Annotated in this window: 60 protein-coding genes and 2 tRNA genes; 37 read left to right on the top strand and 25 right to left on the bottom strand. The window is 64.2% G+C overall.

Annotation, left to right across the window (positions count from 1 at the left end; translation table 11 throughout):
* Positions 1–280 precede the first annotated feature (280 nt).
* The 5 genes from PQQ53_RS21715 (at position 281) to lepB (ending at position 5,620) form a co-directional block, all read left to right on the top strand.
* Positions 281–814: a GNAT family N-acetyltransferase gene (locus tag PQQ53_RS21715; RefSeq protein ID WP_408143035.1), complete on the top strand. Its 534-nt coding sequence runs from the start codon at positions 281–283 to the stop codon at positions 812–814.
* 56 nt (positions 815–870) lie between these two features.
* Positions 871–2,460, top strand: coding sequence for a mannose-1-phosphate guanylyltransferase/mannose-6-phosphate isomerase (locus tag PQQ53_RS21710; RefSeq protein WP_408326066.1), 1,590 nt, complete (start codon positions 871–873; stop codon positions 2,458–2,460).
* A gap of 473 nt (positions 2,461–2,933) precedes the next feature.
* Complete coding sequence (locus tag PQQ53_RS21705; protein WP_408143038.1) at positions 2,934–3,653, top strand: FadR/GntR family transcriptional regulator; 720 nt, start codon at positions 2,934–2,936, stop codon at positions 3,651–3,653.
* Positions 3,654–3,796: 143 nt separating this feature from the next.
* The gene (locus PQQ53_RS21700; RefSeq protein WP_408143040.1) at positions 3,797–4,795 is read left to right on the top strand and encodes a Gfo/Idh/MocA family protein; all 999 of its coding nucleotides are present in this window, start codon (positions 3,797–3,799) and stop codon (positions 4,793–4,795) included.
* A gap of 126 nt (positions 4,796–4,921) precedes the next feature.
* Entirely contained in the window at positions 4,922–5,620 is a 699-nt protein-coding gene (gene lepB / locus PQQ53_RS21695; protein WP_408326063.1) for a signal peptidase I, read from the top strand.
* 29 nt (positions 5,621–5,649) lie between these two features.
* Here lepB and PQQ53_RS21690 read toward each other — a convergent pair whose 3' ends face one another.
* The 7 genes from PQQ53_RS21690 to PQQ53_RS21660 form a co-directional block, all read right to left on the bottom strand.
* On the bottom strand, positions 5,650–6,309 hold the full coding sequence (locus tag PQQ53_RS21690) for an amino acid ABC transporter permease (RefSeq protein ID WP_408143043.1): 660 nt from the start codon (positions 6,307–6,309) through the stop codon (positions 5,650–5,652).
* 373 nt (positions 6,310–6,682) lie between these two features.
* Positions 6,683–7,477 (bottom strand): cystine ABC transporter substrate-binding protein, encoded by a 795-nt coding sequence (locus PQQ53_RS21685; RefSeq protein WP_408143045.1) that lies wholly within the window; start codon positions 7,475–7,477, stop codon positions 6,683–6,685.
* Between the two features lie 171 nt (positions 7,478–7,648).
* On the bottom strand, positions 7,649–8,710 hold the full coding sequence (locus PQQ53_RS21680; protein WP_408326060.1) for a quinone-dependent dihydroorotate dehydrogenase: 1,062 nt from the start codon (positions 8,708–8,710) through the stop codon (positions 7,649–7,651).
* Positions 8,711–8,810: 100 nt separating this feature from the next.
* Positions 8,811–9,632 carry an arginyltransferase gene (locus PQQ53_RS21675; protein ID WP_408143049.1) on the bottom strand — a complete coding sequence of 274 codons (822 nt, stop codon included), beginning with the start codon at positions 9,630–9,632 and terminating at the stop codon, positions 8,811–8,813.
* A gap of 107 nt (positions 9,633–9,739) precedes the next feature.
* Entirely contained in the window at positions 9,740–10,477 is a 738-nt protein-coding gene (gene aat / locus PQQ53_RS21670; protein ID WP_408143051.1) for a leucyl/phenylalanyl-tRNA--protein transferase, read from the bottom strand.
* A 9-nt stretch (positions 10,478–10,486) separates the two neighbouring features.
* Positions 10,487–11,032, bottom strand: coding sequence for an NUDIX hydrolase (locus tag PQQ53_RS21665; protein WP_408143053.1), 546 nt, complete (start codon positions 11,030–11,032; stop codon positions 10,487–10,489).
* Between the two features lie 352 nt (positions 11,033–11,384).
* Positions 11,385–11,461 (bottom strand) — tRNA-Met (locus tag PQQ53_RS21660).
* A gap of 273 nt (positions 11,462–11,734) precedes the next feature.
* Here PQQ53_RS21660 and PQQ53_RS21655 point away from each other — a divergent pair.
* The gene (locus PQQ53_RS21655; protein WP_408143055.1) at positions 11,735–12,232 is read left to right on the top strand and encodes a heme-degrading domain-containing protein; all 498 of its coding nucleotides are present in this window, start codon (positions 11,735–11,737) and stop codon (positions 12,230–12,232) included.
* A gap of 10 nt (positions 12,233–12,242) precedes the next feature.
* Positions 12,243–12,575 (top strand): DMT family transporter, encoded by a 333-nt coding sequence (locus tag PQQ53_RS21650; RefSeq protein WP_408143235.1) that lies wholly within the window; start codon positions 12,243–12,245, stop codon positions 12,573–12,575.
* 122 nt (positions 12,576–12,697) lie between these two features.
* Here the strand turns inward: PQQ53_RS21650 and PQQ53_RS21645 are convergent, their stop codons facing one another.
* Together PQQ53_RS21645 and PQQ53_RS21640 are read right to left on the bottom strand one after the other, a co-directional pair.
* Positions 12,698–13,090, bottom strand: a complete 393-nt coding sequence (locus PQQ53_RS21645; protein ID WP_408143057.1) for a hypothetical protein — start codon at positions 13,088–13,090, stop codon at positions 12,698–12,700.
* Between the two features lie 72 nt (positions 13,091–13,162).
* Positions 13,163–13,354 (bottom strand): hypothetical protein, encoded by a 192-nt coding sequence (locus tag PQQ53_RS21640; RefSeq protein ID WP_408143059.1) that lies wholly within the window; start codon positions 13,352–13,354, stop codon positions 13,163–13,165.
* Positions 13,355–13,619: 265 nt separating this feature from the next.
* On the opposite strand from PQQ53_RS21640, the gene PQQ53_RS21635 reads away from it, so the two are divergent.
* Complete coding sequence (locus PQQ53_RS21635; protein ID WP_408143061.1) at positions 13,620–13,883, top strand: hypothetical protein; 264 nt, start codon at positions 13,620–13,622, stop codon at positions 13,881–13,883.
* Positions 13,884–14,083: 200 nt separating this feature from the next.
* Positions 14,084–14,368: a DUF1488 family protein gene (locus tag PQQ53_RS21630; protein WP_408143237.1), complete on the top strand. Its 285-nt coding sequence runs from the start codon at positions 14,084–14,086 to the stop codon at positions 14,366–14,368.
* A gap of 119 nt (positions 14,369–14,487) precedes the next feature.
* Here the strand turns inward: PQQ53_RS21630 and PQQ53_RS21625 are convergent, their stop codons facing one another.
* Complete coding sequence (locus PQQ53_RS21625; RefSeq protein ID WP_408326057.1) at positions 14,488–15,486, bottom strand: NAD-dependent epimerase/dehydratase family protein; 999 nt, start codon at positions 15,484–15,486, stop codon at positions 14,488–14,490.
* Between the two features lie 133 nt (positions 15,487–15,619).
* Here PQQ53_RS21625 and PQQ53_RS21620 point away from each other — a divergent pair, with 133 nt between their 5' ends.
* Positions 15,620–16,561 (top strand): TetR/AcrR family transcriptional regulator, encoded by a 942-nt coding sequence (locus PQQ53_RS21620; RefSeq protein ID WP_408326125.1) that lies wholly within the window; start codon positions 15,620–15,622, stop codon positions 16,559–16,561.
* A gap of 46 nt (positions 16,562–16,607) precedes the next feature.
* A complete protein-coding gene (locus PQQ53_RS21615; RefSeq protein WP_408326054.1) occupies positions 16,608–17,744 on the top strand; it encodes an enoyl-CoA hydratase/isomerase family protein in 1,137 nt (378 codons plus the stop codon).
* 144 nt (positions 17,745–17,888) lie between these two features.
* Here the strand turns inward: PQQ53_RS21615 and PQQ53_RS21610 are convergent, their stop codons facing one another.
* A complete protein-coding gene (locus PQQ53_RS21610; RefSeq protein WP_408157753.1) occupies positions 17,889–18,314 on the bottom strand; it encodes a hypothetical protein in 426 nt (141 codons plus the stop codon).
* A 497-nt stretch (positions 18,315–18,811) separates the two neighbouring features.
* On the opposite strand from PQQ53_RS21610, the gene ssuD reads away from it, so the two are divergent.
* From ssuD to PQQ53_RS21590, 4 genes are read left to right on the top strand one after another with little or no spacing between them, the layout of a single operon-like run.
* Complete coding sequence (gene ssuD / locus PQQ53_RS21605) at positions 18,812–19,972, top strand: FMNH2-dependent alkanesulfonate monooxygenase (protein ID WP_408326051.1); 1,161 nt, start codon at positions 18,812–18,814, stop codon at positions 19,970–19,972.
* 55 nt (positions 19,973–20,027) lie between these two features.
* Positions 20,028–20,885 carry an aliphatic sulfonate ABC transporter permease SsuC gene (gene ssuC / locus PQQ53_RS21600; RefSeq protein WP_408143071.1) on the top strand — a complete coding sequence of 286 codons (858 nt, stop codon included), beginning with the start codon at positions 20,028–20,030 and terminating at the stop codon, positions 20,883–20,885.
* Entirely contained in the window at positions 20,882–21,904 is a 1,023-nt protein-coding gene (locus PQQ53_RS21595) for an ATP-binding cassette domain-containing protein (protein ID WP_408326047.1), read from the top strand. Before ssuC ends, PQQ53_RS21595 begins: the two co-directional genes overlap by 4 nt.
* Before the next feature lie 47 nt (positions 21,905–21,951).
* Positions 21,952–22,167 (top strand): TOBE domain-containing protein, encoded by a 216-nt coding sequence (locus PQQ53_RS21590; RefSeq protein ID WP_008922916.1) that lies wholly within the window; start codon positions 21,952–21,954, stop codon positions 22,165–22,167.
* 26 nt (positions 22,168–22,193) lie between these two features.
* Here PQQ53_RS21590 and PQQ53_RS21585 read toward each other — a convergent pair whose 3' ends face one another.
* The gene (locus PQQ53_RS21585; RefSeq protein ID WP_408326044.1) at positions 22,194–22,457 is read right to left on the bottom strand and encodes a hypothetical protein; all 264 of its coding nucleotides are present in this window, start codon (positions 22,455–22,457) and stop codon (positions 22,194–22,196) included.
* A 409-nt stretch (positions 22,458–22,866) separates the two neighbouring features.
* On the opposite strand from PQQ53_RS21585, the gene PQQ53_RS21580 reads away from it, so the two are divergent.
* Both PQQ53_RS21580 and PQQ53_RS21575 read left to right on the top strand, forming a co-directional pair.
* Positions 22,867–23,064 carry a hypothetical protein gene (locus PQQ53_RS21580; RefSeq protein WP_408326041.1) on the top strand — a complete coding sequence of 66 codons (198 nt, stop codon included), beginning with the start codon at positions 22,867–22,869 and terminating at the stop codon, positions 23,062–23,064.
* Between the two features lie 134 nt (positions 23,065–23,198).
* Complete coding sequence (locus PQQ53_RS21575) at positions 23,199–23,441, top strand: DUF6566 family protein (protein ID WP_408143079.1); 243 nt, start codon at positions 23,199–23,201, stop codon at positions 23,439–23,441.
* Positions 23,442–23,724: 283 nt separating this feature from the next.
* Here PQQ53_RS21575 and PQQ53_RS21570 read toward each other — a convergent pair whose 3' ends face one another.
* Complete coding sequence (locus PQQ53_RS21570) at positions 23,725–23,991, bottom strand: hypothetical protein (RefSeq protein ID WP_408143081.1); 267 nt, start codon at positions 23,989–23,991, stop codon at positions 23,725–23,727.
* Positions 23,992–24,389: 398 nt separating this feature from the next.
* On the opposite strand from PQQ53_RS21570, the gene dusA reads away from it, so the two are divergent.
* Entirely contained in the window at positions 24,390–25,391 is a 1,002-nt protein-coding gene (gene dusA / locus PQQ53_RS21565; protein WP_408157746.1) for a tRNA dihydrouridine(20/20a) synthase DusA, read from the top strand.
* 89 nt (positions 25,392–25,480) lie between these two features.
* Positions 25,481–25,556: transfer RNA gene (locus PQQ53_RS21560), tRNA-His, on the top strand.
* A 120-nt stretch (positions 25,557–25,676) separates the two neighbouring features.
* Here the strand turns inward: PQQ53_RS21560 and PQQ53_RS21555 are convergent.
* On the bottom strand, positions 25,677–26,030 hold the full coding sequence (locus PQQ53_RS21555; RefSeq protein ID WP_408326038.1) for a hypothetical protein: 354 nt from the start codon (positions 26,028–26,030) through the stop codon (positions 25,677–25,679).
* A 352-nt stretch (positions 26,031–26,382) separates the two neighbouring features.
* Here PQQ53_RS21555 and PQQ53_RS21550 point away from each other — a divergent pair, with 352 nt between their 5' ends.
* Positions 26,383–27,981 carry a tetratricopeptide repeat-containing sulfotransferase family protein gene (locus tag PQQ53_RS21550; protein ID WP_408326035.1) on the top strand — a complete coding sequence of 533 codons (1,599 nt, stop codon included), beginning with the start codon at positions 26,383–26,385 and terminating at the stop codon, positions 27,979–27,981.
* A gap of 103 nt (positions 27,982–28,084) precedes the next feature.
* Here the strand turns inward: PQQ53_RS21550 and PQQ53_RS21545 are convergent, their stop codons facing one another.
* Both PQQ53_RS21545 and PQQ53_RS21540 read right to left on the bottom strand, forming a co-directional pair.
* A complete protein-coding gene (locus PQQ53_RS21545; RefSeq protein WP_408143243.1) occupies positions 28,085–28,330 on the bottom strand; it encodes a hypothetical protein in 246 nt (81 codons plus the stop codon).
* 217 nt (positions 28,331–28,547) lie between these two features.
* A complete protein-coding gene (locus PQQ53_RS21540) occupies positions 28,548–28,760 on the bottom strand; it encodes a DUF3820 family protein (RefSeq protein ID WP_042323893.1) in 213 nt (70 codons plus the stop codon).
* Positions 28,761–28,901: 141 nt separating this feature from the next.
* Here PQQ53_RS21540 and PQQ53_RS21535 point away from each other — a divergent pair, with 141 nt between their 5' ends.
* Together PQQ53_RS21535 and PQQ53_RS21530 are read left to right on the top strand one after the other, a co-directional pair.
* The gene (locus PQQ53_RS21535) at positions 28,902–29,954 is read left to right on the top strand and encodes an NADP(H)-dependent aldo-keto reductase (RefSeq protein WP_408326033.1); all 1,053 of its coding nucleotides are present in this window, start codon (positions 28,902–28,904) and stop codon (positions 29,952–29,954) included.
* A gap of 553 nt (positions 29,955–30,507) precedes the next feature.
* Positions 30,508–30,930: a hypothetical protein gene (locus PQQ53_RS21530; RefSeq protein ID WP_408143115.1), complete on the top strand. Its 423-nt coding sequence runs from the start codon at positions 30,508–30,510 to the stop codon at positions 30,928–30,930.
* Positions 30,931–31,057: 127 nt separating this feature from the next.
* Here the strand turns inward: PQQ53_RS21530 and nodJ are convergent, their stop codons facing one another.
* Positions 31,058–31,885 (bottom strand): nodulation factor ABC transporter permease subunit NodJ, encoded by an 828-nt coding sequence (gene nodJ / locus PQQ53_RS21525; protein WP_408326030.1) that lies wholly within the window; start codon positions 31,883–31,885, stop codon positions 31,058–31,060.
* 48 nt (positions 31,886–31,933) lie between these two features.
* Positions 31,934–32,848, bottom strand: coding sequence for a nodulation factor ABC transporter ATP-binding protein NodI (nodI, locus tag PQQ53_RS21520; protein WP_408143119.1), 915 nt, complete (start codon positions 32,846–32,848; stop codon positions 31,934–31,936).
* Positions 32,849–33,124: 276 nt separating this feature from the next.
* Between nodI and PQQ53_RS21515 the strand changes: the two genes are divergently transcribed.
* Positions 33,125–33,589 (top strand): universal stress protein, encoded by a 465-nt coding sequence (locus PQQ53_RS21515; RefSeq protein WP_408143121.1) that lies wholly within the window; start codon positions 33,125–33,127, stop codon positions 33,587–33,589.
* A 62-nt stretch (positions 33,590–33,651) separates the two neighbouring features.
* Here PQQ53_RS21515 and PQQ53_RS21510 read toward each other — a convergent pair whose 3' ends face one another.
* From PQQ53_RS21510 to lexA, 3 genes are all read right to left on the bottom strand, one after another.
* A complete protein-coding gene (locus PQQ53_RS21510; protein WP_408143123.1) occupies positions 33,652–34,254 on the bottom strand; it encodes a DUF2939 domain-containing protein in 603 nt (200 codons plus the stop codon).
* A 157-nt stretch (positions 34,255–34,411) separates the two neighbouring features.
* The gene (locus PQQ53_RS21505) at positions 34,412–34,756 is read right to left on the bottom strand and encodes a hypothetical protein (protein ID WP_408143125.1); all 345 of its coding nucleotides are present in this window, start codon (positions 34,754–34,756) and stop codon (positions 34,412–34,414) included.
* Between the two features lie 72 nt (positions 34,757–34,828).
* Positions 34,829–35,479 carry a transcriptional repressor LexA gene (gene lexA, locus PQQ53_RS21500; RefSeq protein WP_408143127.1) on the bottom strand — a complete coding sequence of 217 codons (651 nt, stop codon included), beginning with the start codon at positions 35,477–35,479 and terminating at the stop codon, positions 34,829–34,831.
* 309 nt (positions 35,480–35,788) lie between these two features.
* On the opposite strand from lexA, the gene PQQ53_RS21495 reads away from it, so the two are divergent.
* From PQQ53_RS21495 to PQQ53_RS21470, 6 genes are all read left to right on the top strand, one after another.
* Positions 35,789–36,829: a sulfate ABC transporter substrate-binding protein gene (locus tag PQQ53_RS21495; protein ID WP_408143129.1), complete on the top strand. Its 1,041-nt coding sequence runs from the start codon at positions 35,789–35,791 to the stop codon at positions 36,827–36,829.
* 156 nt (positions 36,830–36,985) lie between these two features.
* The gene (cysT, locus tag PQQ53_RS21490) at positions 36,986–37,885 is read left to right on the top strand and encodes a sulfate ABC transporter permease subunit CysT (RefSeq protein ID WP_408143131.1); all 900 of its coding nucleotides are present in this window, start codon (positions 36,986–36,988) and stop codon (positions 37,883–37,885) included.
* The gene (gene cysW, locus PQQ53_RS21485) at positions 37,882–38,964 is read left to right on the top strand and encodes a sulfate ABC transporter permease subunit CysW (RefSeq protein WP_408143133.1); all 1,083 of its coding nucleotides are present in this window, start codon (positions 37,882–37,884) and stop codon (positions 38,962–38,964) included. The genes cysT and cysW overlap by 4 nt, the downstream gene beginning before the upstream one ends.
* On the top strand, positions 38,964–40,022 hold the full coding sequence (locus PQQ53_RS21480; RefSeq protein WP_168663257.1) for a sulfate/molybdate ABC transporter ATP-binding protein: 1,059 nt from the start codon (positions 38,964–38,966) through the stop codon (positions 40,020–40,022). The genes cysW and PQQ53_RS21480 overlap by 1 nt, the downstream gene beginning before the upstream one ends.
* Before the next feature lie 132 nt (positions 40,023–40,154).
* Positions 40,155–41,081 carry a CysB family HTH-type transcriptional regulator gene (locus PQQ53_RS21475; RefSeq protein WP_042323869.1) on the top strand — a complete coding sequence of 309 codons (927 nt, stop codon included), beginning with the start codon at positions 40,155–40,157 and terminating at the stop codon, positions 41,079–41,081.
* A gap of 161 nt (positions 41,082–41,242) precedes the next feature.
* Complete coding sequence (locus tag PQQ53_RS21470; RefSeq protein ID WP_408143136.1) at positions 41,243–42,256, top strand: asparaginase; 1,014 nt, start codon at positions 41,243–41,245, stop codon at positions 42,254–42,256.
* 163 nt (positions 42,257–42,419) lie between these two features.
* On the opposite strand, the gene lysM is transcribed toward PQQ53_RS21470, so the two are convergent.
* The 4 genes from lysM to gcl form a co-directional block, all read right to left on the bottom strand.
* Entirely contained in the window at positions 42,420–42,908 is a 489-nt protein-coding gene (gene lysM, locus PQQ53_RS21465) for a peptidoglycan-binding protein LysM (RefSeq protein WP_408326027.1), read from the bottom strand.
* Between the two features lie 756 nt (positions 42,909–43,664).
* Entirely contained in the window at positions 43,665–44,765 is a 1,101-nt protein-coding gene (locus tag PQQ53_RS21460) for a 2-hydroxy-3-oxopropionate reductase (RefSeq protein WP_494478689.1), read from the bottom strand.
* Entirely contained in the window at positions 44,653–45,462 is an 810-nt protein-coding gene (gene hyi / locus PQQ53_RS21455) for a hydroxypyruvate isomerase (protein WP_408143140.1), read from the bottom strand. Before hyi ends, PQQ53_RS21460 begins: the two co-directional genes overlap by 113 nt.
* Before the next feature lie 127 nt (positions 45,463–45,589).
* Entirely contained in the window at positions 45,590–47,365 is a 1,776-nt protein-coding gene (gene gcl, locus PQQ53_RS21450) for a glyoxylate carboligase (protein WP_408152542.1), read from the bottom strand.
* Positions 47,366–47,534: 169 nt separating this feature from the next.
* Between gcl and PQQ53_RS21445 the strand changes: the two genes are divergently transcribed.
* The 8 genes from PQQ53_RS21445 to PQQ53_RS21410 all read left to right on the top strand — a co-directional run bounded on the left by PQQ53_RS21445 (position 47,535) and on the right by PQQ53_RS21410 (position 53,864).
* Complete coding sequence (locus PQQ53_RS21445; protein ID WP_408326022.1) at positions 47,535–48,449, top strand: LysR family transcriptional regulator; 915 nt, start codon at positions 47,535–47,537, stop codon at positions 48,447–48,449.
* Positions 48,450–48,624: 175 nt separating this feature from the next.
* Complete coding sequence (locus PQQ53_RS21440) at positions 48,625–49,527, top strand: RNA polymerase sigma factor (protein ID WP_408326019.1); 903 nt, start codon at positions 48,625–48,627, stop codon at positions 49,525–49,527.
* A complete protein-coding gene (locus tag PQQ53_RS21435; protein WP_408326016.1) occupies positions 49,517–50,512 on the top strand; it encodes an anti-sigma factor family protein in 996 nt (331 codons plus the stop codon). Before PQQ53_RS21440 ends, PQQ53_RS21435 begins: the two co-directional genes overlap by 11 nt.
* 322 nt (positions 50,513–50,834) lie before the next feature.
* Positions 50,835–51,209 carry a 30S ribosomal protein S6 gene (rpsF, locus tag PQQ53_RS21430; protein ID WP_408326013.1) on the top strand — a complete coding sequence of 125 codons (375 nt, stop codon included), beginning with the start codon at positions 50,835–50,837 and terminating at the stop codon, positions 51,207–51,209.
* Positions 51,210–51,260: 51 nt separating this feature from the next.
* Positions 51,261–51,560 carry a primosomal replication protein N gene (priB, locus tag PQQ53_RS21425; protein WP_121318445.1) on the top strand — a complete coding sequence of 100 codons (300 nt, stop codon included), beginning with the start codon at positions 51,261–51,263 and terminating at the stop codon, positions 51,558–51,560.
* Positions 51,561–51,562: 2 nt separating this feature from the next.
* The gene (gene rpsR, locus PQQ53_RS21420) at positions 51,563–51,838 is read left to right on the top strand and encodes a 30S ribosomal protein S18 (RefSeq protein WP_007182109.1); all 276 of its coding nucleotides are present in this window, start codon (positions 51,563–51,565) and stop codon (positions 51,836–51,838) included.
* Between the two features lie 27 nt (positions 51,839–51,865).
* Positions 51,866–52,318: a 50S ribosomal protein L9 gene (rplI, locus tag PQQ53_RS21415; protein WP_168665203.1), complete on the top strand. Its 453-nt coding sequence runs from the start codon at positions 51,866–51,868 to the stop codon at positions 52,316–52,318.
* A 160-nt stretch (positions 52,319–52,478) separates the two neighbouring features.
* On the top strand, positions 52,479–53,864 hold the full coding sequence (locus PQQ53_RS21410) for a replicative DNA helicase (RefSeq protein WP_408143149.1): 1,386 nt from the start codon (positions 52,479–52,481) through the stop codon (positions 53,862–53,864).
* Positions 53,865–53,922: the final 58 nt, after the last annotated feature.

Below are 53,922 nucleotides of genomic sequence, written 5' to 3'. Positions count from 1 at the left end.
CGGTGCCCCCTTGGTGGTCCAACGGCCCTGAAAAGGTGTCGACGAAAAGCGCGTGAGACGTGTGCGCTTTCCGCGTTTATCTGCCCGGTCGACATCGTCGCCAGGCTCCGAAACGTATTTAAGGATTGAGAAAGCGGAGCGTCAGTGCGATGGCGCACGGAAGCACGAGTTTCGCGGACGTACCGTGTGACCATGACAACGAGCCGGCATGTCGAGCCAGGCCGTCGAGGGTGGTGAGCACCGTCACCCTCGTTGAACTTTCTGACCGGTGGGGAACGTGATGAACTGGAAGACGCTGGAATTCGATCAGCTTTCGGCCCGCGAGTTGTATCTGATCCTGCGGGCGCGCAGCGCGGTGTTCGTGGTCGAGCAATCGCATGTCTGCCTCGATGCGGACGGTCGGGATGAAAGTGCGCTGCACGTGTTCGCGGTGGAGGATATGGGAAGGCCGATGCCGATTCTTGCTTACGCACGTGTGCAACCCGGCGACGCGGAAGATCCGGAAATCACCATCGACAAGGTGCTGACGAGTCCGCTGCGGCGCGGCGACGGCACCGCGGAGCTGCTGCTCGACCGTGTGCTGGAAGCGATCGCCGAGCGTTGGCCCGGACACGCCGCGCGCGTGAGCGCGCCGCTCAACCTGCGCGGCTTCTATGAGCAATTCGGTTTTCGCAAGACGGAGGGGCCGTATCTCGAACATGGCGTGCCGTTCATCGGCCTCACGCGCCAGGTTCGCAGCAGTCAGCCGCGCTTTGGTGCGCGGCGCCGTGCACGTGACGGTGAATCGCTCGTCGACACATTCGAGCTGCTGTAACGGGGGCATTGCTTGATCACGAATCGGACCTGACCTGACATCGACGGGAATCGTTCATGAATCGTATCGTAGAACCAGGCAATTCATCCGCTCCAGGTGTGGGCGTCTCCGAAACACAAACGCGTTTTCCCGTGCAAGCGGCGATTCTCGCCGGTGGGTCAGGCACACGGCTTTGGCCGTTGTCGCGCGAACGCAATCCTAAGCAGCTGATCGATCTGATCGGCGACGAATCGCTGCTCGAAGCTACGCTGCGCCGCCTCGACGAGGCCTTCGTGGTGGCCGCGCACACCAGCACGCCGCTTTTCGAAGCGCTCGCGATGACCACACCGCTGGTGGTCTGCTGCGAGGAGCTGCACGTGCAAACGCGCGAGCGCCTCGAACACTGTGGCCGGCCGGTGCGCATGGTGCTCGAGCCCGTGCCACGCGATACCGCGCCCGCACTGACCGTCGCGGCGCTTGCCGCGCGTGCGGCAGCCGCCGCTGGCGACGATCCGATCATCGTCGCGCTGCCTGCGGACCATCTGATCGCCGATCACGCGGCGTTCGGCGTGGCGCTCGCCGAAGCGCTCACGCACGCGGCGCGCGGCGCGATCGTCACGCTCGGCGTGCCGCCGCGTTACGCGGCAACCGGGTACGGCTATATCCGCACGGGTATGGCGCTCGGCACGCACGGCGCGCGCGCGATCGAACGCTTCGTCGAGAAGCCCGATGCCGAAGAACTCGCCGAACGTTATGTGGCGTCCGGCGAGTACTGGTGGAACAGCGGCATGTTCGTGGTGCGCGCATCGGTGTGGCTGGCGGCCATCGAGCTGTGTGCCCCCGTGATCGCGGCGGCGTGCGCGCACGCATTCCAGCAGGCCACCGCCGACGGCGACGGCGCGTTGCATCTCGGGCGCGACGCGTTCGCCGCGTGTCCGTGCGATTCGATCGACTACGCGGTGATGGAGCGCGTCGCCACCGATGCGCGGCTTGTCGGCGTCGCGGTGCCGCTAGTGGCGGGATGGTCGGACGTGGGTGCGTGGGACTCGGTGTGGGACGCGTCGGCCAAGGATGGCGCGGGCAATGTCGCGCGCGGCCGTGTGATGTTCGACGGCTCGACCGACAGCTTCGCGCATTCGGAGGGGCGGCTCGTCGCGTGTGTCGGTGTGAGCGGCGTGGTGGTGGTCGAAACCGCCGATGCGGTGCTGGTCGCCGCGAAGGATCGCGTGCAGGACGTCAAGGCGATCGTCGGCCGCCTGAAGGCGCAGCGCAGCGCTGAAGCGCAGGAGCATCGCAAGGTCGGGCGGCCGTGGGGCTTTTATGATTCGCTCGACCGCGGCGAACGCTTCCAGGTGAAGCGCATCGTCGTCAAACCGGGGGGGCGCCTGTCGTTGCAGATGCATCATCATCGCGCCGAACACTGGATCGTCGTGCGCGGCACGGCGTTCATCACACGCGGCGAGGAACGCTTCCTGCTGACTGAGAACCAGTCGACGTACATTCCGCTCGGCGTCACGCACCGGCTCGAGAATCCGGGCAAGACATCGCTCGAAATGATCGAGGTGCAATCGGGCGGCTATCTCGGCGAGGACGACATCGTGCGCATCGACGATCAATACGGCGACGATCAGGCCGGCACGGAGTCGGGTAAGGGCGCTTCGCTTTGACGTGCACGGCGGGCGTGGGCAGGCGCGGCGGCGTCGTCGAATTCGCCGAGCGTGTGCCGCTGCCACTTGTCACCCGGACGTGGCCTTCGTTTGCGACTTGCGTGAGCGCTTGCGGTCACGTCAGCCGGCGTCCCCGGACCCGCGCGCATCTCATCTCTTCAACCCGCCGTGAGCTAACCGTGAGTTCTCCCAAATCAGACAATTCGCGCCGCTACGTGCGTATTCGCACTATGAACATTTCTCAACACAGGCACGCTTGAGGCGCAAGCTTATGGCCCATCGAAACGTTTTGCGTTACACGAACGAAACAATTCTTCAGAGGGATAACCCTGTCAGGAAGTGTCCCAACTGGCGCAGATGTTTTGAAGCTAGCAACGTATCGTCAAGAACTGCTGCACACACAAAAAACGATACGCCAGGGCCGCCCAATTCAACAGGCTACGCGGGGAGAACACCGCTTCGGGGAGAGTGCCATGGAACAGGCAAATAAAGATCGATCGCTGGTCAGCAAGGTGATGGACGGACTCGTCACCGGCATCGTCGAGGAGAAGTACGGCGCGATCCTGCCACCGCAGGATGTGCTGTCCAAAGAGTTCGACGTCAGCCGCACCGTCATGCGCGAGGCGCTGTCGATGCTGCTCGCGCGCGACATGCTGGACGTGCGGCCGAAAATCGGCACGCGCATCCGGCCGATGAGCGACTGGCGCATGATCGACGAGGACGTCGTGAACTGGCGTTTTCGCGCGAAGCCCGATCCGCTGTTTCTGCGTGACGTGATCGAGTTTCGCATCCTGATCGAACCGCGGGCGTCGGCGCAGGCGGCCGCGCGTGGCAGCGCCGCGGACATCGCGGGGATTCGCGAGGCGTTCGAGGCGTTTCGCGTGATCCGCCCGGGCGAGCCCGGCTATCAGGAAGCCGACGAGCTGTTCCATACCCGCATCGTGGTGGCGAGCGGCAATCAGTTCTTCAAGCAGATGGCGGCGATCGTGCGCGGCGCGCTATCGACGGTGAACCCGATCCTCACCGACAAGGACGGCCTGTGGGAAGGCGCGGTGAGTTCGCATCAGCGCGTGCTCGAAGCGATCGAGCGGCGCGATCCGAACGAAGCCGAAATTGCCTCACTGGCCTTGATCGACTTTACGGCCGGCGAAGTCGGCGGCAGATTTTCAGCGGAGCCGCCCACGCGCGTCTGAGCGCGGATACAGCGGCCTGGTTTTACTTCGAACTCTCCTGCGGAATACAGCGGATCACGGCAGACGCGATCCGATCTCTACGCGTCCACGTTCGGCATGCGCGACAATAGCGCCTTTCTGAACCGCATGGACTCGAAGAAACGATGACGATTGCAACGCAGGAAACGCCCTCGAACCGCGTGATTCGCTGGGGGATTGTCGGCGCGGGCCGGATTGCCCGGCGCTTCGCCCAGAGTCTCGCGCATGTGCCGCATGCGCAGATCGGCGCGCTGTGGTCGCGTCGCGCGGAACCGGCGCAGGCCTTTGCCGAAGAATTCGGCGGCAAGGCGTGCGTGAGTTTCGACGCGCTGCTCGCGAGCGGTATCGACGCGCTCTATATCGCCACCGTCCAGGACAGTCACGCCGACTATGCGATCGCCGCGCTGCAAGCCGGCCTGCACGTGTTGTGCGAAAAACCCGCCGCCATCAACCGGCCGCAACTCGAGCGCGTGCTCGATGCCGCGCGCGCCGCGCAACGGCTCTTCATGGAAGCGATGAAGCCGCCGTTCTACCCGCTCTATAGACAACTGCGCGAGCATCTCGCGGCCGAACCGATCGGCGACGTCGGGCTCGTGCGTGCGGGCTGTTCGGTGCCGGGTGTGCCGGATGATCATCCGTCGCTGTCGTTCGAGCATGCGGGCGGCGCGCTGCTCGACATCGGCATCTACGAAATGTTTCTCGCGGTGGACTGGCTCGGCGCGCCGCACGAAGTGCAAACGCTCGGACGGCTCGGCTCGACTGGCGTCGATACGTTCGCGAGTCTGAACAGCCGGCACGAGCGCGGCATCGCGCAGCTTTTCTGCGGGCTCGATCTGCATGGCAAGGGCGATGCGCTCCTGATGGCACCCAGCGGCCACGTGACGATTCACGAGCCGTGGTGGAATCCGTCGCGCGCGACGATCCGTTACGCCGACGGGCGCGTGGTCGAACTGGAGGCGCCGTTCGAAGGCGGCGGTCTGAACTACGAGACCGCGCACTTCTGCGAGCTGATCCGCGCAGGGTTGCTTGAGAGCCCGGTGATGCCGCATGCCAGATCGTTGCAGATGATCGCGATGGCCGATGCGGCACGTGCGACGCTGGGGCTGAAGTTCGCGGGGGAGTGAGCGTAGCGGGGCGGCGCCGAAGACGCGCCGCCGAGCGCTCCGGTGGTACGATGCCCGCGGACCCGCCGCTGCGCCACGCTGCGCGCGCGGACGCCGCTTTCGAATTCCTTCCACTGGAGCCTCGCCATGCGCATGCTCGGCAAACTGTGGCGCGACAGCAGGAGCCTCGTCGCGTTTCTCTTCCTGATGGTGCTGTTTCGCAGCGCCGTGGCTGACTGGAACGTCGTGCCGAGCGGCTCGATGCTGCCGACGATCCGCGTGGGTGACCGGATCTTCGTCGACAAGATGGCCTACGATCTGCGCGTGCCGCTCACGCATATCGCGCTCATGCATCTGCACGATCCGCAGCGCGGCGACATCGTCACGATCGATTCGTCGGCCGCGCACGAGTTGATGGTCAAGCGCCTGATCGGCTTGCCCGGCGACAGCGTCGCGATGCGTGAGAACGTGCTGTATGTGAACGGTGTGCGCGCCGATTACCAGCCGCTGAAACTCGCACCGCTGTCGGGCGACGCCGTGTCTCACGGCGATTATCTGACCGAGCGTTTCGACGGCGTCGCGCATACGGTGCGGCTCGCGCCCGACGCGCCGAGCCCGCGCGATTCGTTCGGTCCGGTCATCGTGCCGCCTGGCAAGTATCTGATGCTCGGCGACAATCGCGACGACAGCGCCGACTCGCGTTACTTCGGCTTTTTCCCGCGCACGGAACTGATGGGCCGCACGCGGCGCGTCGCGTTCTCGCTCGATCCGGAGCACTACTACGAGCCGCGCTTCGAGCGCTTCGGCGCACCGCTGGACGCGGCGTCACCGCTCGCCGGCCGGTAGACCGGGCCGGGCGAGCGAGAGCCGGGCGCTCAGTGGCGCGACGGCAGCGCAAGGCGCCGTTCGTACCAGCGCTGCGCCCATTCGAGCACCTGGCACAGCACCCAGTACACCGCGGCGGCGGCGAGATAGAGCGGCAGCGGTTGATAGGTCGACGCGATCATTTCCTGCGCGCTGCGCAGCAGTTCGGTCACGGTGATCACCGACACCAGCGAGGTGTCCTTGATCAGGCTGATCAGACTGTTCGACAGGCTCGGCACCGCAATGCGCAACGCTTGCGGTGCGATCACGTAGCGCAGCGTCTGGCGGCGCGAGAGTCCGAGGCTATACGCGGCCAGCCATTGGCCGCTGGGAATGCCGAGAATCGCGCCGCGCATGCTCTCCGACAGATACGCCGCCACGTTCGCCGACAGCGCGATCACGCCGGCCGGCGTCGGATCGAGCGAAATGCCGAAGCTCGGCAGGCCGTAGTAGATCACGAAGATCTGCACGAGCAGCGGCGTGCCGCGCATCACGCTCACGTAGATGCGCGCGATCCAGTTCAGCAGCCGGTTGTGGCTGATGCCCATCAACGCGAGCATGGCGCCGGCAATCAGGCCGAAGATCATCGACAGAACCGCGAACTTGACCGTCAGGACGGCGCCCTGTGCGAGCACAGGAAGCGATTGGACGAGCAGGGAGGTGGTGGACATGAGCGGTGGTCTGGTTGGCGCACAAAGCGCACATCATAAACTTTTGGCGGGCGATCAGGCGCGGCTGCGGTGGGGGATTTGAATGCGTGGGGCCGCGCGTATCGAGACAGACGCGGTGGCGCGACCGGGAACGCGGTCCTCCATACGTCTTCACTGTTGCGCTGCGCGGCTCGCTTCATGTGCTGCTTCATGCGCTGCTTCATGCGCTTCGAGGCGTCACACCACGCAGCAGTGTGCGGGCAATGCATCGGTCCAGCGGCGGCAACTCAGCGGCGATGCTGCCTCGCGCAGCACTCACGCACGGGCGCCATGCCGCAAAAACGCGAAGGGCGGCATCGCCGACGATGCCGCCCTTCGTTTTACACCGCGTGTCTTACTTGATCGGCTTGCTGACGTCGATACCGAACCACTTGTCCGAGATCTTCGCGAACGTGCCGTCCGCTTCGAGCTGGGTCATCGCGTCGGCGATCGCCTTGGCGAACTTCGGGTTGCCCTTCCTGAACGGAATGCCCGACGGATTGCCCGCGCCGACGTTCGCGCCGGTACGCAGCGGCAACTGCGAGTTCTTCAGCAGGTACGCCAGCATCAGACGGTCGTTGAGCGCCGCATCCAGCCGGCCGGCGGCCAGATCGCGCAGATACTCGGGCGCGCCCGGATACGTCTTCACGTCGATACCCGGCACCGCCTTCGCCATGTCCATGTAGTTCGTGCCCAATCCGACGCCGAGCTTTTTGCCCTTCAGGTCTTCGAGCGTTTTGAACTCGCGCGTGTCGTCTTTACGCTGGATCAGCTGCGCGGCCGAGTACGTGTAAGCCGGCGAGAAGTCGAGAGCCTGCTTGCGCGCGTCGGTGATGCCGACCTGGTTGACGATCACGTCGAACTTGCCCGCCTGCAGGCCGGCGATGATGCCGCTCCATTCGGTCGTGACGAATTCCGGCTTCACGCCGAGTTTCGCGGCGACCGCCTTGGCGATGTCGACGTCGTAGCCGACCAGTTCTCCCGACGGCGCTTTCGAGTTGAACGGGGGGAAGGTGCCTTCCAGGCCGATGCGCAGCGTGCCGCGCTGCTTGACCTGATCGAGCAGGTCTTCCGCGTGCGCGGCGACGGCGGTGAACGACGCGCCGATCAGACCGGCGACCAGCAGCTTTTTCAGCAGGCCAAATTTCATTGTGTTCCTTTTTGTACGTCTGGCGTTTTAACGGACGAGAGCTTAACTAAAAGGCTATCGAAACCAAAATATCGTTTGTTTATGTCTATATTACTGGCGCGGCCGAAGGCTGAGGCCGGCTCGGGGCAACGGCCGCCGCGCGTTCGCGGCGGGCGGGTAACCGCAGGTGGCTCAGTGCAGCGCCTGCGCGCATTCTGCCACTAGCGCGGGTCCGCGATAGATGAAGCCGGTATAGAGCTGCACCAGCGACGCGCCGGCCGCCAGCTTCGCGCGTGCATCCTCGCCCGAGAAAATCCCGCCGACGCCGATGATCGGCACCGTCTCGCCGACTTCGGCGCGCAGCTTGCGGATCACTTCGTTCGACGCGTCGAACACCGGCTTGCCCGACAGGCCGCCGGCTTCGTCGCCGTATTGCATGCCGGCGACGGCGGTGCGCGAGAGCGTCGTGTTGGTCGCGATCACGCCTTCGAAGCGGTGGCGCAGGAGGGTGTCGGCAATCGATTTGACCTGTTCGTCGTCGAGGTCCGGCGCGATCTTCAGCGCGAGCGGCACCAGTTTGCCGTGCATGTCGGCGAGGCGCTGCTGTTTGTCCTTGAGCGCCGCGAGCAGGGCGTCGAGTTCGCCCGCGCCTTGCAACTGGCGCAGATTTTTCGTATTCGGCGACGAGATGTTGACCGTCACGTAGCTCGCGAACGGGTACACGCGCTCGAGGCAGTACAGGTAGTCGTCGGCGGCGCGCTCGATCGGCGTGTCGGCGTTCTTGCCGATGTTCAGCCCGAGAATGCCGCGATAGCGCGCGGCCTGCACGTTCTTCACGAACTGGTCGACACCCGCGTTGTTAAAGCCCATCCGGTTGATGACCGCGTTTGCCTCTGGCAGACGGAACATGCGCGGGCGCGGGTTGCCCGGCTGCGCGCGCGGCGTCACGGTGCCCACTTCGATGAAGCCGAAGCCGAGCGCGGCCAGTCCGTCGATGCACGCGCCGTCCTTGTCGAGACCCGCCGCGAGCCCGACCGGATTGCGGAACGTGAGCCCCATCACGGTACGCGGCGCGTCCGGCACATGCGGCGCGAGCGCGCGGGCAAGGCCGGTGCGGCCGGCGGCGCCGAGCATGCGCAAAGTCAGGTGGTGAGCGTCTTCCGCGTCCATGCGAAAGAGTTGGGCGCGAACAAGCGGGTAGAGGGAACTGAACACGGGACGAAGCCGGGCGGCCGGAAAATGAGAACCCGCCATTTTACCGGGTTTGCGTTTTAATGAGACCGATTGACGAAATCGGCGCCGCCGGTGCACGACTCCAGCGTGGAATCAGCAACGAGGCGAGCGGTGCGTTGCGTTATGGCCTGAGCGGTCCGCGCTTGCCGTGAATCGCCGGATCGACCGGCGGCAGATCGATGCTCGCGGGATCGAGCACGCGCCACGCGCCGTCGATCAACCCTTCGAGCGGGCGGAAATTCGCCTTGTACGCCATCTTCGGGCTCTCGCGGATCCAGTAGCCGAGGTACACATACGGCAGCTTCAGGCTGCGCGCCTGTTCGATCTGCCAGTAGATGTTGTAGGTGCCGAAGCTGGTTTGCGTGAGCCCCGGCTCGAAGAAGGTGTACACGGACGAGAGCCCGTCGCCGAGAATGTCGATCATGCTGATCATGCGCAGGATGCCGGGCGCGTCCGGCCGATCCGGCAGCGGCTCGCGGAATTCGACGAGGCGCGAATTGATCCGGCTCTGCAACAGGAACTGCTCGTACTGGTCGCGGCTGTCGCGGTCCATGCCGCCGCCCGCATGCCGTGCCGACTGGTAGCGCATGTAGAGCGCGTAGTGTTCTTCGTCGTAATGGAGCGGCGCGACAGTGGCGACCATCTCGCCGTGCTTCTTCCACACGCGCCGCTGCGTGCGGTTCGGCTCGAACTGCTCGACCGGCACGCGCACCGGCACGCAGGCGCGGCAGCCGTCGCAATACGGCCGGTACGTGAAGACGCCCGAGCGCCGGAAGCCCGCCTTGACGAGGTCGGTATAGACGTCGGAGTTGATCAGGTGACTGGGTGTGGCGACTTGCGAGCGCGCGATGCGGCCATCCAGATAACTGCAGGGATAGGGCGCCGTTGCATAAAACTGCAGCGCTGAAAGCGGAGAAAGAGGCAGCTCGTTGGGATGAGTCACGTTGGCAGCTCGCGAAGCGTCTCTGGTAATGCGAACCCGGCGCCCTGCAGTTTTGTCACCCGCAGCTCGGTGGACGGCGGGTCCGGATTCGGCCTGATTCTTCCTTCCTACGCCGCCCGCGTGACGATCTCGAGCAACGCGGTCTTGTCGAAGCGCCAGGGAATGGGCGCTGCGTCGACAGACGCGCGAACGTGCGCGACGAACGCCTTGCGCGCTATCTCGCGACCGCCCAGCGATGCCAGATGCGACGTGTTCTGCTGGCAGTCTATCATTTCTATTTCGTGACGGCGCAAGTGGCCGACCAGCGCGGCCAGCGCGATTTTCGACGCGTCGGTGACCTCCGCGAACATCGATTCGCCGAAGAACATCTTGCCGAACGACACGCCATACAGACCGCCCACGCGCTTGCCTTCGAACCAGCTTTCGATGCTGTGCGCATCGCCCACCCGATGCAGCGACGAATACGCTTCGACCACGTCGGCGGTGATCCATGTGCCGCGCTGTCCGCGTCGCGGCGCGTGCGCGCAGGCGCGCATCACGGCGGCGAAATCATCGTCGACGCGGATTTCCCACGCGTCGTCGCGCAGCACGCGCCTGAGCGTCTTGCGCAGCGAGGGCGACAGTTTGAATTCGGCGGGACGCAGGATCATGCGCGGGTCGGGGCTCCACCACAACACCGGCTGGCCATCCGAATACCACGGGAAGATGCCGCGCCGATAAGCGTCGATCAACCGCGACGGCAACAGATCGCCGCTCGCCGCGAGCAGGCCGGGCGCACCGCTCGTCGCGCCCAGTGCGCGCTCGACGGACGGGAACGGATCGTCAGCTCCGAGCCAGGGAACCATGCGCGCCGCTCAACCTTCGCGCAGCGAGCGGAAGATGTCGCCCGTGTGCAGGCCAAAGCTGCCGGTGGCGCGGTCGGCGAAAAAGAACCGCAGCGTCTGGCCGACGGTGGGGAAGGCGATCTCGTCCCACGGGATCTCGTGTTCCTCGAAGAGCCTGACTTCGAGACTTTCCTCGCCGGCGGCGATATCGAGATCGAGCAGGCGCGCCATGTAGAACAGATGCACCTGATGCACGTGCGGCACGTTCAGCAGGGAGAACAGGCTTTGCACTTCGACACGCGCGCCGGCTTCTTCCTGTGTTTCGCGCGACGCCGCCTCGGCAGTCGTTTCACCCATCTCCATGAAGCCTGCGGGCAGCGTCCAGTAGCCGTAGCGCGGTTCGATCGCGCGGCGGCACAGCAGCACCTTGTCGTCCCAGACCGGGACGGTGCCGACCACGTTGCGCGGATTCTGGTAATGCACCGTGCCGCAACTGACACAGACGAAGCGCTCGCGGTTATCGCCCGGCGGGATGCTCAGACTGACGCCGTGGCCGCAGACAGAACAGAATTTCATAGGAAGGGGACGAGAAGGAGTGATGGGAGTTTATCACTGGGGCGGCGGTTTAATTGGGACGAAGGCTTGTGGCGATGCGGGCGTCGGAATGGCCGGTGCAGCCTGCACCTTTTCGCTTCGGAGTCCAGATGGACAGGCGCGTGACGAGATGGCCATGGTCGCTGGGACGAGTGCCGTGTGGAAATTTGATGCGTAGCGCGTGGAGGATCTGAAGCAGATCGCGCAAAGAGACAGGCGAGGGGAACGTGCGGGACGCGCAGCGCAGAACCCGGCGACAGCACAAAACAAAAAAGGCCTGCCGGTTGGGCAAGCCTTCAATGTTTTTTCGACGTTTCCAACCGATTGATGCTCTTGGTTGCGGGGGTAGGATTTGAACCTACGACCTTCGGGTTATGAGCCCGACGAGCTGCCAGACTGCTCCACCCCGCGTCCGTCGAAGAAAAGATTATAAGGCAAAGCTTACGCTAGTGCAACAGCTATTTAAGAATCGCCTTCGCTTCGCGCATGGCGTGCCGCCGGGTACCGCACGATATGCCGCTTGCGCGGATCCGAAGTCGCGGCACGCATCGGTCACGTCGCATGCCGCAAAGCCCGTCACGAACGCTGCGCTAGAATCAGGTTCTCTTTGCGCGGCTTGCCAGGCGTTCGCGCCGGACCACGAACGACGGCGAGCGCCTCAACTCCTACCTTGCTCTGAACCCCATGGATATCGCTCACGATCTGCAGGTGATTGCCGCTCAGGAACACGCCCTTGTGTTCCCTCAATTCGATGCCGACCGCGCCTGGCAAATCGGCGCCTATCTGCACGAGGTTGCGAAGGCGCGCGGCATCGCCGCCGCGATCGACGTGCGCACCTTCGGTCAGCCGCTGTTCTTCAGCCTGCTCGGCGGCGCGACGCCGGACAACGTGGATTGGGCGCGCCGCAAGGGCAATACGGTCGCGCATTTTCGCCGCAGCTCGTATGCGATCGGTCTGAAGATGCAACTGGCGGGCAGCACGCTCGCCGACAAGCACGGCTTGCCGAACACGGAATACGCCTCGCACGGCGGCGCGTTTCCGTTGACCGTGGCGGGCGCGGGCGTGATCGGTTCGATCACCGTGTCCGGCCTGCCGCAGCGTGCCGACCACGAACTGGTGGTGGAGGCGCTCTGCGCGCATCTCAGCCACGATTACAGCAAGCTGGCGCTTGCCAAGGTCTGATGCAATGCGGGTGCCTCCCTATGCATTGCTGGGCATCGCGATCGTCGCCGAAGTGGTGGCGACTTCCGCGATGCGAGCCTCGGAAGGCTTCTCGCGGCTGTTGCCGTCGGCGATCGTCGTGCTCGGCTATGGCGTGGCGTTCTATTGCCTGTCGCTGACGCTCCGCAGCATTCCGGTCGGCATCGTCTACGCGGTGTGGTCGGGCGCGGGTATCGTGCTGATTACGCTGGTCGCGCTGGTGCTGTATCGCCAGGTGCCCGACGTGCCGGCGATCATCGGGCTCGGGCTGATCGTTGCCGGCGTCGCGGTGTTGAACATCTTCTCGAAGATGCAGGCGCATTGATACGGCCAAGCGGCGCCGCGTTCGCGGGTGATGGGGATCTCGTTCGCCGCATTGCAATGGTCGAAGTCGAGCGTGACGTCGGCGCCCGGGCGTTCAATGGCGCCCGACGTTGTGGATGGCGCTTACTTGCAGCGCACTATCATCGAGCGGTTTTTCACGTTGGCCGATACGACGTTGGTGACGCTGCCGCCCGCGGTGCCGCCTTCGTCGTTATCTTTCGACACGATCTCGTAGCCGGTGGCGCCGCATGCGTTGCCGGCCTGCACGTAGCAGGAGGCCCAGCTGGAAGCGGCGTCGGCGCCGCTGCAATTCACCGCGAAACCGGTCTGGCCGTTCGGCAGGTTGATCAACGAGGTCGTGTTCGACGATGCGCAACCGGCGAGGCCCGCGCCCAGCAGCACGGCGGCGGGCAGGGCGGCCGACAGCGCAGCCCGGCGGACCAGCGCGAGCGCGGTAGTGGATCGGAAGCGGCCGGCGCGGCACGATTGAGTCCGCAGTTGCGTCAAAAAATGCATCGTGATGATTTCCTTTCTGGTGTTCGGGTGGTTCGTGGGCTTGCTGTCGCCACGCGACGTGCGCGCCGACGGCTAGGGCGTCTCGATCGTGATGCCCGCCGCGCCGACCAGCCGGCGGCTTTCAGTGCCGCTTTCGGTGGCCGCGTCTTCCCAGATGCTGATGGCTTTCGGAATGTCGATGTCATGGCTTTCGGCATACGCAAACCACTTGTTCGCCGCATCCGGTTCGGGCAGTTCCTGGTTCTTTAGAAAATATTTTCCCATATTGCGCTCGTCGCCCTCGAAATCGCGTCCTGCAACAGCACGGATCGTGCCGATGTCGAAGTTCGACCCGCCCGGGTCGAACAAGTGCAATGCGCAGCCGGGCCGATACGCATCCGGTAGAACTTATCGGTGCGCGAGGCGCCTTACTTACTGGCTGTTTGCCAGAAGCGCATGCGTGCGACGGGATCTGCGCGGACCTGCGGCGAAACGCAGGCCGACGCGCCGCGCGCGGCGTTCTCCATCAATCGCAACGAGGAGGAAGACTATGGCTGAACGGGTCAGCGGACCTTATCGCGGCTATTACATCAGCGCCGCCGCGCGCTTCGTGCCGGCCACCGATACGCCGGAAGCGGGCGGCACCTATGTCGGCTCGGTGAGTCTCGCCGAACACGGTCCGGACGATCCGCACCGGATGGAAACGCTGCTGGATCTCGGCGGCGAGCAACGCTTCGGCAGCGAGGCGGACGCGCTGGTTTTCGTCGAGCAGGCGGCGCGCGATTATGTCGACCGTCTGTTGGGTGGGCACTGATGGCGGCACGGGATACGGGAAAACTCGCCACCTCGGGCGCGCCCAAAAGTGCACTTGAAAACGCGCCCGAAAACTCAGAACAAAGCCCCGCGGCCCGCTGGACCGCGCTGCGGCCGCGCGAGTACCATAGCGGGGTTGGCGGCGTGCGGCTAGTTCTGGCCGGCGCCGCCTTCCTGCCGGAACCTTCTGATGAGGCGACCATGGAAATTCGGTTTCCCGCGGACGCGCCTGCCTACCGCGGCTCCAATCTGACCGTAGTCTTTCCCGCACTGGTGGACGGCGAGCCGGTGCCGTGCGCGATTTCGGTCGAAGCGCTCGAAGACCACTTCGGCGCCTACACCGAGGACCGCGAAGGCTGGCTGCGCGCGTTCGATGCCGGCCGCCCGCGCATCGAGGCCGTGGCGCGCGAGCACTTGCAGATCAGCAACGGCACGCCCGTCCTGCTCAAGAGCGGCCATTTCCCGCCCGGTAAGGTGGCGGGCTAGTCCGGCTCCTGCTTGCCGCATACGTTCGACACATTCGTGCGAGCGTGCGGCAACGATAAGATCCCATCGACTCCGCGCCAGTTGTGCGGCATCCGCCGCACCAGCGAGGGCTTCGTCATTCAGGGCGTTTTCGCGGCGCTTCGCTGCGTCGGGCCGTGAGCCGATGCGGCGTCGCGGGCGGCTTCGACGCAGCGCCGGATCCCTTCCTCGTAGGGGGTTTTGACGATCGGGCCGATCAGCCTCCTCAGCGCGGAATCGTCGAGCACGACCGGCTCGGTCATCAGGTAGTTCATCTCCACCAACTCGCGCATCAGCGGATTGACGAGGCCCAACACGCGCAGCAGGGTCTTGCCGGCCACCATCAGCTTCGGTGCGCGGCCCGCCAGCGCGTAAGCCTGCCGCGCCACTTCGCGCTGCGTGAGCGTGCCGGTGCCCGCGAGGTGCCACCAGCGTCCATAGGCTTCGGGCGTGCGGGTGAGCGTCTCGACCACGGGCCCGATGTCCGGCAGGTAGATGAATTCGTGCGGCACGTCCAGCGGGCCGATCATCTGCGCGCGCTTGCCGGCGGCGGCGCCCTCGAACACACCGTTCAGCAGGCTGCGCTCGATGCAGGGACCGTAGAAGTCGGGCAGGCGCAGCACCAGCGTCGAGAGGCCGTGCTGGCCGTGCGCCGCCAGCACGAGATTTTCCTGCGCGAGCCGCATCCGGCCTTTGAACGTGTGAGGCTCGCGCGGATGATCCTCGCTGATCGGATTGCCGCGCGCGCGCCCGTACGGATACACCGTGCCGAGCAGAATGAAGCGCTCGACGCCCGCCGCCACGACGCCGGCAAGCGTTTTCTCCATCAACGGCGGATGGGCGGCGAACTGGTCGTACGGCACGCCGACCAGGTAGATCACGGCCTGCAAACCGGCGGCCGCCGCGCGAATCGACGCGGCGTCGTCGGGACTCCACGTGACGATTTCGGCGTGCGGGTCGTGGCCGAACGCCGCCTCGAGCGGCTCGAGCGAGCGGCCGACCACGCGGTAGTCACGACCCGCCGCGCTCAGCGCCGCCGCGATGATCCGACCGGCCGCACCCGCGGCGCCGAACAAACCCACTTTTCCAGCCTCTTCCATGACGACTCCTCGCAGGCGGCGTCGTATTGCGCTCGCACATTCAGATGACGATTGAAAATTTACTGAACACTGTTCAGTAAACGGTGTTCAGTTTAAATTGACTTTTCAGTTTGTCAATCTGAAAATGGTCGTCATGGGAATCGCCGAACGGAAAAACCGCCAGAAACAGGCGCTGCGCGAACGCATCCTCGATGCCGCGCGGCGCATCGTCATGCGTGAAGGTTTCGCTGCGCTCTCGATGCGCAAGATCGCCGACGCCATCGAATATTCGCCCGCCACGCTGTATCTGCATTTCGCGAGCCGCGACGAGATCGCGCATGCGTTGTGCGCGGAGGGCTATGCGCAATTGCTGGAGACCTTGGTGCCGCTCGCGGGGATCGTCGATCCGGCTGAGCGGTTGAAGGCGCTCGGGCGCGCTTACGTTGCGTTCGGCGTCACCCATCGGGAGACGTATCGGCTGATCTTCATGGAGGATCAGAGTTATATGGGAGCGGCGCTGGCCGGCGCCGGAACTTCGGTTGCAGGAAAGGCCAAGGCGCTCGCTGACGACAAAGCCGCGCTCACCGCGACCGACCCGATGGCATCGGCAACGGCGACGACACCGGCTACCGAGGTGAACGACGCAGCCGCCGCCGCAGCCGATGACGACCCCGGCGCGGCCGCATTGCACCTGACGATGGCGGCGCTCGAGGCACTCAAAGCGGCGGGGCGCCTGCCGGCTTCGACGGATACCGCCGTGTGGGCCGAGGCGTTCTGGGCGACCCTGCACGGAATCGTCGCGCTGAACCTCACGTGCCCGGTGTTTCCAACCGCACCGCTCGATACGGTGGTGGACGTCGCACTCGACGCCTGGCTCGGCGCATCACAAGCGGCACCACACACCGCGCCACCCGCCACACGACGCGCCGCGCCAGCGCGCCGCGTCGCGAGTACCGCCGGCGCGGGCATGCAGACCACATCGTCCGCCGATCGCGGCAGTGCGCCGTCGTCGCCGGCCTCGGGCGGCAAGCCGGCCAAAGCGCCGCCCGGCAAGACCCGCAGTCCGGGCACGAAACGCAAAACCACGGGCACGTGATAACGTTCAGTTCCACTTCACTCAACGCCGTTGCGCCTCGTTCTCCATGTCCATCTCCGCCTCGCCCGCCGTCAGCGACGAAGTCGCGACTTACGTAGCCAACCGCATCGGCTTCATCGAACTGGAAAGGCCGAAGGCGCTCAACGCACTGTCCACCGGCATGATTCGCGCGATCCACGCGGCGCTCGATCAGTGGGGCGACAATCCCGACGTGCTCGCCGTCGTCGTGCGCAGCCAGCACCCCCGCGCGTTCTGCGCGGGCGGCGATGTCCGGTTTCTGTATGAGTCGGCGCAACGCGGCGAGCATGACGCGCGCGACGTGTTCTTCACCGAGGAATACCGTCTCAATCACGCGATCTTCACTTATCCGAAGCCGTACATCGCGTTGATGAATGGCGTCGTGATGGGCGGCGGCATGGGCATCTCGCAAGGCGCGCACCGCACCGGCGGTCTGCGCGTGGTCACCGGCTCGACGATGATGGCCATGCCCGAAACGCGCATCGGGCTCTTTCCCGATGTCGGCGCGAGCTGGTTTCTGACGCGCACACCGGGCGCGATCGGCCGCTATCTGGCGGTGACCGGCGAAACGATCGGCGCGGCCGATGCGCTCTACGCAGGCCTCGCCGATGTCTATTTCGACGATGCGGCTTTGCCTGCGCTGCTCGACACGCTGCGCAGCGAACTGTTCGAGCGCGGCGCGGACGTGGTTGCATGCATCGAGCGAGCGGCGCTCGCCCAGCAGGTCGTGCCGGCGCCGGAGGCTTCGTCGCTGGCGCGCGCGCGTGCGTTGATCGACCGGCATTTCGCGTTGCCCGATGTCGCGCGGATTCTCGCGTCGCTCGAACAGGAGCGCGCACATGAGGGCGATGCAGCGGAGTGGGCCGAACAGACGATCGGCGTGTTGCGCGAGCGCTCGCCGCTGTCGATGGCCGTGTCGCTGGAAGTGGTGACGCGTGGGGAGGGCTCGATGGCCGATGTGCTGCGCCGCGATCTCGATCTGACGCGTTCGAGCTTTCTCGCGGGCGACGCGCTCGAAGGGATTCGGGCGCGCATCATCGATAAGGACAACGCGCCGCGCTGGCGCTTTGCGCGCATTGAAGACGTGAGTGCCGCCGACGTGGAGAAAATGTTCGAGAGCCCGTGGCCGGCGGACGAACATCCGTTGCGTGATTTGCGCGGTTGAGCAGGGGGCGTGAAGTGAACGGGTTGATGTGGGCATAGTCGCCGGCATAGACCTGCAGCTACGCTGGTGTAAAGCCTGTAAAGCAACAAGGCGAGCCTTCAGCGTGTCAGCGCGTGCACCGCAGCCGACTCACCGCCAGACCCCTCAATCTTCGTCTTCACTCGCCATAAACGCGCGCATGAACACCAGCGCGCCCCAGCCCCACATCGCGTTCGCCGCGAACCCCACCGCGAGGCGCGGCAGCATGTTGCCGCTCGGCCAGATGCCGCGCAGCGGATCGATCACGAACACGCTCGCCGCGGTCAACACGACACCGCCGAACACGAAGGCCGGCACCCACGGCGCACGCCGGTGCGGCGCGACGCGCAGCAGCCACGCCATCAGTACGGCCCAGAACGCGCTCCAGATTGCATTCGCGATGAACTCAGGCAGCCCGAGCGGTAAGAACGGCGCTGTCGAAAAACCGGTCGGGTCGATCATGCCCGCTGCGTGCATCAGCGCCAGCGTCGATTCGTGAAAGAACAGGGATGCCAGAAAACCGGCGACGAACGGCAGGATGAGTTTTTGCATGCATTGCACCGCCAGGGTACGGGTGGCGTCATTCGCGCGGCCGGTACCGGATTATTGGAAACGTGCGCCATTATATATAGGGGCACCCCGTTTTCCGCGTGCATATAGCGCAACACCCGTATGCTTTAACGTCGGGCTAATCACGAAAGTGGAAAACCTAAGCTAAAAAAAATCGTTCAAAAGCCGCCCCTCGATCCATAGACTGCTTCTTCATGCAGACGGCGTTTGGCGCCGTCGTCCGTTAATCGAGCGCGTCATGCGCACGTCTGGTCGAGGGAAGCCGTCGCGATGTCCTGCCTGATGCCGATCTTCACCCGCTGCATGGTGCAAGCGCGTCGGCGCTGTCGCCCGTAGCCCGCGTCACCACGCCCATTTCTCACTCTTTTTCGTCGCATCGCCCGGCCGCGTGCCGCACGGATGCGCGCGGCCGGCGTGTGCGCGGACACTTCCCGCACCGTCCCCGTTCAACCTGATTTGGAACAAGCAGGAGCAGCAAAATGAATGTGTTCTGGTTCATTCCGACTCACGGCGACAGCCGCTATCTCGGTACGTCCCAAGGCGCACGCGCAGCGGACTACGACTACTTCCAGCAGGTCGCTGTCGCCGCCGATACGCTCGGCTACGAAGGCGTGCTGCTGCCCACGGGCCGTTCGTGCGAAGACGCCTGGGTCGTCGCGTCGAGTCTGATCGCCGCGACCAAACGCTTGAAGTTCCTGGTGGCGATCCGTCCGGGCCTCTCGTCGCCAGGTCTGGCCGCGCGGATGGCGGCGACCTTCGACCGTCTGTCGAACGGGCGTCTGCTGATCAACGTCGTGACCGGTGGCGATGCTGCCGAACTGGAAGGCGACGGCGTGTTCGTCGATCACGACACGCGCTATGAGATCACCGATGAGTTCCTGCACATCTGGCGCAAGCTGCTCAGCGCGTCGCACACCAAAGACGCGATCGACTTCGAGGGCAAGCATCTGAGTTCGAAACGCGGCAAGGTGTTATATCCGCCGGTGCAGAATCCGCATCCGCCGCTGTGGTTCGGCGGTTCGTCGCCGGCTGCGCACGACATGGCGGCCCAGCACATCGACACCTATCTGACGTGGGGCGAGCCGCCCGAGGCGGTGGCGAAGAAGATCGCCGACATTCGCGCGCGCGCCGCGGCGCATGGTCGTGAGATCAAGTTCGGCATTCGCCTGCACGTGATCGTGCGCGAGACCGAAGAAGAAGCCTGGGCCGCTGCCGACAAGCTGATCAGCAAGCTCGACGACGACACCATCGCACGCGCGCAGGCCTCGTTCTCGAAGATGGACTCCGAGGGGCAGCGCCGCATGGCCGCGCTGCATGGCGGCAAGCGCGGCGGGCGCGCCGAACTCGAGGTTTATCCGAATCTGTGGGCGGGCGTGGGCCTCGTGCGGGGCGGCGCGGGCACAGCGCTGGTCGGCAATCCGGAGCAGGTGGCCGCGCGCATGAAGGAGTACGCCGAGCTCGGCATCGACACTTTCATCCTGTCCGGCTACCCGCATCTCGAAGAGTCGTATCGCTTCGCCGAGCTGGTATTCCCGCTGCTGCCGAACCGGCGCAACAAGGTTTCGAATGGCCCGTTGTCGGGGCCGTTCGGCGAAATCGTCGGCAACAACTATCTGCCGAAGGCGGCGAGCGCGAGCTGAGCGCACGGGTGCCTCCGGCACGGACGAGCTTCGACAAGCAATGAGGAAAGCAATCATGACTCAAGCCACTCTGGGTGCGCCCCGCGGCGATACAAACGCGGACGCGGGGGCGGACGCCAACAGACACACGGGCGCGCTGCGCCGCATCGGCGCACATCTGGCGCCATGGATCGCGCCGCTCGTGATTCTGCTCGCGTGGGAATTCGCCGCGCGCAGCGGCATGCTGTCGACGCGCGTGCTGCCCGAACCGCTCGCGGTCGTGAAGGCGGCGTGGTCGCTGATCCAGTCCGGCGAAATGTGGGCGGACGTGAAGGTCAGCACGTGGCGCGCGGTGTCGGGATTCGCGATCGGCGGGGGCATCGGTCTCGTGCTCGGACTCGCGACGGGCCTGTTCAAGCCCGCCGAAGTCGCGCTCGATTCGACCGTACAGATGATCCGCAACATCCCATCGCTCGCGATGATCCCGCTCGTGATTCTGTGGTTCGGCATCGAGGAGCAGGCGAAGGTGTTTCTTGTCGCGCTCGGCGTGTTTTTCCCGGTCTACGTGAACACGTTTCACGGCATCCGTTCGGTCGACGCCAACCTGATCGAAATGGCGCGCAGTTACGGCGTGAAGGGCTTCGCGCTATACCGTCATGTGATTTTGCCGGGCGCGTTGCCGTCGATTCTCGTCGGCGTGCGTTTCGCGTTGGGGCTGATGTGGGTCACGCTGATCGTCGCCGAGACCATTTCCGCGCAATCGGGCATCGGCTACATGACGATGAATGCGCGCGAATTCCTGCAAACGGACGTGGTGGTGGTCGGCATTCTGCTGTACGCGGCGCTCGGCAAACTCGCCGACGTGCTCGCGAAGAGCCTGGAGCGCGTGTCGCTGCGCTGGCATCCGGCCTATCAACGAGGAGCGAAAGCATGAACGCAACGACATTGTCGGCGTCGTTCGGCGCAATAGCGGGCAGCGATCTCGAAGCCGAAGTCGCGCAGCCGCGGATCGCCGACCACGACGCGGATCAAGCCGCGGGCTTCGAGCATGCCGACTCGACCCACGGCAAGCCGCGAGTGACGACACGGGGCGACACGCTCAAAGTCGACGGCGCGCTCGCGCGCCACGGCGCACCCGGTGTGTCCCGTGCGTCGTCAGATTACTCGGTGCAGTTGCGCGGCGTGGGCAAGCAGTACGGCGCACGCAAGGTGCTGTCCGATTTCGATCTGTCGATCGAGCGCGGCAGTTTCGTCGCCATTGTCGGCCGCAGCGGTTGCGGTAAGTCAACCTTGCTGCGGCTCGTCGCGGGCCTCGAAAAGACCAGCGCGGGCGTGCTCGAAAAGCGCGCCGAAGACGGCGGGCCGCTCGACACCCGCATCATGTTTCAGGACGCGCGCCTGCTGCCGTGGAAGAGCGTGTTGCAAAACGTGATGCTCGGTCTCGGCCGCAGCGCGCGTGAAGATGCGCGCGCCGTGCTCGCCGAAGTCGGCCTGCTCGAACGCGCCAACGATTGGCCGGCGCAGCTCTCCGGCGGCCAGCGGCAGCGCGTGGCGCTGGCGCGGGCACTCGTGCATCGTCCGCAATTGCTGTTGCTCGATGAGCCGCTCGGCGCGCTCGATGCGCTGACGCGGATCGAAATGCACGCGTTGATCGAACGTCTGTGGCGCGAGCATCGGTTCACTGCGCTGCTCGTCACGCACGACGTGCATGAAGCCGTGGCGCTCGGCGACCGGATTCTGCTGATCGAAGAAGGGCGCATCGCGCTCGATCAGCCGGTCGCGCTCGATCGTCCGCGGGCACGCGCGTCGGCCGGCTTCGCCGCGCTCGAAGACCACGTGTTGCAACGCGTACTAAAGAACGCGCCGAACGACGACGCGCTCTCCGATCGCCCTTACGAGGCGCGTGACGCAGGCCGCCTCACGCGGCCGACAGACGTCCGTTGGGCCGTCTGAGTTTGGCTGGCCACTGCTTTTTAACCGCATCTCTGGAGTCACTCGTTATGAGCATTTCCGCAATCAACGTACGCAATCAGTTCAAAGGCAAGGTCAAGGAAATCATCCGTGGTTCGGTGGTGTCCGAGGTCGATGTGGAGACGCCGTTCGGTATCGTCACCTCGGTGATCACGACGCGCTCGGTCGACGAACTCGAACTGAAGGTCGGTTCGGAAGTGGTCGCGCTGGTGAAGTCGACGGAGGTGTCGATCGCGCGCCTGTAGCCTGGCCTGAGCCTGTAAAGCCGCCGCTATTTCGCGTTCGCGCCGCTGGCGGGCGGCTCGTGCATCATGCGGTCGTTGGTCGGCTGGCGCGGACGTTTGATCGGCATGTTGTCCGGATTGCTCGAACCGCCCGAGCCGGAAGCGGCTTCGGGCGGTTTTGCCATCGACGCGCTACTGTCCGGTGGCGCTGTTTTCGCGGCTTGTGCGAGTGCCACGGTGGCGATGCTGCTTGCGGTGCCCGCTACGAGCGTGAGGCCAGCGGCCAGCGTTGTCCATCTGTTTCGTTTCATTCGATCCTCCGTTGCGATGCGGGTTGGCCGCCGGTTGTACCCTGGCGCCGATTGTGGCCATGGACTGGGCGGGGGACGGTGGCGGCGCATGCCTTCCGTTTCGCCCTTCGGCGGCCATCCCTCTGATATGCCGACATTTGCGCCCGCGCGGCCAGCAATGCTTGCGGGGGAAGCGTTTCCCCGACAAGTTCGCCAGGCGTCGGCGGCTCGCGTAATGAGGGCTTGCCGGTACCTGTATCGCCGAGACCGCTTGCCGGGCTTCGGTCATGAAGGTGAGTAGGCATGCAGCACGCGAGCAAGCTCCATACCTCTGCCCACCGCCTGCCGCGCAACGTCTATGCGCCGACGAGCACCTGCATTGGCCCCCGAAAGTTGCTAGGATGAATTGAACATCCCGACGGAGACGGCCATGTCGAAGTCATTGAGTCCCGAAGCGGTTGAAGCGTTGCGGCGTCTGAACGACGTCGGCATCGGTCAACCGGCGCCGCAGCTGGCGCAGTCTGTCGCCGCGGAATTGCTGGCGGGCGGCCTCGCTGCCGAAGCAGGCAGCGGGGAAGTCCAGATCACCTGTAGCGGACGGCAGTATCTGTCCGGCGATTGCGATTGATCGCCGGACAAGGCAGTCCGGGCGGCACCGCGGGGTGCCGCGGAGTGGTGTGCGCGCTCGTCGGCGGACACCGGTCCGCCGTCGACCTTTCACCGGCGGCACGCAGCACTCATACAGCACTGACGGAGGCGGACATGGAGCCGAAGGGCCTCGACATGGGGGACTACGAGGAGCGTTATCAGGACTACGACATCGAGGTCGCGGTCGAGCAGGTGCTGACGGGCGTCAAGGCGCATTTTCGGGTGCTGCGGGATGCCGCCGTGGTGGTCGATTGGCGGCTCGTGCATATCGACAGCTTGTGGTCGACCGAACGTGCCGCCGCGGAGGCCGGCTTTCACGCGGCGCGTGAATTGATCGATGCGGGCCTGGCAAAGTAGCGCAGGGAGATACCGCAAGCTCGGATGTTCGGCTTGCTGCCGAGCCACGCTTCGTGAAGCGCACGGAGCGCAGTGGACCTGGTGGACGCTCAGGTCATTCCTGTCGCCAGAGGACCATCGATTCGACGAATCATCGGCTCGGGATTGCGGGCGCATGGTTCACGCCCACAGGTGTCGCGCCTCGCGCGCTGCGTAAACGCCACTGGGCGCCGGCATCAGTCCTGCATGCTCGGCGCCCAGCCAGGCTGCTGCCCTCGCGGGCAGCGAATTCGACGGCGACTGCTTAGTGGCCGAAGAACACCGATTGCGGGCCCGAAACCGGCTCACGCGTACCCGATTGCGACGACACGTTCTTCACGCCGCCGTATGCATTCGCTTCGGTGTTAGCGTGTTCAGCCGCAACGGTTTGCGCGTTCTGACCTTGCTGCGAAGCCGGTGCGCCGACCGACGGACGATAGAACGGTGCCGGGCCGTAGCCGCTGGCAAAGGCGGGAGCGGCGATCGAGGCAGAAGCGGCAACCAGCAGGGCGGCGATGAACTTGGTCTTCATGGTGTGACTCCGATAACGTTTCGACTTCATTTCAGGAAGGCGTCGCAGGCCGGTGAGGTGTAGCTGCAACGTCGATGGAAAGCAGTGTATACCCCTACTATTGAAAATTTGTGTCGATAAACCGAAATTACTATTCCTGATTTCGGAATAATTGGGCGGAGGCACGCGGCATAAGCCTTGGCGGTGATCCGGCCCTGGTGACAGGGAGGTTCGGACAGTCAAAGGCCTAGCGGTAGGCAGGTTATTGGGAATAAACGAGACGGCCGCCTTAGCGCGCCAGGTGAGCTCGGGGAATGCAGGAAACATTGGCGCGGCGACGACCGGATATCCACCTCGATCAGGTGCTTTCCCGCGTTGCGGTAAAATTAGCGTTTTGATTCACGCCGTTCGGCTGCCCCATGTCTTCACCTCAAACTCCCAGCCCGCGCCGCGTGTCAGTGGCGCCGATGATGGACTGGACCGATCGCCACTGTCGCTCGCTGCATCGCGTCATCTCGCGCCATACATGGCTTTACACGGAGATGGTGACGACCGGTGCGCTGCTGCACGGCGATGTGCCGCGTCATCTCGCGTTCACCCCCAACGAAGCGCCGGTTGCGCTGCAACTCGGCGGCAGCGAACCCGACGACCTCGCCCGTTCGGCCAAACTCGGCGAGCAATGGGGTTACGACGAAATCAATCTGAACTGCGGATGCCCGTCGGAGCGCGTGCAACGCGGCGCGTTCGGCGCGTGCCTGATGAACGAGCCGCAACTCGTGGCCGACTGCGTGAAGGCGATGCGCGACGTGGTCTCGGTGCCGGTGACGGTCAAGCACCGTATCGGCGTCGACGCGGTCGAGGAATACGGCTTCGTGCGCGATTTCGTCGGCACGATTGCGGATGCCGGTTGCAACGTCTTCGTCGTGCATGCGCGCAATGCGATCCTGAAGGGCCTGAGCCCGAAGGAAAATCGTGAGATTCCGCCGCTCAAGTACGACTACGCGTATCAGTTGAAGCGCGACTTCCCGGAGTTGGAGATCATCATCAACGGCGGCATCAAGACGCTTGATGAAGTCGAACTGCATCTTCAACACGTCGATGGCGTGATGCTCGGGCGCGAGGCCTATCACAACCCGTATCTGCTCGCCGAGGTCGACGCACGCTTCTATGGTTCGACGCAAACGCCGCTGACGCGCGAGCAGGTCGAAGCGAAGCTGATCGACTATTGCGCCGCCGAAATGGCGCGCGGCACCTATCTCGGCGCGATCACGCGCCATGCGCTCGGTCTTTATCGCGGTGAGGCGGGCGCGCGTGGCTGGCGTCGCGTTCTGTCCGATAGCAAACGGCTGGCCGCGCGCGATCTGAGCATCTTCGACGAGGCAAGACAGCATCTGCGTGAGCCGAACGAAATTTTTGAATAAAGGACTAGGCAAACGGAAATCTTGTTCGTATAATCTCGTTTCTTCATCGACGAGCCAGATTTTTCCGGCAAGTCAAGCAGATGTCAGTGGTGGCTGTAGCTCAGTTGGTAGAGTCCAGGATTGTGATTCCTGTTGTCGTGGGTTCGAGCCCCATCAGCCACCCCAAAGAATTCAAGCGGTAAAGTTTTTGCAAACGGCGTTGTGAGAAATCACAACGCCGTTTTTGTTTTTGGCGGTCGTTCGGCGATTTGGCTTTAGTCGCGCGGTCAACCGTTGCGTCGCGCGTCAATGGCCGTGTCCCCCATGCCCGCCGCCGCCGCCGCGGCTCCATGTGCCACCACCATGCGGTCCGCCATACCCGCCGCCGTGCCAGCCCCCGCCCCCGCCATGCCAGCCCCCACCGCCGTGCCAACCACCGCCCCCATGCCAATGGTCACCGTGATAACAGCACGGGCCGCCCCCCCAGCCTCCCCAAATACCTACCGTGCCATAAGCCGGTACATACGGCGGCCCGTACGCATATCCATAGCCGGGGTAATAGGGCTGCGCGTAACCATAGTCATATCCGGGCGCAACCGCGCATCCGGTAAGACCTGTCGCCAGCGCTAACAGCGCGATCGATGCAACGAGCCTGCTCACGATTTTCTCCTTTGTATAAGCATGAGAAAAATCGCCTGCGATGGAGTTCAGCGGCATTTGTGTCCGCACATTACGACGCGTCGCGAGCGAGCTCGCGTTCGTGACGGACATACGGCGATCGAATCCATGGCGATCAGCCATCGCGACAATCTTCCACCACCTTACCAATACGCGCTTCGGTAACAGTTGGTTAACTATTCGCAAAGTAACTGTAGGGGACGCCTGCTAACTTTCCGCTCAGACAATTGCCTTCGAATCCGCATCCCATGCTCGCGTTGAAGCCGAACAAAAAAGAACGACACGCCCATCGCCAGGATCGCCCGACGCGAGACCGGCAAACACCCGGCCGCCGATGAATCACGATCCATCGCCGACTACCGCGTCGGCAAAACGCGCCGAAGGCGCGGCGTGCATCGCGCGTGGCGAACTCGACGCCGCGCTGGCCTGTTTCGAAGCCGCGTGCGCGCTCGATCCATCCGACGCCGTCAACTACGAACGCCTTGCCGCGACGCTGGCCGCGTTGCAGCGCTTTCCCGAAGCCGTCGACCGTTATCGCGACGCGCTCATGCGCAATCCGTCCAACGCGGATTTGCATCACGGACTCGGCTGGACGCTCGAGCAGATGCATCGGCTCGAACAGGCGGTGGACGCGTACCGCGAAGCGGTGCGGCTGAACCCGGGCGCCGACGGCTCGAACAACAACATGGGCAACTGTCTGCAGGCGCTCGGCAGGTTCGACGAAGCGCATGATGCGTACCGTCGCGCGATCGACGGCGCGCCGCGCGTGCCGCTCTACTACCGCAACTTCGTGCAGACGAGCCGTCTCGCCGCAGACGATCCCGTGTTCGCATCGCTCGAACAGCTCGCCGGCGACGCCGCTTCGCTGAGCCCGCCCGATCAGGCGGAGCTTCACTTCGCGTACGGCGAGGCATTGTCCGGCGTGGGCCGTCACGACGCGTCGTTCGATCACATCCTGAAGGCCAACGCGTTGCATCGCGCCAGCGTGCGTTTCAACGAAGCCGAAACGCTTGGGCTGTTCGCTCAGTTGCCGCAGATGCAAAGCGCGGACGTGTTCGCGGCGGCGCGAGGTCTCGGCGATCCGTCCGCCGCGCCGATTTTTATCGTCGGCATGCCACGCTCCGGCTCGACCTTGATTGAGCAGATCCTGGCGAGCCATCCACAGGTGGTCGGCGCGGGCGAGCGCACGGAATTCGGCGCAGCGCTGATGCAGTGCCTACGCAGAAACGCCGACGATCCGCTGAGAATCGACATTGCAGCACTGCATGGCGTGGGCGCACGGCAGTTGCGCACGCTCGGCGCCGACTATCTGGAACTCATGCGCCGAGCGCTGCCTGAATGCCAGAGCGATAGGCAGAATGCGGCGCGAGATCGCATGCATGATTCGGTGGACAACGACGCGCAACGTACAGCGCCGCATCCCCTCCGTTTCACCGACAAATATCCGTTCAATTTCATCAACGTCGGGCTGATCCATCTGGCGTTGCCGAACGCGCGCTTCATCCATAGCCGCCGTTCGCCGTTGCAAACTTGTCTGTCGATTTTTTCCCGGCTTTTTCAAGACGTGCCATTCGGTTACGATCTCGCCGAACTCGGCCGCTACTATCGTGCCTACGATGCGTTGATGGCGCATTGGCGAAGCGCGCTGCCCGAAGGCGTGATGATCGAGGTCCGGTATGAGCGGCTGGTCGACGATTTCGAAGCGACCGTGCGACGGATGCTCGTGCATTGCGGGCTCGACTGGGACGACCGCTGTCTCGCGTTTCATCAGACGACGCGTCAGGTCACCACGGCGAGTTCGGCCCAGGTGCGGCGTCCGCTTTACCGGACTTCGCTGCGTCGCTGGCAGCCGCGGCGGGCGTTACTCGAACCGCTGTTCGAGGGGCTGGGGCCGGCATTGACGGCGGCTGATGCTTCGGATGAGTTGGCCTGAGTATGAGTATCGGAGTTTCGGCGCACGACATTTGTCGTGACAGTCGTGCCGACGTGCTGGTGCGTACGCTATTGAAAGTGCGAAGCCCGCAACGTCAGGCGCACTACCGCAGCGCGAGCCCCGAATGATGCAGCGCAGGGTACACGCCGATGATGAACGCCGCGTAGATCGCGGCCATCGTCACGCCGGCGGCCGTGCCCCAGATGTCGCGCGACGCAGCGCCCCGGCGAAAATGCAAGGGCAGTCCGACGACCAGATAGCCGATCAGAAAAAAGACGACGACGGCACGCACGGGCGACAGGTCGTGACCGATAAATTCCAGCAGGGCGGGCAGACTGAATTCGGGCATGGACAGACGGGTAAACAGCATCGGATGCGAAGCGTCGAGCGCGCCATCGGACCATCCGCGACGACGCGATGACTTATGCCGATTTAAGTCCACGCGAGTGCGCGGCGCAAGAAAAAGACTGTATAAATTTGTACCGGCCTATATGGCTTGCACGTTGCCTGCGCCGATACTTTCATTCGGCTTCGCGTTAATCGAACCGGCTTGCATCGCGCGGGTATCAGCGCTTACGCAAGGGCTCCAGCAGCGGCTTCAAACCGTTGTGATCGATCTCCTGCATCAAGGCGAGCAGGCGGCCGATTTCACCCGGCGGAAAGCCCTGGCTCGCGAACCAGTTTAGATAATGGCCCGGCAGGTCCGCAATCACGCGGCCTTTATATTTTCCGTAGGGCATCACGCGCGTGACCAGCAGTTCGAGGTGTTCGGGATTCATCGCAGAAGGATCGACGCCTGGCTGTTGAGTACGAAAAAGCAGGCGATGCCCGCCCGGTTGGCATTCTAGCCTCGATGCAGGCATTGCGCCGGCGTGGTAACGTCAGCGCTTTCCGTTCACCTATTCAACAGGACAAGATAGATGGAACACCGCAGACTCGGCGACTCCGATGTGCAGGTTAGCCTGATCGGTCTCGGCACCATGACGTGGGGCGAGCAGAACACCGAGCAGGAAGCGCATGCGCAGATCGATTACGCGCTCGATCATGGCGTCAACCTGATCGACACCGCCGAAATGTACCCGGTGCCGCCGCGCGCCGAAACGCAGGGCTCGACGGAACGCTACATCGGCACGTGGCTCGCCGGGCATCGCAGCGCGCGCGAGAAAATCGTGCTCGCCACCAAGATCGCCGGACCGGCGCGTCAGCCGCACAATCCGCGCCATATTCGCGGCGAGGGCAATCAGTTCGATCGCAAGAACCTGACCGAAGCGCTCGACGGCAGCCTGAAGCGTCTGCAAACCGACTACGTCGATCTGTATCAACTGCACTGGCCGGATCGCAGCACGATGACGTTCGGTCGTCCCGCTTATCCGTGGGTCGACGACGCGTACACGGTGCCGATCGAAGAAACGCTGTCGGTGCTCGCCGAGTTCGTCAAGGCGGGCAAGGTACGCCACATCGGCGTGTCGAACGAAACGCCGTGGGGTGTCGCGCAGTTCCTGCGCGCGGCCGAAAAGCTCGGCTTGCCGCGCATCGTCAGCATCCAGAATCCGTATAGCCTGCTGAACCGCACGTATGAAGCGGGTCTGTCCGAGTACGCGCATCGCGACAGCATCGGCTTGCTCGCCTATTCGCCGCTCGCGTTCGGCTGGCTGTCGGGCAAGTATGAAGGCGGCGCGCGTCCGGCCGGCGCGCGCATCTCGCTGTTCGAGCGCTTCGCGCGTTACAGCAAGCCGCAAGCGGTTCAGGCGACCACGCGTTACGTGGAACTCGCGAAACGTCATGGCCTGTCGCCCGCGCAGTTCGCGCTCGCGTTCGTCAATAGCCGGCCGTTCGTGACCAGCAATCTGATCGGCGCGACCTCGCTCGATCAGTTGAAGGAAAACATCGCCAGCGCCGAGGTGAAGCTTTCGCCGGAAGTGCTCGCGGAGATCGACGCGCTGCATGAGTTGCAGCCGAACCCGGCGCCTTGATGGGCTCGCCGGGCGTGGGTCGACAAGCCTGGTTCGAAGTGGTTTCGAGCCAGGCATGAACCCGCGTTGCGGATTGCTCCGGCGTGGTCGCCGGAGCGGCCGCGATCTCGTTTGGTTGGCTTCGCCCACACCGGTGCTTAAGGCGCGTGCCAACTTTCCACCGCATAAAACATCCTGCACAAGCCGGTCGCGAACGCGATGCGCGTTTGCATCGATCAGCCGGCTCGTCACGAACGACGCCAACTCCTGCGCTAATCATCGCCACGCCGGTAGAGGTAGCTGACCGGCGGAGCGGTCGCGCGCTCACATCTGAAAAGACCGCGTTCGTCAGCTGGCAGGCAAATGTCCCTCCCGGAAACCGATTCACGACCTAAACTGAGGGGGACGGAGGCGACCGGGAAGAACCGGCTGTGGCGCTGCAATACTGCAGCGCACGCCCGAAGGCAGTCCCCTTGAGGGGCACCAGTGGTAGGATTCAGCCCGAAAAATCGAGCGCGGCACGCTATCGACGTGCGCGCCGCGTACAACAGAGCGATAGGACTCAGGACATCGAATGGCGCAACAAAAAACAAACCCAAAACTCGAGCAGGCGCTCACGCGCGGGGATCTGGCAATCCGTCAGGCCAATTCGGCACGGGCGACTGCCTTGCTGCGCGCGCTGGGCAAGATGATCGTCGACGCTTCGGCGACCATCGGAGTGGAAGCGTTCACGCTGATTCCCGACGGCGACAAGATTTACGATCCCGCCGATGGACTGTGGCCGCAGGAACTGCAGGTTTCGCTCGATGGTCCCGTCGAGGAAGCCGATCCCGATGAGGTTCGGACCGTGCGCCTGATTGCCGACGATCCGGCCACGGTGTTTCGGGTCGAATGGCAGCGCGCCGATGGCAAGATCGGACGCCAGGATGGCGGCCCGTTCGCGACGGTGGCGTTCATCTCCGACGTCGACATTCCGTGGACGGACGAAGAGGACTGAGGCGAATCGCGCTTCGGACGCACAGGCCCGCACCGACGCAACTCAAGTTGCCGCAGGACTGCCGCGCGCCGGTCACCTGCGGCTATCCAGGACATTCGGCGTATTCAACGTATTCGACAAGCGTGGGCTATTTCATCATCCGCCGCCGAAACAGAATCGCCGACACAATAAATCCGCCCACCGCATAAGCCGCCAGCACGGCCAGATGCAGGAGCGCGTTGTCGAGGGGCCGTCCGAGCATCGGAGGGCGCATCAGATCGACCGCATGCGCGAGCGGCAGCACGCTGGTCACCGCTCGCGCGGCCGCGGGCAGTTGCGACGCGGGAAAGAACACGCCGGAGAGCAGCAGCATCGGCGTCAATACCAGCGTCTGGTAAAACATGAAGAAGTCGTACGACGGCGCGAGCGCTGTCACCACCATTGCGATGCTCGCGAACGCGAGGCCGGTCAGCACGATCACCGGCAACGCCAGCAGCATCGACGGGAAATTCGCGTAGCCGAGCGCGCCCGCCACCAGCATGATCGCCGCACCCGACAGCACCGACTTGCTGGCCGCCCAGATCACCTCGCCGAGCACGATGTCACCGAGCGTCAGCGGCGTATGCATGATCGCCTCCCACGTGCGCTGCACGTGCATGCGCGAGAAGCCCGAATACATCGACTCGAAACTCGCCGACATCGTCACGCTCGACGCCACGGTGCCCGCTGCCAGAAACGCGATGTACGACACGCCGTCGACGTGTCCGACCATCAGCCCCAGCCCGAAGCCGAGGCCGAACAGGTAGATCATCGGATCGGCGAGATTGCCGAACATCGACGCGAGCGCGAGCTTCTTCCAGACCAGATAGTTGCGGCGCCATACCGAAATCCAGTTGACGGCGTTGGCAGGGAAGGCGGCGAAGGGCTCCTGCTTCGACGGTGTGTCGCCAGGGGGGTCGTAAGTGCGTGCGTCCATTGCGTGTCTCGTGCGGTGTCGTGATGGCTTCGGCGTGCGGCGGTCTCTTCAATCCTGCATCTCGCGGCCCGTGAGCCGCAAAAACACGTCCTCCAGATTCGCCGGCCGATGCAGATAGCGCAGATCGGCGCGCTGCTTGAGCCGCGCATGCACCGGTTGCGCGTCGTTCACGTAGCAGAACAGCGTCTCGCCGCTGATCTCGGTTCGTTCGACGAGCGGCGCCAGTTCATCGCGCAATGCAATCGGATCGGGACCGAAGATCTCGATCACGTCGCAGCCGATCTCGGATGCGATCAGCTCGCTCGGCGCGCCTTCGGCGATCTTGCGGCCTTCTTCGATCACACATAGCCGGTGACAGAGCCGCTCGGCTTCTTCCATGAAGTGGGTGGTCAGCAGGATCGTTTTGCCGCGCGTGAGCAACGAGCGCAGCCGTTCCCAGATCAGATGGCGCGCCTGCGGATCGAGGCCGGTGGTCGGCTCGTCCATGATCAGCACGTCGGGATCGTTGACGAGCGCGCGTGCTAGCGTCAGACGCCGTTTCATGCCACCCGACAGCTCGCTCACGCGCGCATCGGCCTTGCTTTCGAGCCGCGCGAATTCGAGCAGCGACGGCACCATCGCGCGGCATTGCGCGGCGCTCAGGCCGAAGTAGCGGCCGAACACCAGCAGGTTCTCGCGCACGGTGAAGTCCGGGTCGAGATTGTCGAATTGCGGCACGACGCCGACGCGCGCCCGTGCGACGCGCGCGCGGCCCGGGATCGGCTCGCCGCACAGACGGATCGCGCCGGCGTCGGGTGCCGCGATGCCGAGCAGCATGCGCAAGGTGGTCGTCTTGCCCGCGCCGTTCGGGCCGAGCAGGCCGAAGCATTCGCCGGCGTTGACATGAAACGACAGTCCATCGACGACGATTTTTTCGCCGTAGCTTTTTTTGACCTGGTGGAATTCAATGGCGGCTTCAGGCATAACTCGATCGAGGCTCCGGGAAACGACGCGAATGGCCGGGAAGGCCGCCTATTCTAGGGCATCGGCAGGTAGACGTTGGCAGGCAGATGGCGATTCGAAGACCGGGTTTTGCACTGCCGCATCCATTTGCCAAACTGCTGTGAAGCCGGCGCAAGCCCGCGCGCACCGGTTTAGGGCGCATGGTCCGCGCACTTAGCGTTTTCCATCCCTTGCAACCTGAATTGCGGCGCACCATGATTCATTCAGACCGCGCTTCCCGCGCGAAGGGAGAAAACCATGGCGAGCTACCAAAAAATTCTGCTGTGTTATGACGGCTCGCGCGAAGGGCGCAAGGCGCTGCGTTGCGGCGCTGACCTCGCGTTGGACCTGAAGGCCGAAACGCATCTGCTGTCCGTGGTGGACATGCGCTCAAGCATTGCGCAAAGCGCGGGCCTGCTGACCGATGTGGCGTGCGGCAGCTTCGAAAAAACCGCGCGCGACATCCTGCAGGAAGGGGTGGACTGGCTCACCGAGCGTGGTGTGAGCGCACAAGGGCACTTCGCGTTCGGTCATCCGATCGACGAGATTGCGAACCTCGCCAACGACCTGCATGTCGATCTCGTGGTGGTCGGGCATCGCTGCCGCACCGGCTTGTCGCGATGGTGGATGGGGGCGGGCAACACGCCGCTGCTCGATCGCGTGTCGTGCAGCATTCTGGTGGCGTGTTCTTCCGCGCAGGAGCAGCAGCAAGCCGCGGCTTGATGCGGCTTGCTGCGTAGGGACGCCGCGCATGGAGCGAGTGGCTGGCCGTGACGGCCGGCCGGTCATTCGTTCAGATTGATCGCGGCGAGCTTCCACGTGAACAGACCTTCGCGCCGAAAGACCGCCGAGTAGTGCGCGTTGGCTTCGCCGCGCCGGTAGGTGACGACGAACTCGTTGAGGCCGCGATAGCCTGCCGTGGTTTGCCGCGATGGTGGGGTCGTTGCAGTGGTGGGGGTGTCGGCGGCGGGTGAGGCAGGCGTTTCTGTGGCTGCGGCAGGCGGATGTTCGCCAGGATCGCCATGCGGCGGCATGCCGTTCAACAAGGCCGCGACGCCGTCCGGTGTCGCATAGGAATCCACCAGCGGACCGATCAGCGTCACGCCGATCATCGCGCCGATGGTGGCCATTTTGCTGTCGTTATCCGCGTCCAGTCGGCGCGTCAGCATGCCTGCGATCTGCTCCTTCAGGCTCTCGCGCAACGCGGGAAAATCGACGTATTGATTCACGGTTTGCGCGTCGCGTGCATCTGCCGCGCGTTTGAGATTATTCAGCGCGATATAGGGTGACGCGTAAGCAAACCCGAGTGCCGCAATCACTACGACTACAACCAGCGTGATGAGCAGCGGCCGGGTGGCGGCGCCCTTGGTTCGTGTCGGACCTGTCATCGAATGGAACTCCCGATCAGATTGGATTTAACGTGGACTACGGCCCCGCAAAAACAATCCCATTCTATGCAAATATCCGAACAGCAGGTCTGAAAAGCGAGCACGACAACAGCGATGCGCGAGGCATGGTGCAGCCTCTTGCCTGCACAGGACACGCTCACGACTCGAAGACTGCACCGTGCACATTGGCTTCATCGGCAATGCAACGGTCGATCATGCGGCACACCGCCTCGACCGTGCCCACCATGATCAGCCGCGACGGCCCGTGATAGACGCGCACCGGCGCGCGCCGTGCGGGTTCCGCCGTATTCAACCCCGAGTTCAACGACACACGGGCAAACGCCGGCAATGACGACGGCAGGCTCGCTCCATCAGCGGGCGCGTCGAACAGCGAGGCGCAGTCCTGAGCCGGTGCTTCGATCAATGAGCAAGGCACCAGATTGCGCAAATGGCGCAAACGACCGAACTGGCGAAAGGGCAACAGGCGGGCAAGGCGTTCCATGAGTCTCTCCAGGCGATGCAGCGTTGAGGCAGCGTTGAGGCAGCGTGGGATTAAGCGAACAGGCGCGGTGGTTTAGAACTCGCCAGGGCGGATCAGCCCCACGGCGATACCCTCCAGCGCGAATTCCGCACTGCCGGTTTCAACGAAGATGTTCTCGTAATCGGGGTTCTCCGCGATCAGCTCGAGGCCGTTAGGCCGGCGCTTCAGACGCTTGACCGTGACGTCGTCGCCAAGCCGGGCGATGATGATCTGACCGTCTTTCGCCTCGCTCTTCTTTTGCACCGCGAGCAGGTCGCCGTCGAAGATGCCCGCGTCGCGCATGGACAACCCGCGCACCTTCAACAAGTAGTCGGGCTTGCTCGAGAACAGCGCCGGGTCGCACGCGAAGTGCTGCGAGATATGTTCCTGCGCGAGGATCGGACTGCCCGCGGCCACCCGGCCGATCAGCGGCAGCGACAGCTGCATGATGCTCGCGTGCGGCAGCGTGAACTGATGCGGTGAATCTTCCGGACCCGCCAGCAGGCGAATACCGCGTGACGCGCCGGCGGCGAGTTCGATCACACCCTTGCGAGCGAGCGCGCGCAGATGTTCTTCTGCCGAATTGGCCGAGCTGAAGCCCAGCTCGGCGGCAATTTCCGCGCGGGTGGGCGGAAAACCGGTGCGTTCGATCGCCCGGCGAATCAGATCGAAAACCTGCTGCTGTCGTGCGGTGAGTTTTGTCATGGCCACTGTATGTATGAACAGGTGACTGTATTTTTATACAGTATTCGGCGCAATTCAAGCTTTACTTTAAGTTCGTGACCCTGGGGGCCGTTACGGCGTCGCTCATCGGCGTCAAAACATCCGTTTTCGTGCCGCAACGCCTTATCCAGCTGTCATTACCACTTTTGCGTATTAAAGAATGAAGAAACATTATTTTTAATGATGAAAGCGCTTCGATAGACTGCCTTCCAGTTGGCGCTCATGTGCACGTGACCGCGACACAGAACAAATCACGCTGGTTTCAGCGCACTACACGCGGAGAAAGTTGACATGAATCATCGACACACGGGGCTGGCTCGCAAAACGAAGCAACTCATCGCGGCGCTCGCGTTCGGCGCGGCCGGCGCGCTCGGCGCGATTGCCTCGGCGCACGCGGCCGACACCACGCTGCTGAACGTCTCCTACGACCCGACGCGCGAGCTGTATCAGGACGTCAACCAGGCGTTCGGCAAGGAATGGAAAGCGAAGACCGGCGAGACGATCACCTTCAAGCAGTCGCACGGCGGCTCCGGCGCACAGGCGCGCTCGGTGCTCGACGGCCTGCAGGCGGACGTCGTCACGCTCGCGCTCGCCTACGACATCGACGCGCTCGCCGGCAAGGGTCTGCTCGACAAGGGCTGGCAAAAGCGCCTGCCGGACAACGCGTCGCCGTACACGTCGACGATCGTGTTTCTCGTGCGCAAGGGCAACCCGAAGCACATCAAGGACTGGGACGATCTGATCAAGCCGGGTGTGTCGATCGTCACGCCGAATCCGAAGACCTCGGGCGGCGCGCGCTGGAACTACCTCGCGGCGTGGGCGTACGCGGAACATCAGCCGGGCGGCAATGCGCAGAAGGCGAAGGAATTCGTCGGCAAGCTGTATAAGAACGCCGGCGTGCTGGACTCGGGCGCGCGTGGCGCAACCACCAGCTTCGTGCAGCGCGGCATCGGCGACGTGCTGATCGCGTGGGAAAACGAAGCGTTCCTGTCGCTCAAGGAGTTCGGTCCGGACAAGTTTGAAATCGTCGTGCCGTCGGTGAGCATTCTGGCCGAGCCGCCGGTCGCGGTGGTGGACAAGGTCGTCGACAAGCGCGGCACGCGCAAGCTGGCCGAGGCGTATCTGAACTTCCTGTACAGCGAGGAAGGCCAGGAGATCGCCGCGCGCAACTTCTACCGTCCGCGTTCGAACAAGGTGCCGGCCGACCTGACCGCGAAGTTTCCGAAGCTGAAGCTGTACACGGTGGACGATTCGTTCGGCGGCTGGGCGAACGCGCAGAAGACGCACTTTGCCGACGGTGGTGTGTTCGACTCGATCTACCAGCCTCAATAACGCTGTCGATGTCCTAACCGGCATCGACACACCGGCGCGGCAACGCGCCACTTCCGAGCGCGCCCAGTGGGCGCGCTTTTGGCCAACCGGAATCCGGATCCGGCGGCCGAAGATCGGTGATCAAACCGCCAGCATCAACCTGAACGAGTATCCAGCATGACGACGTTGACCTTCCGAAAGCCGAGCGCATTGCCCGGCTTTGGCCTGACACTCGGCATCACGGTGGCTTATCTGAGCCTCGTGGTGCTGATTCCGCTTGCGGCGACCTTTCTCAAGACCGCGACGCTCGACTGGGACCAGTTCGTGCGCGCCGTCACGTCGCCGCGGGTGCTCGCGTCGTACCGGCTGACGTTCTTCTCGGCGCTCGGCGGCGCGCTGATCAACGCGGTGTTCGGCTTCCTGGTCGCGTGGGTGCTGGTGCGCTACACGTTCCCGTTCAAGCGCATCGTCGATGCGGTGGTCGATCTGCCGTTTGCGCTGCCCACGTCGGTCGCGGGCATTTCGCTCGCGGCGGTGTACTCGGGCAACGGCTGGATCGGGCAGTTTCTCGAACCGCTCGGCATCAAGATCGCGTTCACGCCGGCGGGCGTGCTGGTCGCGCTGACCTTCATCGGCTTGCCGTTCGTCGTGCGCACGGTGCAGCCGGTGCTCGAAGAGTTCGAGCGCGAACAGGAAGAGGCTGCCGCGTGCCTCGGCGCGACGCGCTGGCTGACGTTTCGCCGGGTCGTGCTGCCGGCGGTGTTCCCGGCGCTGCTGACGGGCTTCGCGCTCGCGTTCGCACGTGCGCTCGGCGAGTACGGCTCGGTGATCTTCATCGCCGGCAACGTGCCGATGAAATCGGAAATCACCTCGCTCCTGATCATCACCAAGCTCGAGCAATACGACTACGCCGGCGCGACCGCGCTGGCGGTGGTGATGCTGGTGGTGTCGTTCCTCATGCTGTTGTTCATCAATACCGTGCAGTGGTACTTGCAGCGCCGCACGAGCCGCGGCAGCGCGGGCCCGGCGCCTGGCACAGCAACGAGTGTGGCGGCGATCGGTGGGGGTGTGCAATGAGCCGCCGTCCCGGGCATGACGTGAACCGCGCGGAGCAGACCGCGACGGCGGCCGTCGCGGCCGTGGCCCCGCGTGCGCCGCTGAACGTCGCGCGCCGGCCCGATCCGGTGACCGAGCGGCCGGTGGTGCGCTGGCTGCTGACCGGCATCGCGCTGCTGTTTCTTGCGCTGTTCCTGGTCGTGCCGCTGGTGGCCGTGTTCTATCAGGCGCTGAATAAGGGCCTGGCTTTCTATTTCGAAGCGCTCGCCGATCCGGATGCGCTCGCGGCCATCAAGCTGACCGTGATTACCGCCGCGATCGCGGTGCCGTTGAATCTCGTGTTCGGTCTGGTCGCCTCGTGGTGTATCGCGAAGTTCGAGTTCCGCGGCAAGGCGCTGCTGACCACGCTGATCGATCTGCCGTTCTCGGTGTCGCCGGTGATTTCGGGTTTGATCTACGTGCTGATGTTCGGCGCGCAGGGCTGGTTCGGTCCGTGGCTACAGGCGCATGACGTGCAGATCATCTTCGCGGTGCCCGGCATCGTGATGGCGACGATCTTCGTCACGTTCCCGTTCGTCGCGCGCGAGCTGATCCCGCTGATGCAGGCGCAAGGCAATGACGAAGAGGAAGCCGCGCACGTGCTGGGCGCCTCGGGCTGGCAGATCTTCCGCCGCGTCACGCTGCCGAACATCAAGTGGGGTCTGCTGTACGGCGTGATTCTGTGCAATGCGCGGGCGATGGGCGAGTTCGGCGCGGTCTCGGTGGTGTCGGGCCATATTCGCGGCCAGACCGACACAATGCCGCTGCACGTCGAGATTCTCTACAACGAATACAACTTCTCGGCGGCGTTCGCCGTGGCGTCGGTGCTGGCCCTGCTCGCACTCGTGACGCTGGGGCTCAAGCTGCTCGCCGAGCGCCATATGTCGGCGGAACTGTCGGCCGCGCGCGATGTGCCCGCCTATGCGGGGCCGCCCACGCAGTCCACCGCCGCGGCATCGGGATCGCACGCCGCGCCGCGTTCCGTTTCGTCTTCTTTCCAGCAGTCCGTCAATACGACGCATGCATCGCAGCAACACCCGCTCAAGCAAGGAGAGCTGTAATGGGTATCACTGTTCGTAACCTGCAAAAGCGCTTCGGCGATTTCGTCGCGCTCGACAACGTCTCGCTCGATTTTCCGCCGGGCGAACTGGTTGCGCTGCTCGGGCCGTCGGGTTGTGGCAAGACCACGTTGCTGCGCGTGATCGCCGGACTCGAATACGCGGACGGCGGCCAGGTCGTGCTGCAAGGGCAGGACGTCGCGACGGTCGGCGCGCGCGAGCGTGAAGTGGGTTTCGTGTTCCAGCATTACGCGCTGTTTCGCCATATGACGGTATTCGAGAACGTGGCGTTCGGCCTGCGCGTGAAGCCGCGCAAGGAGCGGCCGTCGGAAGCGGTGATCCGCGAGAAAGTGCATGAACTGCTGAAGCTCGTGCAGCTCGACTGGCTTGCGCAACGCTATCCGTCGGAACTGTCGGGCGGTCAGCGGCAACGGATCGCATTGGCGCGCGCGCTGGCGGTCGAGCCGAAAGTGCTGCTGCTCGACGAGCCGTTCGGCGCGCTCGACGCGAAGGTGCGCAAGGAGCTGCGTAGCTGGCTGCGGCGCCTGCACGACGATCTGCATATCTCGACGATCTTCGTGACGCACGATCAGGAAGAAGCGCTCGAAGTGGCCGACCGCATCGTCGTGCTCAACCGCGGTCATGTGGAGCAGGTGGGCAGTCCGCAGGACGTGTACGACCATCCGCAGACCTCGTTCGTCTACGAGTTTCTCGGCGCGGCGAACCGTCTGCACGGCAAGGTCGACGCGAGCGGCTTCGTGGTCGACGGCGCCGCGCTGCCGGTCGCGATCACCGCCGGTTTCAGCGGTCCGGCTTTCGCCTACGTGCGGCCGCACGATCTGCAGTTGTATCCGCAGGCAGCGGGTCATCGTGAAGGCATCGTCGTCGACGTGCGGCGCGTGGTGACGCTGGGCGGCTCGGTGCGCGTCGAACTCGCGGGCCGTGAAGGCAATCTGCTCGAAGCCGAACTCGATCGCGAATCGTGGCGTGATCTGCAACTGGCGGTCGGCGACGGGGTGACGGCGGTGCCGCGCGCACTGCGCGTTTTTCCGGCGCAGTGAGGCAGGCGCGCAGCGACAGACCGCGCGCATCACACGGCAACACACCGGGAGACCAAAGCGGATAGCGCTGCGTCGACCGGTGTTTCGATAGAACACGAATAACTCCACTCTGGCTGAACCGGAGACATACAGATGAATTTCCAGCAATTGCGCTTCGTGCGCGAGGCCGTGCGTCAGAACATGAATCTGACGGAAGTGGCGAACGTGCTTTACACGTCGCAGTCGGGCGTATCGAAACAGATCAAGGATCTGGAGGACGAACTCGGCGTCGATATTTTCATCCGGCGCGGCAAGCGCCTGACGGGCCTGACCGAGCCGGGCAAGGCGGTGCATCAGCTGATCGAGCGGATGCTGCTCGATGCGGAGAATCTGCGCCGCGTCGCGCGCCAGTTCGCCGATCAGGACAGCGGCCATCTCGTCGTGGCGACCACGCACACGCAGGCGCGTTACGCTCTGCCCAAGGTGATTCGCCAGTTCACCGAAGTATTTCCGAAGGTGCATCTGGCGCTGCGCCAGGGCAGTCCGCAGCAGATCGCGCAGATGATCATCAACGGCGAAGCGGATATCGGCATTTCGACCGAAGCGCTCGATCGCTTCCCGGATATCGTCACGTTCCCGTGCTATTCGTGGCATCACGTCGTGGTGGTGCCGAAGGATCACCCGTTGGTGGGGCGGCCGAATCTGACGCTCGACGAGATCGCCGAATTCCCGATCGTCACGTACGACCAGGACTTCACGGGCCGCTCGCACATCGACCAGGCGTTCGCGAAAGCGGGGGCGTTGCCCGACGTCGTGCTGACCGCGATCGACGCCGACGTGATCAAGACCTACGTCGAACTCGGCATGGGCATCGGCGTGGTCGCGGCCATGGCCTACGATCCGAAGCGCGACACCGAACTGGTCGCGCTCGATACGCAGCATCTGTTCGAAGCGAGCACGACGCGCGTCGGTCTGCGCAAGGGCGCGTTCCTGCGGGCCTACGCTTACCGGTTGATCGAGATGTTCGCGCCGCAGCTGAACGAAGCGGACATCGCCGCGCAGTTGCGCGAGGCGGTTTGAGGAAGGCGCCGGGCCGTCGAGCTCCGGCGTGGGTATGGCGCGTGACGCGATGCGCGCCTGTCACTCGTAGCGCGGCGCGAACTGCGGGCCCGGCCCGAAACGAACGGGCATCCGCTTAATCCCGCGTGGCGGCGCGCGACGCATCGCTTACAATCGCCGCCATGAATACTTTGACATCCTCTTGCGCGCTGCCGCGCATCGCCGTGCTGGCGACCGGCGGCACGATCGCCGGCGCGGCCGCGGACGCGACCAATACGTCCGGCTACCAGGCGGGCGTCGTCGGCGTCGATCAATTGCTGGCCGTCGTACCCGCCCTGTCGACGGTGGCGCGGATCGCGCCCGAACAGATTGCCAGCGTCGACAGCAAAGACATGGCGATGTCGCTCTGGACCACGCTCGCGCAACGCATCAATACGCTGCTCGCCACCGACGACGTCGATGGTGTAGTGGTCACGCACGGCACCGACACGCTCGAAGAAACCGCGTATCTGCTGCATCTGACCATCAAGTCCGACAAGCCGGTGGTGCTCACCGCGGCGATGCGCCCGGCCTCCGCGCTGTCCGCCGATGGTCCGCTGAATCTGCTGAACGCAGTGACCGTCGCCGCGCATGCAGACTCGCGCGGGCAGGGCGTGCTGGTCGCGTTCAACAACCGCATTCACAGCGCACGCGACGTGGTCAAGACGAGCACGTACGCGGTCGACGCATTCCAGTCGCCGGAGATCGGCGCGCTCGGCTGGGTGCAGGACGGCCGCGTGGAATTCCAGCGCGCCGTGGTGCGCGCGCATACGCTCGCCACCGGGTTCGTGATCGGTTCGAAGTGGCCGCATGTGGAGATCGTCACGAGCTACGCGGGCGTGTCGCGGATCGCCGTCGATGCGCTGGTGGCCGCCGGGGTGCGCGGGATCGTCGTCGCGGGCACGGGCAATGGCTCGATTCACCAGTCGATGCTGCAGGCGCTCGCCGATGCCGTGTCGCAAGGCGTGGCGATCGTGCGCGCGTCGCGCGTGGGTTCGGGGCACGTGATGCACAACGGCGCCGCCGCCGACGATGCGCTCGGTTTCATCAGCGCGGGTTCGCTGAATCCGTACAAGGCGCGGGTGTTGCTGATGCTGGCACTGGCCGCGGGCGGCACGGGGCCGGTCGCATTGCAGAAGGTGTTCGACACGTACTGACGATGCGGAGCTAGCTCTGCTGACCGGCGGCTCGCGCCGGTCCTGCATATCGTGAACGCCCAATGAAAAACGCGGCGCTCGGGTCGATGACCCAAGCGCCGCGTTGTCGTTTTCCGCGTGCGTTTTTTACGCCGATACGGAAGGGCGTGTCACGCCGGCCTTATCACTGCGGCGGAATCACCAGCACCTGACCCGGATAGATCTTGTCCGGGCTCTTCAGCATCGGTGTGTTCGCCTGGAAGATCACATCGTTCTTCGCGCCGCTGCCGTAGTACTTCTCTGCGATCTTCCACAGATTGTCGCCGGACACGACCGTATGGAACTGCGTCGGCGCGGCGGCGGGCCTGGTGACGGTCAGTTGATCGTCGACCTTGTCGACGTTCTGCACGTTGCCCGCGGCGACGAGGATCTTGTCCTTGGTCGGCTGATCCGCCGCTTCACCGGCGACTGTGACGGTATGGTTCGTGCCGTCGTACGTGACCTGAAGATTGGTGGCGTCGAGGCCCTGGCTGCGGATATACGTGGCGATCGCGTCGCCCGCGGTTTTATTCAGGGCGGCCAGATCGGGCGCGGCGGGTGCGGCTTGCGCAGGCGTGGAGGCGGCACCGAACAGCTTTTCGCCGGCTTCCTTGATGAAACTGAGAATACCCATTGATCACTCTCCTGACGTGGTGGCGCAAAAAACAATTTACGCACGGGTTAGGCACTGGTTGAGAAATCAGGCAAACGCTAAGGACGACACGCGCTGCGACAGGCAGGACGCCGTGCCCAGGCGCCATCACCAGAAACAATTCAGGGCGCGTGGTGTCCGTCACGCGTGCAGCCGGACTCAACGAGTGTAGGAGAAAAGCGCGCGATGATGTGTCAAAAAAGGTTCGGGGGAAGACGGGGAGTTGCAAGCAAATGCAAACGGACGTGCAAGCGGGCGCGAGCCGTGATTGCCATTGCCGCGCGTGATTGGCGCAGCGACTCGCGCGTGGCGGAAAAAGCATGATGATGAATCCGACAGCCGGACACCCGACGACGACGTCTGACCGACCAAGGCTTCCCCGGCATCGCCGGGCGCCGCTGCGGACCCCACTTGCCGCTCTCAGCCCAGAGCGGCACGATTTGCCCGCCGCGCCGCGCATGCTGCGCGACGAACGGGCGCCCCACCTGTGATTGCCGTGATCTCGACGATGCGCGGATCATGGCAATCGGTATGACGGTTTGATGGTTTTTTTTTGCGTATGCGCCGCCTGTCACGCTGACGACGCTGGCGGCGTGCCTCCCCGATTGGCCTGCCGCTTCATTGCATGACCGGTTGCACTGCGCTGCTGTGCGTCGGTGCGGCTCTCATGCAGCAGCGGCACATGCAACATAGCCCCTCTGCAAAAGGCGCTGCTCACGCGCCTCCCAGCGAACCGCCTCAAGCCGCCTTGGCTTCGCTGCCCGGCGCCTGTGCGACTTCGTAGTTCGCCATGATTTCCAGCGCGCGCACCATCGCCGAGTGATCCCAGGCCTTGCCGCCGTTCGCTGCGCACACGCTGAACAACTGCTGCGCGCTCGCGGTGTGCGGCAGCGCGATGCCGAGCTTGCGTGCGCCGTCGAGTGCGAGGTTCAGATCCTTCTGATGCAGCTCGATACGGAAACCCGGATCGAACGTGCGTTTGGTCATGCGCTCGCCATGCACTTCCAGAATCCGCGACGACGCGAAGCCGCCCATCAGCGCCTTGCGCACCCGTTCCGGATCGGCGCCCGAACGCGACGCGAACAGCAGCGCTTCGGCCACCGCCTCGATGTTCAGCGCGACGATGATCTGGTTCGCGACCTTGCAGGTCTGACCCGCGCCGTTTTCGCCAATCAGCGAGATGTTCTTGCCCATCAGTTCGAACAGCGGCTTTGCCTGCGCGAAGGCTTTTTCCGGGCCGCCCACCATGATCGTCAGCGTTGCTTCGCGTGCGCCGACTTCGCCGCCCGACACCGGCGCGTCGAGATAGTCGACGCCCAGCGCGTTGATCTTTTTCGCAAAGGCTTGCGTGTCGAGCGGGGAGATCGAACTCATGTCGATCACGAGCTTGCCCTTCGTGAGACCGGCGGCGACGCCGTCGTCGGCGAACAGCACGTTGGCGACGTCAGGCGTGTCCGGCACCATGATGATGACGATGTCGGCGGCCTGCGCGACGGCGGTCGAATCCGCGACCACGCTGGTCGTCCTCGCGAGGTCCTCCGGCACGGGATAGGCGCCGTTCACGAACAGCGAGTGACCGCCCCTGATGAGGTTGCGCGCCATGTGCGCGCCCATGATGCCGAGGCCGATGAAACCGATCTTTGCCATGTGTCTGAATCTCCAGAGTTGTTTGATGTGCTGGCGGCACTTCTTCGGTGCGTGACGCGTGACGCGCCCGATTTGCCGCTCAAGCCGCCACGTGCGCCGCGCCGCGCGTTTGCCCGGCCACGCTCTGCACCCAGCAAAGGCCGGCGGCGGTGGTCGTGCGCGGCTTGTACTCGCAGCCGACGTAGCCGTCATAGCCAATCGAATCGAGCAGCGAGAACAGATAGGGGTAGTTGATTTCGCCGGTGCCCGGTTCATTGCGGCCCGGGTTGTCGGCGAGCTGGATGTGTGCGATCTGCGCCAGGTTCTTCCTGATGGTCGCCGCGAGTTCGCCTTCCATCCGTTGCATGTGATAGATGTCGTATTGCAGGAACAGGTTGTCCGAGCCGACCGCGCGAATCACCTCGAGGCCTTCGCTCGAGCGGTTCAGCGCGAAGCCGGGAATGTCGTATGCATTGCACGGCTCGACCAGCAGTTTGATGCCGGCCTTCTTCAGTTCGCCGGCGGCGAAGCGCAGGTTGTCGACGATCGTCGTGCGCGCCTTGTCCGCATCGACACCCGCCGTCGGAATGCCGACGAGACAATTCAGTTGCGGCACCTTCAGCGCACTCGCGTATTCGATCGCGCGTCCCACGCCTTCCTGAAACTCGGCCACGCGATCCGGCAGACACGCGATGCCGCGTTCGCCCGCTTCCCAGTTGCCAGCCGGCAAATTATGCAGCACCAGCTTCAGGCGGTTCTGCTGCAAGCGCTCGCTCAACTCGGCGATCTGATACGGATACGGAAACAGGAATTCGACGGCGTGAAAGCCTGCGTCCGCCGCCGCCGCGAAGCGGTCGAGGAACGGGACTTCGTTGAACAGCATGGTGAGATTCGCTGCGAATTTCGGCATGGTGCGTGGGTCTCTCTGGTCGGTCAGTGGAATAGGTGTTGAGGCTTCTGGCGAAAGCGACGGGCAGCTCGGCATGGCGACGCTGCCCGTCGCATTTCATCGCTCAATAATGCGCAACCGGCGGCGCTCAGTCGAGCAAGCTGATCGCGGTCGGCGCATCTTCGCGCGTCGCTGCGAGCTCCTCGAACTCGTTGATCGCGTCGATCTCGGTGCCCATCGAGATGTTGGTCACGCGCTCGAGTATCACTTCGACGATCACCGGCACGTTGAACTCCGCGAGCATCGACTGCGCTCTTTGCAACGCGGGCTTCAGCTCTTCCGGCTTGAACACGCGGATCGCCTTGCAGCCCAGGCCTTCGGCCACCGCGACGTGATCCACGCCATAACCGTTGGTCTCCGGCGAATTGATGTTCTCGAAGCCGAGCTGCACGCAGAAGTCCATCTCGAACGCGCGCTGTGCCTGGCGGATCAGGCCGAGGTATGAGTTGTTCACCACCACATGCACGTACGGCAGCTTGAATTGCGCACCGGCCGCGAGTTCCTCGATCATGAACTGGAAGTCGTAGTCGCCCGAAAGCGCGACGATCGGCCGTTGCGGATCGGCTGCGCGCACGCCGAGCGCCGCGGGAATCGTCCAGCCGAGCGGGCCCGCCTGGCCGCAGTTGATCCAGTTGCGCGCCTTGTACACGTGCAGGAACTGCGCGCCGGCGATCTGCGACAAACCGATCGTGCTCACGTAGCACGTGTCGCGGCCGAACACCTGGTTCATCTCTTCATAGACGCGCTGCGGCTTCATCGGCACGTTGTCGAAGTGCGTCTTGCGCAACATCGTGCGCTTGCGCTGCTGGCAATCGGCGACCCATGCGCTGCGGTCTTTGAGCTTGCCCGCGGCCTTCCATTCCCGAGCCACTTCGACGAACAGTTCGAGCGCGGCTTTCGCGTCCGACACGATGCCGAGATCCGGGCCGAACACGCGGCCGATCTGCGTCGGTTCGATGTCCACGTGCACGAATTTGCGGCCCTTCGTGTAGACGTCGATGCTGCCCGTGTGACGGTTCGCCCAGCGGTTGCCGATGCCGAGCACGAAGTCGGATGCGAGCATCGTTGCGTTGCCATAGCGGTGCGAGGTTTGCAGGCCGACCATGCCGGCCATCAGCGGATGGTCGTCGGGAATCGCGCCCCATGACATCAGCGTCGGGATCACCGGTACGCCGAGAGTTTCGGCGAACGTCACCAGCAGATCCTCGGCGGCTGCGTTCAGCACACCGCCACCGGAGACGATCAACGGTTTTTCGGCATCGTTGAGCATGGTCAGCGCGGCTTCGATCTGCTTGCGCGTCGCCTTCGGCTTGTAGACCGGCAGCGGCTCGTACGTGTCGATATCGAATTCGATTTCCGCGAGCTGCACGTCGATCGGCAGGTCGACCAGCACCGGACCCGGACGGCCCGAGCGCATCAGATGGAACGCCTGCTGGAACACGCGCGGCACCAGCGCCGGCTCGCGCACCGTCACGGCCCACTTGGTGACCGGCTTGGCGATCGATTCGATGTCCACGGCCTGGAAGTCTTCCTTGTACAGACGCGCGCGCGGCGCCTGACCCGTGATAGCGAGAATAGGGATCGAGTCGGCCTGCGCGGAGTACAAACCGGTGATCATGTCGGTGCCGGCGGGGCCCGATGTGCCGATACACACGCCGATGTTGCCCGGCTGCGCCCGCGTATAGCCCTCGGCCATGTGCGACGCGCCTTCGACGTGGCGCGCCAGCACGTGGCTGATGTTGCCGGCCTTGCGCATCGCCGAGTAGAACGGGTTGATCGCGGCGCCCGGCACGCCGAACGCGGTGTCGATGCCTTCTTTTTCGAGCACCAGCACGGCTGCGTCGACGGCTCTCATCTTGGCCATGAATGTCTCCTGAATGTCTGGGATTGGGGCGAACTCAAGCGTGTTGAAAGCCACTGTAGGCCTGACCTAAAGGTTTGATAAGATCAGTGCGGGTCGCTTATTCCGAAACAAAAAGTATTGAATAGGCGTGGACCCGGCGGTGACCGGTTCTGCAGAGGAGGAGACAGCGATGGACCGCTTCAAACAGATCGAAACGTTCGTGCGGGTCGCGGACGCGGGCAGCCTCGCGGCCGCCGCGCTGGAGGAGGGCGTGTCGCCGGTGATTCTCGGGCGCCGCATCGACGCGCTCGAAAGGCGCCTCGGCGTGAAGCTGATGTACCGCTCGACGCGGCGGCTGGTGGTCAGCGAAGAGGGCGCCGCGTTTCTGGAACGCTGTCGCGGCCTCTTGACCGAGTGGGACCAGGCGGAAAACGAACTGAGCGCCGGACGCCGCGCGGTGAACGGCCATCTGATCGTGTCGGCGCCGGCCGCGTTCGGGCGCAAGCACGTCGCGCCGCTCGCGCCGGCGTTTCTCGCCGACAAGCCGGAGTTGCAGGTGTCGTTCAATCTGACCGACCGGGTCGTGGATCTGGTGCGCGAGGGCTACGACCTGTCGATCCGCATCGGCGGCACGGTCGATCCGAACTTTGTCGCGGTGAAGCTGGCATCGAACCGGCGTGTGGTGTGCGGCACGCCCGCCTACTTTCGCCGTCACGGCAAGCCGAAATCGCTCGAAGATCTGCCGCACCACAACTGTCTCGCGTTCAACCTGCAAGGCGGGCAGAACCGCGGCTGGTATTTTCGCCGCAACGGCAAGCTGGCGACGGTGCGCGTGGGCGGCACGCTCGACTGCAACGACGGCGAACTGCTGCATCGTTGGGTATCCGAAGGACTTGGGCTCGGCTGGCGCTCCACGTGGGAAATCCAGCAGCAACTCGCGCGCGGCGAACTCGAAACCGTGCTCGACGACTTCGCGCTGCCCGACTACGACATTCTCGCGGTCTACCCGCAGCAGCGCTATGTGCCGGCCAGGGTGCGCTATTTCATCGATTATCTGAAAGAGGTGTACGCGAGCGAGGATTACTGGAACCGGCCGGCTTATTAGCGGGTGATGGCAGGCGGCGCGGGCAATGAGCGGGAGGCGGCGCGGAGCGTGCGCACCGATCTTTTGGCGGATTCGCGGCGGTGGCGGGAATAAACTCGGCGTGTGGCCGGTTATGCGATGAGAGGAACGTGACGACGAGCCGCACAGCCTAGCCGCAATGCCCTGGAGGGCCGAGGTGGTCCAGACCGAAACCGATGCCGACGCCCCCGGGCGCGGCGAAACCGAAGCAGCGAGGAGCCGCCGTTTCCAGCAGCTCGCGCTGCCGCACCTCGACGCCGCGTACAACCTCGCGCGCTGGCTGTGCGGCAACGCCAGCGACGCGGAGGACGTGGTTCAGGAAGCCTTCATGCGTGCGTTCCGCTTTTTCGATACGTTCCGGGGCGATTCCGCGCGGCCGTGGCTGCTGGCGATCGTGCGCCGCACCTGGTACACCGAGTGGCGCCGCCGCGCGTCGCCGCATGAAATGCTCGAATTCGACGACACCATGGACGAGGCCACTTTCGACGGCTGGAGCGCGGGCGGCACCGATCCGCAGGCGCTCCTGATCCGCGACGAGGATGCGAGGCGAGTGCATGAGGCACTGGCGCTGCTGCCGGTCGAGTATCGGGAGGTGCTGATTCTGCGGGAACTCGAAGAGATGGGTTATCGGGAGATTGCGGCGGTGGCCGATGTGCCGATCGGCACGGTCATGTCGCGGCTCGCGCGCGGGCGTCGCAAGCTGGCCGCGCTGCTGGTGGACACGCAGGGCGTGGCGGGCGGTGGCGGGGCGATGGGCGGAGCGTCGGCGGGGGGCACGGCTGGCGCGCATAACGGCGCGCCATCTTCCGGACATTTGCGATCCACCGCATCTGCGCTCTCGCGAGAGGGTTGCGCCGATCCGCGTGAGACCGGTCGCGCGGCAGGCACACGCGCCGTCGAGCCGGGCGACGACAACGACCCTCGCGCCGCGATACCCGTCGCCGGCAAGCCGCCTGGCGCCACGGTTACGCCACTCCGGGCGTCTGCGAACGGCCGGCCCCTCAACCTCCCCGGCGGCAACGCCGCCGGCCCCGCCAGGGAGACGCCGGATGGACTGTAACGAAGCACGGCCGCTCCTCGATGCGAATGCCGATCACGAATTGCCCGCGCCGGATGCACGGCGCGTCCAGCAGCATATCGAGAGCTGCGAGGCCTGCCGGCGTGAAAGCGAACACCTGCGGGCGCTGGGCGGCGCGCTGCGCGCGGCGCCTTATCATCGCGCGCCGCCGTCGCTGCACGCGCGGATCGTCGCCGGGTTGCCGGAAGTGGATGAGGCGGTGGCGTCTGCGGCGTCTGGAGGAGCCGGGGCTGCCGCGACGCCGGGGACGGCCGCGAAGGACGAGAAGCCTCGACGCCAGTCCGTGTGGCCGGAGCGGCTTGGCGGCTGGCTGAAGGGCTGGTTTCAGGGGCCGGGTCAGGGCAAGCGGGATGGCTGGGGCGGCTCGCCCGGCGGCGTCGGACAGCCGCTCGCCACGGGCGGCGCGCAGCGTCTCTTCGCGCCGGGCTGGCTGGCGGCGCTCGCTGTCGCGCTGTGCGCGGTGGCGGCGGTCGTCACGCTGAATGTGCGGCGCCCAGCCGATTTCACGCCGTTCGCCGACGAACTGGTGGAAAGTCACGTGCGGGCGCAGGTCTCGGGACGCGACATCGACGTGATTTCGACGGACCGGCATACGGTCAAGCCATGGTTCAACGGCCGGCTCGACTATTCGCCGCCCGTCGAGGATCTCGCGGCCAGCGGCTTCGCGCTGGAGGGCGGCCGGCTCGACTACATCGCGCATCAGCGGGTGGCCGTGCTGGTGTATCGCTACCGCAAGCACGTGATCGACGTGTATGTGTTCCCGCAGGCGGGCGCGGGGGCAGGCCGTGGCGCGGACGGCGGGGCGCCCGCGGCACTCGGCCACGAAGGCTATTCGATCGCCCACTGGGACGCGGAAGGCATGACCTGGTGGGCGATCACCGACGCCGCGCCGGATGCGTTGAGCGGTCTCGAAGCGGCGCTCAAGGCGCGTTTGCAAGGCGGTAGCGGGCGAACCGAAGGCGGTTGAGGGTGGGGGGAGCGGTGTCGGAGGGCGGTGCAGTGGCTGCGAGGGGCGGGCTGGGCAGGGGCACAGAAAGCCGGCCAGCGGGCCTCTCGGGCTGGCGGACAGCAACCTGACGCCGCCAGGCAGGTTGCAGGTGTCCAAAGGCACTCCGGCCTTCCTCGCACCATCTTCCCGTGCGCCCCTAAACCTTTGAAAACACACCCGATTCGTGCGCCGCACTAATGAGATATCTTGCAACCCGGCCCCATTCGGGTTACACTCTTTGGCTTCTCACTTGCCGCACCGGTTCCGACGCCCGGGTGGCTTTAATCCACAAGGAGTGAATATGCGTCATTACGAAATCGTATTTATCGTGCACCCGGATCAGAGCGAGCAAGTGCCCGCCATGATCGAGCGTTACAAGTCCACGATCACCTCGCACGGTGGCCAGATCCACCGTATCGAAGACTGGGGCCGTCGCCAACTGGCCTACATGATCGAGAAACTCGCGAAGGCTCACTACGTCTGCATGAACATCGAATGCGACCAAACCACGCTCGACGAGCTGGAGCACGCATTCAAGTTCAACGACGCTGTTCTGCGTCACCTGATCGTCAAGATGAAGAAGGCCGAAATCGGCCCGTCGCCGATGATGAAGGAAGTGCAGCGCGAAGAAGCCAAGAAGTCGGCTGCTACGCAACCGTCCGAAGCGCAGGCTTAAGACACACTATTTAAGCTACCAGACCCAAGCGTCGCTTTCGCCAAAGGCTTCATGAACCGGCTGCAACTCACGGCCAGCGTCGTCGAACGCGAACCGGTGCGGTACACCCCCGCCGGCGTTCCGATCGCAGGATGCACGTTGCAGCATCGCACGGAAGTCGTCGAAGCGGGCATTGCCCGCCAGGTCGAACTGACCATGCAGGCAGTCGCCGCAGGCGAAGCGAGCGGCAGGCTGGAAAGCTGTCCGATGGGCGTGGAAACGCTCTTCACAGGCTTTCTGGCGAAAAAGCACCGCAACGCAAGAACTCTGGTATTTCACATCACAGCATTGCAGGACATTGGAAAGGACTGAACATGCCCCGCCCGACTGGTAAGAAATTCGACAAGCGTCGTCAGCAACAAAATCCGCTCTTCAAGCGCAAGAAGTTCTGCCGTTTCACGGCCGCTGGCGTCGATCACATCGACTACAAGGACCTCGAAACGCTGAAGGACTTCATCGGCGAAAACGGCAAGATCACGCCGGCGCGTCTCACGGGTACGAAGTCGCACTATCAACGCCAGCTGGATACGGCAATCAAGCGCGCACGTTTCCTCGCGCTGGTGCCGTACACCGACCAGCACAAGGCCTAACCCGACGACGCGATAAGGAGCATCCGAATGCAAATCATTCTTCTGGAAAAAGTCGTCAATCTGGGCAACCTGGGCGATATCGTGAAGGTCAAGGACGGTTACGCACGTAACTTCCTGATCCCGAACAAGCAAGCTCGCCGTGCAACGAAGGAAGCCCTGGCTGAATTCGAAGTGCGCCGTGCAGAACTCGAAAAGATCGCCGCTGAAAAGCTGGCGGCCGCTTCGGCTCAAGGCGAAAAGCTGGCAGGCTCGACGGTTCAGATCGGCCAGAAGGCTGGCGTCGACGGCCGTCTGTTCGGATCGGTGACGAACGCCGACATCGCTGACGCACTGGTCAAGCAAGGCTTCGCAGTGGAAAAGGCGCAAGTGCGTCTGCCGGAAGGCCCGCTGAAGACGGTCGGCGACCACGCAGTTCAAGTTTCGCTGCACACCGACGTTCTGGTCGATGTGACGGTGGCTGTGATCGGCGAACACGTCTAAGCCGACCGCGTCTAGCCGACCGCGTCTAAGCACCAAATAGCATTTGCCAGGATGTAGCTGGCGAAAGGCAGGGGCCGGGAAACCGGCCCCTGCCTTTTTTGTGGCCGTTTTCATTTTTTGCGCTCGCCCCCGCCGCCCGATTACCCGATAATTCCACTCCATGAACGCACCGTCCAAAGATCCCCAACTCGAGTCGCTGAAAGTCCCGCCGCATTCGATCGAGGCCGAGCAATCGGTGCTGGGCGGCCTGCTGCTCGACAACGCGGCATGGGACCGCATCGCCGACTTCCTGTCGCAGAGCGACTTTTACCGCTACGACCACCGCATCATCTTCGAGCACATCGGCAAGCTGATCGCGGCAACGCGTCCGGCCGACGTGATCACCGTGTACGAGGCGCTTGGCACCTCGGGCAAGGCGGAAGAGGTCGGCGGTCTCGCCTACCTGAACGCACTGGCGCAGAACACACCGAGCGCGGCCAATATTCGGCGCTACGCGGAAATCGTGCGCGATCGCGCGGTATTGCGCCGGCTGGTGTCGGTCGCTGATGAAATCTCGGCCGATGCGTTCAATCCGCAAGGCAAGGAAGTCCGGCAGTTACTGGACGAAGCCGAATCGAAGGTGTTCTCGATCGCCGAAGACGGCGCGCGCGGGACCCAAGGCTTCCTGGAAATCGGGCCGCTGCTGACCCAAGTGGTCGAGCGGATCGACACGCTGTATCACACCGCGAACCCGAGCGACGTGACCGGCACGCCGACCGGCTTCGTCGATCTGGATCGCATGACGTCGGGCATGCACGGCGGCGAGCTGATCATCGTCGCGGGGCGTCCGTCGATGGGTAAAACGGCGTTTTCGATGAACGTCGGCGAATACGTGGCGGTCGAGTATGGTCTGCCGGTCGCCGTGTTCTCGATGGAAATGCCGGGGTCGCAGCTCACGATGCGTATGCTCGGCTCGGTCGGCCGGCTCGATCAGCACCGTATGCGAACCGGCCGTCTGACCGACGAGGATTGGCCAAAGCTCACGCACGCGGTGCAGAAAATGAGCGAAGCGCAGATCTTCATCGACGAAACCGGTGGGTTGAACCCGATGGAATTGCGCTCACGCGCACGCCGGCTGTCGCGCCAGTGCGGCAAGCTGGGTCTGATCATCATCGACTACCTGCAGCTGATGAGCGGGTCGTCGTCCGGCGAAAACCGCGCGACCGAAATTTCCGAAATCTCGCGTTCGCTCAAGAGTCTCGCCAAAGAACTCGACGTACCGGTGATTGCATTGTCGCAGCTCAACCGGGGTCTCGAACAACGCCCGAACAAGCGGCCCATCATGTCGGATCTGCGTGAATCCGGCGCTATCGAACAGGATGCGGACGTGATCCTGTTCATTTACCGCGACGAAGTCTATAACCCGGACAGTCCGGACAAGGGCACGGCCGAAATCATCATCGGTAAACAGCGGAATGGCCCGATCGGACCTGTTCGGCTCACGTTCCACGGCCAATTTACGAAGTTCGACAATTTTGCCGGCGCGCAGAATTTCTACAGCGAGTAAACACACAAATACGCGCCTGTTGTAACGGCGCTTTCAAAAGTGCGACATAAGCCCCGCA

The organism is Paraburkholderia strydomiana (genome assembly GCF_046030495.1).
Lineage (GTDB): Bacteria > Pseudomonadota > Gammaproteobacteria > Burkholderiales > Burkholderiaceae > Paraburkholderia > Paraburkholderia strydomiana_A.
Note: the sequence above shows the minus strand (reverse complement) of the source record. Positions and strands in the feature narration are given on the sequence as shown.

Coding starts and splice junctions, on each gene's coding strand:
- PQQ53_RS21410 (WP_408143149.1), top strand. CDS start 52,479: ATGAACGCACCGTCCAAAGATCCCCAACTCGAGTCGCTGAAAGTCCCG.
- PQQ53_RS21515 (WP_408143121.1), top strand. CDS start 33,125: ATGGCGAGCTACCAAAAAATTCTGCTGTGTTATGACGGCTCGCGCGAA.
- PQQ53_RS21495 (WP_408143129.1), top strand. CDS start 35,789: ATGAATCATCGACACACGGGGCTGGCTCGCAAAACGAAGCAACTCATC.
- PQQ53_RS21610 (WP_408157753.1), bottom strand. CDS start 18,314: ATGCAAAAACTCATCCTGCCGTTCGTCGCCGGTTTTCTGGCATCCCTG.
- PQQ53_RS21655 (WP_408143055.1), top strand. CDS start 11,735: ATGGATATCGCTCACGATCTGCAGGTGATTGCCGCTCAGGAACACGCC.
- PQQ53_RS21625 (WP_408326057.1), bottom strand. CDS start 15,486: ATGGAAGAGGCTGGAAAAGTGGGTTTGTTCGGCGCCGCGGGTGCGGCC.
- ssuD (WP_408326051.1), top strand. CDS start 18,812: ATGAATGTGTTCTGGTTCATTCCGACTCACGGCGACAGCCGCTATCTC.
- PQQ53_RS21590 (WP_008922916.1), top strand. CDS start 21,952: ATGAGCATTTCCGCAATCAACGTACGCAATCAGTTCAAAGGCAAGGTC.
- PQQ53_RS21505 (WP_408143125.1), bottom strand. CDS start 34,756: ATGGAACGCCTTGCCCGCCTGTTGCCCTTTCGCCAGTTCGGTCGTTTG.
- PQQ53_RS21475 (WP_042323869.1), top strand. CDS start 40,155: ATGAATTTCCAGCAATTGCGCTTCGTGCGCGAGGCCGTGCGTCAGAAC.
- PQQ53_RS21715 (WP_408143035.1), top strand. CDS start 281: ATGAACTGGAAGACGCTGGAATTCGATCAGCTTTCGGCCCGCGAGTTG.
- PQQ53_RS21570 (WP_408143081.1), bottom strand. CDS start 23,991: ATGAAGACCAAGTTCATCGCCGCCCTGCTGGTTGCCGCTTCTGCCTCG.
- PQQ53_RS21645 (WP_408143057.1), bottom strand. CDS start 13,090: ATGCATTTTTTGACGCAACTGCGGACTCAATCGTGCCGCGCCGGCCGC.
- PQQ53_RS21510 (WP_408143123.1), bottom strand. CDS start 34,254: ATGACAGGTCCGACACGAACCAAGGGCGCCGCCACCCGGCCGCTGCTC.
- PQQ53_RS21630 (WP_408143237.1), top strand. CDS start 14,084: ATGGAAATTCGGTTTCCCGCGGACGCGCCTGCCTACCGCGGCTCCAAT.
- PQQ53_RS21685 (WP_408143045.1), bottom strand. CDS start 7,477: ATGAAATTTGGCCTGCTGAAAAAGCTGCTGGTCGCCGGTCTGATCGGC.
- PQQ53_RS21620 (WP_408326125.1), top strand. CDS start 15,620: ATGGGAATCGCCGAACGGAAAAACCGCCAGAAACAGGCGCTGCGCGAA.
- aat (WP_408143051.1), bottom strand. CDS start 10,477: ATGGTTCCCTGGCTCGGAGCTGACGATCCGTTCCCGTCCGTCGAGCGC.
- rpsR (WP_007182109.1), top strand. CDS start 51,563: ATGCCCCGCCCGACTGGTAAGAAATTCGACAAGCGTCGTCAGCAACAA.
- PQQ53_RS21575 (WP_408143079.1), top strand. CDS start 23,199: ATGGAGCCGAAGGGCCTCGACATGGGGGACTACGAGGAGCGTTATCAG.
- PQQ53_RS21585 (WP_408326044.1), bottom strand. CDS start 22,457: ATGAAACGAAACAGATGGACAACGCTGGCCGCTGGCCTCACGCTCGTA.
- rpsF (WP_408326013.1), top strand. CDS start 50,835: ATGCGTCATTACGAAATCGTATTTATCGTGCACCCGGATCAGAGCGAG.
- PQQ53_RS21700 (WP_408143040.1), top strand. CDS start 3,797: ATGACGATTGCAACGCAGGAAACGCCCTCGAACCGCGTGATTCGCTGG.
- PQQ53_RS21615 (WP_408326054.1), top strand. CDS start 16,608: ATGTCCATCTCCGCCTCGCCCGCCGTCAGCGACGAAGTCGCGACTTAC.
- PQQ53_RS21480 (WP_168663257.1), top strand. CDS start 38,964: ATGGGTATCACTGTTCGTAACCTGCAAAAGCGCTTCGGCGATTTCGTC.
- PQQ53_RS21545 (WP_408143243.1), bottom strand. CDS start 28,330: ATGCCCGAATTCAGTCTGCCCGCCCTGCTGGAATTTATCGGTCACGAC.
- PQQ53_RS21540 (WP_042323893.1), bottom strand. CDS start 28,760: ATGAATCCCGAACACCTCGAACTGCTGGTCACGCGCGTGATGCCCTAC.
- PQQ53_RS21470 (WP_408143136.1), top strand. CDS start 41,243: ATGAATACTTTGACATCCTCTTGCGCGCTGCCGCGCATCGCCGTGCTG.
- gcl (WP_408152542.1), bottom strand. CDS start 47,365: ATGGCCAAGATGAGAGCCGTCGACGCAGCCGTGCTGGTGCTCGAAAAA.
- PQQ53_RS21705 (WP_408143038.1), top strand. CDS start 2,934: ATGGAACAGGCAAATAAAGATCGATCGCTGGTCAGCAAGGTGATGGAC.
- cysW (WP_408143133.1), top strand. CDS start 37,882: ATGAGCCGCCGTCCCGGGCATGACGTGAACCGCGCGGAGCAGACCGCG.
- PQQ53_RS21680 (WP_408326060.1), bottom strand. CDS start 8,710: ATGGCGGGTTCTCATTTTCCGGCCGCCCGGCTTCGTCCCGTGTTCAGT.
- PQQ53_RS21640 (WP_408143059.1), bottom strand. CDS start 13,354: ATGGGAAAATATTTTCTAAAGAACCAGGAACTGCCCGAACCGGATGCG.
- PQQ53_RS21550 (WP_408326035.1), top strand. CDS start 26,383: ATGAATCACGATCCATCGCCGACTACCGCGTCGGCAAAACGCGCCGAA.
- dusA (WP_408157746.1), top strand. CDS start 24,390: ATGTCTTCACCTCAAACTCCCAGCCCGCGCCGCGTGTCAGTGGCGCCG.
- PQQ53_RS21535 (WP_408326033.1), top strand. CDS start 28,902: ATGGAACACCGCAGACTCGGCGACTCCGATGTGCAGGTTAGCCTGATC.
- nodI (WP_408143119.1), bottom strand. CDS start 32,848: ATGCCTGAAGCCGCCATTGAATTCCACCAGGTCAAAAAAAGCTACGGC.
- PQQ53_RS21445 (WP_408326022.1), top strand. CDS start 47,535: ATGGACCGCTTCAAACAGATCGAAACGTTCGTGCGGGTCGCGGACGCG.
- PQQ53_RS21580 (WP_408326041.1), top strand. CDS start 22,867: ATGTCGAAGTCATTGAGTCCCGAAGCGGTTGAAGCGTTGCGGCGTCTG.
- PQQ53_RS21665 (WP_408143053.1), bottom strand. CDS start 11,032: ATGAAATTCTGTTCTGTCTGCGGCCACGGCGTCAGTCTGAGCATCCCG.
- PQQ53_RS21635 (WP_408143061.1), top strand. CDS start 13,620: ATGGCTGAACGGGTCAGCGGACCTTATCGCGGCTATTACATCAGCGCC.
- PQQ53_RS21530 (WP_408143115.1), top strand. CDS start 30,508: ATGGCGCAACAAAAAACAAACCCAAAACTCGAGCAGGCGCTCACGCGC.
- PQQ53_RS21595 (WP_408326047.1), top strand. CDS start 20,882: ATGAACGCAACGACATTGTCGGCGTCGTTCGGCGCAATAGCGGGCAGC.
- nodJ (WP_408326030.1), bottom strand. CDS start 31,885: ATGGACGCACGCACTTACGACCCCCCTGGCGACACACCGTCGAAGCAG.
- priB (WP_121318445.1), top strand. CDS start 51,261: ATGAACCGGCTGCAACTCACGGCCAGCGTCGTCGAACGCGAACCGGTG.
- PQQ53_RS21710 (WP_408326066.1), top strand. CDS start 871: ATGAATCGTATCGTAGAACCAGGCAATTCATCCGCTCCAGGTGTGGGC.
- cysT (WP_408143131.1), top strand. CDS start 36,986: ATGACGACGTTGACCTTCCGAAAGCCGAGCGCATTGCCCGGCTTTGGC.
- PQQ53_RS21435 (WP_408326016.1), top strand. CDS start 49,517: ATGGACTGTAACGAAGCACGGCCGCTCCTCGATGCGAATGCCGATCAC.
- hyi (WP_408143140.1), bottom strand. CDS start 45,462: ATGCCGAAATTCGCAGCGAATCTCACCATGCTGTTCAACGAAGTCCCG.
- PQQ53_RS21690 (WP_408143043.1), bottom strand. CDS start 6,309: ATGTCCACCACCTCCCTGCTCGTCCAATCGCTTCCTGTGCTCGCACAG.
- rplI (WP_168665203.1), top strand. CDS start 51,866: ATGCAAATCATTCTTCTGGAAAAAGTCGTCAATCTGGGCAACCTGGGC.
- PQQ53_RS21460 (WP_494478689.1), bottom strand. CDS start 44,765: ATGACGGCTACGTCGGCTGCGAGTACAAGCCGCGCACGACCACCGCCG.
- ssuC (WP_408143071.1), top strand. CDS start 20,028: ATGACTCAAGCCACTCTGGGTGCGCCCCGCGGCGATACAAACGCGGAC.
- lepB (WP_408326063.1), top strand. CDS start 4,922: ATGCGCATGCTCGGCAAACTGTGGCGCGACAGCAGGAGCCTCGTCGCG.
- lexA (WP_408143127.1), bottom strand. CDS start 35,479: ATGACAAAACTCACCGCACGACAGCAGCAGGTTTTCGATCTGATTCGC.
- lysM (WP_408326027.1), bottom strand. CDS start 42,908: ATGGGTATTCTCAGTTTCATCAAGGAAGCCGGCGAAAAGCTGTTCGGT.